This window comes from Aureimonas sp. AU20 (assembly GCF_001442755.1).
GTDB lineage: Bacteria > Pseudomonadota > Alphaproteobacteria > Rhizobiales > Rhizobiaceae > Aureimonas.
In genome coordinates, this window is the sequence record NZ_CP006367.1 from 1418135 (window position 1) to 1475805 (window position 57671).

Consider the following 57671-nt stretch of genomic DNA (forward strand, 5'->3'; position numbering starts at 1 on the left):
GTGACAGAGTTCCTGTCCACGCTCGACCTGCCCCTGCCGGAAAACCCGGTCGAGGCGATCGTCGCCTATCATTCGGCCTGCTCCATGCAGCACGGGCAGAAGATCACGCAGGCGCCGAAAACCCTTCTGGCGCAGGCCGGTTTCACCGTGCGCGATGTGCCGGAAGGGCATCTGTGCTGCGGCTCCGCCGGCACGTACAACATTCTCCAGCCGGAGATTTCCGCCAAGCTGCGCGACCGCAAGGTCGGGAATATCGAGCGCGTGAAGCCCGACCTCATCGCCACCGGCAATATCGGCTGCATGACGCAGATCGGCTCGGGCACCTCGATCCCGATCCTCCACACCGTGGAGCTTCTGGACTGGGCCTTCGGCGGTGAGGCGCCCGCCAAGCTCGCCGGCCGCTCCTTCCCACGCATGGCAAGGCCCGTCGCCGCCGAATAAAGGGAGGTCCGCGAGAGGGGCGGGCTTTTCGACGTGCCGGAGCGCTTATCCCAGCGCTTCGCATCGCGAGAGAATCCGGTCGACGACTTCGGCGAGCGGCAGGGTCGCGTCGATGGGGATCGCGTTCTCGGGAAGGTCTTGCCCAGTCGCGTGCAGCCGCACGATCAGCTCTCGCTCGCCGTGCGTCCCGCCGAACTCGTCGGCGGGTCTCGCCGCGAGCCGCCCGTTCAACGTTTCGAGATCAACGTCGAGGACGAAGATCCCGTCGAAGAGATGGATGAACTTTGAAAAGTTTCGCGAGCCGCCGCAGAAGAAGGTGATCGGCTGGCTGCGGTCCGAAACCAGGCTCCCGAGTTTTTCGAGATCCCAGATGTGGTTCTCGTGCTTCGAGCCGGGCAGGGGATATCCGGTCTCCGGGTCGCCTTGATAGGCCAATTCCCGGTCGCCGTGGATGGCGTGAAAGCCGCGACGCTTGAGTTCCTCGCAGACGCTGGTCTTGCCGGTGCCGGACACGCCCTCGATCAGATAGTTTCTCCGCCCCATCCTTCGGCTCCGATCTCCGGCCTGTTCTGGTCGCGAACCCGAACGCGCGTCGCGGCGGGTTCTTCCCGGCTGCAAAGGGAGCTTACGGAAAAGGCCCGCCGAGTGGGCGGGCCTTCTTTGTCGTTCCGCGAGGGGGTGCCGCGATCAGCCGCCGAACACGGCGGCGAGCAGGCCTCGACCCGCCGGACGCATCGTGCCGGTTTCGGCATAGATGCCGTTGCCGGACTGGCCGGGGCCGAGCACGATCACCTTGGTGCCGCGATCGGCGCGCTCGTAGAGATGCGTCACGTCCTCGTTCATCATGCGGATGCAGCCCGACGACATGTTGAGGCCGATGGTCCAGGGCTGGTTGGTGCCGTGGATGCGGAACATCGAGTCGCCGCCACCGCCGCCGCGATAGAGATACATGGCGCGTGCGCCGAGCGGGTTGTCCGGGCCACCGGCCATGTAGGCGGGCAGGATGTGGCCCTTGGCGCGCTCGCGGGCGACCATCGTGGCCGGCGGCGTCCAGCCCGGCCATTCGGCCTTGCGACCGATCTTCATCGTGCCGCCCCAGGCGAAGCCTTCCTTGCCGACGCCCACGCCGTAGCGCGTCGCCGTGCCGCCGGCTTCCACGAAGTAGAGGAACTTGCGGTCGGTATCGATGATGATCGTGCCCGGCTTTTCCTTAGTGGACAGGCGCACGCTCTGGCGCTTGAAGCGCGGATCGACCGGGCGCATGGCCTGCGGCTGGCGCGCCACGCGCACCGGGGCGCGGCCGAGCGAAGCGCCGCCGCTGGACACCACGGCGCGGCTATCGCCCGTGGTCGATACCCAGGTCTGCGAGGAGTGGTCGAAATAGCGGGTGTCGGCGCTGGCGCCGCCGGCCAGGGCCAGGGTGGCGAGACCCGCCAGCGCTACCGTTTTCAGGGAAATGAGACGCATCGAACGATCCTTCGAAACCGGCGAAAAGTTGAATGAAAACAGAGCCGTCCTGGAGATAGTCTGCCGGCCTTATCGTGAGGGGAACATGGGGCGCGAGACAATGTCGGGACCGGTCCCGCGCCCGTTTTGCATGAGATGTTGCGCTCAGAGCACAACCACGCGCGTGCCGACCGGCACGCGCTCGTAGAGATCGCTCACGTCCTCGTTGCGCATGCGGATGCAGCCCGACGACACGGCCTGGCCGATGGTCCAGGGCTGGTTGGTGCCGTGGATGCGGTAGAACGAGGAACCGAGATAGAGCGCGCGGGCGCCCAGCGGGTTTTCGATGCCGCCTTCCATGCGCGCGGGCAGGATGCGGCCCTTGGCGCGCTCGCGCGCGACCATCTCGGAGGGCGGGGTCCAGTCCGGCCACTCCGCCTTGCGGCTGACGCGGTGCGAGCCGGCCCATTCGAAGCCCGGCTTGCCGACGCCCACGCCGTAGCGCGTCGCCCGGCCGCCGGCCTCGACAAGGTAGAGAAAGCGCGCCTGCGTATCGATGACGATCGTGCCCGGCTCGTAGCCGGAATAGGCGACTTCCTGCGGCAGGAAGGCGGGGTCGAGCCCGCGCGGCTGCGTCTGGCGCGGCGCGGCGGCCATGCGCCGGGCAGGCGCGCTCGCGCTGGCGAACAGGGGCTGGCGCTCGCGGCGGCGCTCGGCTCGCGGGCGCGGCGGGGGGCTGGGCTCGGCACCGAGCACGATGGGCTGCGCGTTCTGGTAGGAGCCGAGCGGCTCCACCGGGCCGCCGTCGCGGCGCACCACGCCGACGGGAATGTTGCCGTCGAAGATCACCGTGCCGGCGGGATAGCCGCGCGTCAGCTTGGGGTTCTGGTAGCCCGGCACGACGCCGCTGCCGGGGCTGAGCTGGAGAACGCGCTGGGCGGCATCCTCCCGGTCGAGCGAAAGCGGGCGGCGGTCGCGCGCATCGGCGGCGGAGCCGGCGGCAAGAACGAGCGAAAGCGCCAGAAGGCGGCGGGCGAACATCGGCGGACACCTCGGAAACGTCGCGGGGCTCGAAAAGGGCGAGCCGCTTTGGGATGAGAATGCCGCCCCAAATCCGAGCGATTGGTGAATCCGCGCGCCCTGACCCTCCGGTTCCGCCTCCCCTGTCCCAACGTGGTGAACGCGCCGCTAACGCTGCGTCACAGTCCCAGGCGTCGCCTGTTGTCGCGCAGCACCGCCGGGAGCAGCGGCTCGGCGTCGGCAAGGCTCATGCCGGGGCGAAGACGGCTGTCGTAGAGCATGTTGACGAGGAGGCGGTCGTAGGGCGTGAAGCTCGTCAGCTTCGAGGTGTCGTTGAAGACGCTTTGCGGCGCGTCGGTGTTGTCGTTGAGCGGCCCCAGCCCTTGCAGCACCTCCTCGATCAGGCAGCGGCGAAACAGGAGATCGCCCTCGTCCGAGACGATGATGGCGTCCGAACGCGTGATGCCGGCGCGCCCGTAGCTGGAGCGCACGATGCAGTTGCCCGGCGTGCGGCCGAAGGGGCGGTGATAGACCGCGCGTCCGGTGCGCTGGTAGTCGTCGCGGTCCACGACATGGACCACGAAATTGGCCGGCTCGCCCCGGCCCGCCATGGCGATGTCGAGCCCTTTCACCTGCCGGGCGAGCTGGCGCACGAAGGTCGCCACCGCTGGCTTGCGATCGATCTCGGCGGGATTTTCGACTCGCACGCGAACCGGCGCCGCGAATTTCTTGAGATAGCTGGAATCGCTGAGAGGCCCCGTGATCTCGGCGCCGAACACCACCGCCTCGAAGCCGCGAATCATCGCCTCGTCGCCCGGCAGTCGCTGGGCGCGGGCCGGCTGCGCGCCCAGGAGCAGCGCCAGACCGAAGGCCAGCAGGAGGGCGGTTCGGCAGGTGAGGGCAGCCAAGAGGCGAAACGGAAGCGGGCGGACGGACATGGGCAGACTCGTTCGGCGTGTTCGCTCCGTTTGTGCGGCGCGGGGCGCGCGGAGGCAAGTCGCCATCGAGGTGAAGCTTGGGGGAGGGCGCTTGCGCCCCGCGCCGGCCACGCGGCACAAGGGGGCATGAGCGAAACCAGCGACCTTCCTTCCGAATCGGGTCTGCGCCTCGGGGCGGACGGCGAGACCCGCTGCGCTTGGGCGGGCGCGGGCGAGGACTATATCCGCTACCACGACGGCGAATGGGGCCGCCCCACCGCCGACGACACCAAGCTCTTCGAGAAGTTGTGCCTGGAGGGGTTCCAGGCCGGGCTCTCCTGGATCACGATCCTGCGCAAGCGGGAGCGCTTTCGCGAGCGGTTCGAGGGGTTCGAGATCGAGCGCGTCGCCGGCTTCGACGAGGCGCGGATCGAGGCGATCCTCGCCGACCCCGGCGTGGTGCGCCACCGCGCCAAGATCGCCTCCACGATCAACAATGCCCGGCGGGCGCTGGCGCTGCGCGAGAAGACGGGCAGCAGTCTCGCCAGCTTCCTCTGGCGCTTCGAGCCGCCGCCCGAGGAGCGCCCGGAGCCGATGACGCTCGCCTGGGCGCGGGCCAACCCTGAAACGCCGGCCTCGCGGCGGCTCTCCAAGGCGCTGCGGGCGGAAGGCTTCTCCTTCGTCGGCGCGACCACGGCCTATGCTTTCATGCAGTCCATGGGCTTCGTGAACGACCATATGGAAGGGTGTTGCGCGCGCGGGGCGTGCGAGGCGGCGCGGCGAAACTTCATTCGGCCGCGCTGAAACGGGCTCCAGCCTTGCCGCTCCCGCGCCCGATGGGCTAGGACGCCTGGTAACTCGTTTCTTATCCAGCGTTCAGGCAGTTCCATGGCCCCCAAGAAGCCCTCCCGCGTGAAGGCGCGCCAGCCGCGCGGCTTCGTGGATCGCACGTCCGCCGATCTCCTGGCGCAGGAGCGCATGCTCGCTACGATCCGCCGCGTCTACGAGACCTATGGTTTCGAGCCGGTGGAGACGCCGTTCTTCGAATACACCGACGCGCTCGGCAAGTTCCTGCCCGACTCGGATCGGCCCAACGAGGGCGTCTTCTCCTTGCAGGACGACGACGAGGAATGGCTGTCGCTGCGCTACGACCTGACGGCGCCGCTCGCCCGCCATGTCGCCGAGAATTTCGAGGATCTGCCCAAGCCCTATCGCTCCTACCGGGCGGGCTACGTCTTCCGCAACGAGAAGCCCGGCCCCGGCCGCTTCCGCCAGTTCATGCAGTTCGACGCCGACATCGTGGGCGCGCCCAACGTCTCGGCCGATGCCGAGATGGCCATGATGATGGCCGACACGATGGAGGCGCTCGGCATCGAGCGCGGCCAGTATGTGATCCGGGTGAACAACCGCAAGGTGTTGGACGGCATTCTCGACGCGATCGGCCTGGAAGGCGACGCGCCTCGCCGGCTGACCGTGCTGCGCGCGCTCGACAAGTTCGACAAGTTCGGCGCGCCCGGCGTGCGCCTCCTGCTTGGCCCCGGCCGCTTGGACGAGAGCGGCGGCAAGGGCGACTTCACCAAGGGCGCCGAGCTGCCCGAGGAGGCGATCGAGCGTGTCCTGCGCATCTTCGCGCTGTCGGACGCGACCGGCGAGGCGCGCCTCGAAGCGGTGCGCGAGGCCTTCGGCGGCCAGCCGACCGTGGACGAAGGTCTGGCCGAGCTCGCGCAGATCCGCGATTTCGCGGTCGGCGCCGGCTATGACGATCAGCGCGTCCTAATCGACCCGTCCGTCGTGCGCGGCCTCGAATATTACACCGGTCCAGTCTTCGAAGCCGAACTCCTGTTCGACGTCGTCAACGAGAAGGGCCAGAAGGTGCAGTTCGGCTCGGTCGGCGGCGGCGGGCGCTATGACGGGCTGGTGTCGCGCTTCATGTCGACGCCGGTTCCCGCCACGGGCTTCTCGATCGGCGTCTCGCGCCTCCAGACCGCGCTCAAGAATCTCGGCCGTCTTGGCAATGCCGCGCTGCCCGGCCCGGTCGTCGTCACCGTGATGGACCGGGACCGCATGGCCGACTACCAGCGGATGGCGACGCTTCTGCGCCGCGAACTGAACGGCGAGGGCCAGCCGCGCGTGCCGGTCGAGGTGTTCCAGGGCAATCCCAAGCAGTTCGGCAAGCAGCTTCAATATGCCGACCGGCGCGGCGCGCCCGTCGTCGTCATCCAGGGCGGCGACGAGAAGGCGGCCGGCAAGGTGCAGGTGAAGGACCTCGTGGAAGGCAAGCGCGTTGCCGCCGGGATCGAGGACAATGCCGAATGGCGCGAAGCGCGCGCGGGGCAGGAACTGGTGGACGAGAGCGATCTAGTCGAGGCCGTCCGGCGCATTCTGGCGCGTCAGGCGTCCGAGACGCTGTGAGGGCCGGTTCATGAGCGGGGGGCAGGCATGAGCCGGCTGTTTCCGGCGTCCGAGAGCGGCACGCCCTTCGACGGCGCGCTGGCGCGATTTTTCGTCTCGGTCGGCGCGTCGCTGGTGTCGACGCCGCTCCTGCAACGCGCCGAGCCCTATCTCGACACGGCCGGCGAGGATCTGCGCCGGCGCATCTTCCTGACGCGCGGCGAGGGCGGCGAGACGCTGTGCCTGCGCCCCGACTTCACCATTCCGGTCTGCCTTGCCCATATAGCAGGCGAGGCCGGCCTGCCGCGCCGCTACGCCTATAACGGCCCCGTGTTCCGCCAGCGCCGGGGCGAGCCGGCGGAGTTCCGGCAGGCGGGCATCGAGAATCTGGGCGATGGCGACCGGGCCGAGGCGGATGCTGCGACGCTGGCCGAAGCGCTGACGGCGCTCGCCGCCTGCGGCCTCAACGACCCCGGAACGCTCGACATCACGATCGGCGACCAGGGCCTGTTCGAGGCCGTGTTGAAGGCGCTGGACCTGCCCGCCGGATGGCAGCGCCGCCTGATCCGCACCTTCGGTCAGAACGATCTTCTCGCCCGCGCGCTGGAAACGCTGGCGAGCGACCGCTCCGGCGATGTCGCGGGCATCGACGCAGACGCGCTGACGCTGGCGCGGGACGGGCGCCTGCCCGAACTGGAGGCGCTGGTGGCCGAGCGCATGGGCGCGGCGGGCCTGCCGCCGAATCGCAGCCGCAGCGCCGCCGAGATCGCCGCGCGCCTTGCCGAGAAGGTGCGCCTGTCCGACACGCGCCTGCGCGGCGCGGCGCTGGAGCGGCTGCGCGCCTTCCTATCGCTGGACTGTCCGGTGTCGGAGGCCTGCGAGCGGCTTCGCGCCCTGTCGAGCGAGCACGGGCTGGATCTCGCCGGAGCGCTCGCCTTCTTCGAGGCGCGGGCCGAGGCGCTGTCGCGCGCCGGTGTCGATCTTTCGACGCTGCGCTACCGCGCCGCCTTCGGCCGCACGCTCGACTATTACACCGGCTTCGTTTTCGAGATCGCCCGGCCGGGCTTTGCCGGGCCGCTCACCGGCGGCGGGCGCTACGACCGGCTCGTTTCCTATCTCGGTGCGCGCGAGCCGATCCCCGCCGTGGGCTTCGCGCTTTATCTCGACCGTCTCTCGCTGACGCAGGAAGGCGCGCGCCCATGACGCTGACCCTCGCCATTCCGTCCAAGGGCCGGCTCAAGGACCAGTGCGTGGCCTCTCTCGCCAAAGCCTGCATTCTCGTCCACGCCAGCGAGGACGCGCGCTCCTATCGCACCCGCGTCGAGGGCGCCGAGGGGCTGGAGGTTCTGCTTCTTTCGGCCTCCGAGATCGCGCGCGAGCTGCGCGACGGGGCGATCGACCTCGGCGTGACGGGCGAGGACCTGCTGCGTGAGACCATGACCGATTTCGACGAGCGCGGCCGCATCGTCTCACGACTCGGCTTCGGCCATGCCGACGTGGTGGTGGCCGTGCCCGACAGCTGGCTCGACGTCGAGACGATGGAGGATCTGGGCGACGTCGCCGCCGGCTATCGCGCCGCGCATGGGCGGCGCCTTCGCATCGCCACCAAATATTGGCGCCTGACGCAGGGCTTCTTCACCAAGAGCCACGGCATCCAAAGCTATCGCATCGTGGAAAGCCTCGGTGCCACCGAAGGCGCGCCGGCCGCCGGCTCCGCCGACATCATCGTGGACATCACGTCCACCGGCTCGACATTGACGGCCAACCATCTGCGCATCCTGAAGGACGGCACGATCCTTCGCTCGGAAGCCTGTCTCGCTCTGGCGGCCAAGCCGCGCAGCGCGGACGATGATGCGCGGCTCGCGGCGCTCCTGCCGCGCTTCGAAGGCTGAAAACGCGAAACGGCCGCCCGAAGGCGGCCGTCCCGATCTCCATCAGCGCGCGGGATCAGACGCGGCGCGAGCGCGCGTCGATCGAATAGGCACCGGCGCCAGCGGTCGCGAGCGCCAGGAAGCCGCCGCACAGGCCGAGATTCTTCATCAGCTGGGTCGACTGGTCTGGGCCGAGATGGGCGACGAGCGCGGTCGCCACGCAGAACACGGCGAGAACCGAAGCGACGATCCGAACCTGGAAGCCGACGAGGATGGCGAGGCCGCCGAAGAACTCCAGCGCGCCGACGAGATAGGCCAGCGCCACACCGCCGGGCAGGCCGAGATTGCCGAGATAGCCGGCAAAGCCAGCCGCGCCGGCCAGCTTGCCGAAGCCGGACACGATGAAGAGAATCGACAGGAGAATGCGGGCGAGAAGAAGCAGACCGGAGTTCATGAGAGCGTCCATCGACACGGAGTTGTGATGGCGCAGAGTGACTGAGGGCCGCCGCCGAAGATAGCGATTCTTTGCAAGACTGATCGTCAAAGAAAAACGCCCCAATCCGAAGATTGGGGCGTTTCCAAAGTCCAATGACTTGGCGTTCGATCAGCCCGGGCGGGTCATCGCCGCCGGATCGACGATCCGGTCGTAATCTTCGCCCGAGACCAGACCGGAGGCGAGGGCCTCCTCGCGCAGGGTCGTGCCCTTCTTGTGCGCGGTCTTGGCGATGTTGGCGGCGTTGTCGTAGCCGATCGTGGGCGCCAGCGCCGTCACCAGCATGAGCGACTGCTGCATGAGGTCCTTGATCCGGTCCTCGTTGGCCTTGATCCCGTCCACGCAATGCTCGCGGAACGAGTCCATGCCGTCCGCCAGCAGGCGGATCGTGGAGATCACCGCGTTGGCAATCACCGGCTTGAAGACGTTCAGCTCGAAATGGCCCTGAGAGGCCGCGACCGTCACGGTCGTCTCGTGGCCGAACACCTCGGCCGCCACCATGGTCAGCGCTTCGCACTGGGTCGGGTTGACCTTGCCCGGCATGATCGAGGAGCCCGGCTCGTTCTCGGGCAGCGAGAGTTCGCCCAGGCCGGAGCGCGGGCCGGAGCCGAGGAAGCGGATGTCGTTGGCGATCTTGAAGAGATCGGTAGCGAGCGCGTTGAGCGAGCCGTGGAAGAAGGCCAGCGCACCGTGCGAGGCCAGCGCCTCGAACTTGTTCTCGGCGGTGCGGAAGGGCAGGCCGGTGAGCGAGGCGATCTCGTCGGCGATCTTCACGTCGAAGCCGACCGGGGCGTTGAGGCCGGTGCCGACCGCCGTGCCGCCCTGGGCCAGCGCGAAGACGTCGTAGAGCGCCTTCTCGATGCGGATCTTGCCGAGCTGGAGCGCTGCGGCGTAGCCGGAGAACTCCTGGCCGAGCGTGATCGGCGTCGCATCCTGCGTGTGGGTGCGGCCGATCTTGATGATGTGGTCGAATTCATTCGCCTTGGCGTCGAGCGAAGCGTGCAGCGCGTCGATCGCCGGCAGGATGCGCTTGGTGGTCTCGATCGCCACGGCGACGTGGATCGCGGTCGGGAACACGTCGTTGGACGATTGGCCCATATTGACGTGGTCGTTCGGGTGGATCGGCTTCTTGGAGCCCATCTCGCCGCCCAGCATCTCGATGCCGCGGTTGGAGATGACCTCGTTGACGTTCATGTTGGTCTGCGTGCCCGAGCCGGTCTGGTAGACCACGAGCGGGAAATGATCGTCGAGCTTGCCGGAGATCACCTCGTCGGCCGCCGTCTCGATCGTCTGGGCGATCCCGCCGTCGAGCTTGCCCATGGCACGGTTGACGCGCGCGGCGGCCTTCTTGACCGTTGCGAGGGCGTGGATCACGGCGATCGGCTGCTTGTCGGTGCCGATGCGGAAATTGTTGAGCGAGCGCTCGGTCTGCGCCCCCCAGTAGCGGTCGCTCGCGACGTCGATCGCGCCGATCGAATCGGTCTCGCGTCTGGTGCTGGTCATCGGTCTTCCCCTCGCGACAAGGCGCCCGCTGATCCTGTCTGGATGGGGCACCCTCGCGCGGTTATCACGACAGGCCGGCGACGCGAAACCCTTTGCCGCAACGAAAAAGAGCCAGCCTTGCGGCCGGCTCCTTCTTCAAACGATTCAGGTGCGCTCAGTGCTTGGCGCCGACCTGATCCTTCACGGCGTCCTTGACCTTGCCGTAGTTCTTCTCGGTCTTGCCCTCGACCTGATCCGCCATGCCTTCGGCCTGGAGACGTTCATTACCGACGAGCTTGCCGACGCCTTCCTTGATCTTGCCACCGACTTCCTTGGCGCCACCAGAAATTTCGTTCTTGTCGACCATGATCGTCTCCTCAAGATTGTATCGGACGGCGTGTCCGATTTTCGAAAAGGAGAACCGCCGAAGGGTGCGATCCGTTCCAGATCCGGCATTACATTTTGGAAAGGATTCCATAGAGCTGCTGCAGCGCCAGCGCGCAGATCAACAGTCCGACGATGCGCAGGAGCAGGCGCTCGGGGATGCGCTTCACGGCATAGCCGGCGAGCGGCGCCGCCAGAACGCCGCCCGCGATCAGGCCGAGAACCGACAGGGCGTGGTCGGTGAGATCCCCCGCTTCTTCCCAATGCCCTGTCAGCAGCGCGACGAGAAAGGACAGCGAGACCGAGAGCGTGATCAGGAACTCGGCCGCGTTCACCGTGCCGATGACATAGCGCGGCTGGCCGCCGGCCCCGAGCAGGCCGGAGGTGACGATCGGCCCCCATCCGCCACCGCCAACCGAATCGAGAAAGCCGCCGGCCGCACCCAGAGGCGGCACCAGCCCCATCGGCGTTTGGGCGCGCGGCAGCTTGCGGAAGGAGCGCAGCGTCAGCATCACGCCGATTACCGCGAGATAGGCCGCGACGAAGGGGCGGATCGAGGAACTGTCGATCGAGGTGAGGACATAGGTGCCGAGCACCGCGCCGAGGACGCCGAAGGGGACGAGGCGCCAGAACAGCTTCCAGTCGATATTGCGATTGGCGATATGGGCCGTGCCCGAGGCGGCCGTGGTGAAAAGCTCGGCCGTGTGGACGGACGCGGAGGCGACCGACGGCGGTACGCCGAAGCTCATGAGAACCGTGGAGGAAATGACGCCATAGGCCATGCCGAGCGCGCCGTCGACGAGCTGCGCCAGCGCGCCGACGAAGAAGAAGATGAGAAATTCGCTCATGCGGCGTCCTGATGCGGCGAGGCCGTCGCCCCGGGTTTCGGGCGCTCTTAGACTCGAAAACACCCTTTGGCGCCAGCGCGGGCCGATCACGCCCGAGGGGAAATGCCTGACAACCGCGTGGTCGCTAGGGGAGGCCGAGCAAAGCAGAAATCCGAACGGCCCAACGAAAAAGGGGCCCGCGTGAGCGAGCCCCCCTGATCTTGGCGTGGAACGCCGGCGCCCTTGCGGCGCCGGAAGTCCTGTCGGCTTAGAAGTCCATGCCGCCCATGCCGCCCATGCCGCCGCCGCCCGGCATCGAAGGGGCGCCGGAGTCCTTGCGGGGAGCTTCCGAGATCATGGCTTCCGTGGTGACGAGCAGGCCGGCGACCGAGGCCGCGTCCTGGAGCGCCGAGCGAACGACCTTGACCGGGTCGACGATGCCGGCCTGGATCATGTCGCCGTATTCGCCGGTCTGGGCGTTGTAGCCGTAGGTCAGCGACGAGTTGTCGAGGATCTTGCCGACCACGATCGAGCCTTCGCCGCCCGCGTTCTGGACGATCTGACGGATCGGAGCCTGGAGCGCCTTGCGGACGATGGCGATGCCAGCGTCCTGATCGGCGTTCTCACCCTTGAGGTCGACCGAGTTGGAAGCGCGCAGGAGAGCGACGCCGCCGCCGGGGACGATGCCTTCTTCCACGGCCGCGCGCGTCGCGTTGAGCGCGTCGTCAACGCGGTCCTTCTTTTCCTTGACTTCGACTTCCGTCGAGCCGCCGACGCGGATCACCGCGACGCCGCCGGCGAGCTTGGCCAGGCGCTCCTGGAGCTTCTCGCGGTCGTAGTCCGAGGTGGTCTCTTCGATCTGCTGCTTGATCTGGGCGACGCGCGCCTTGATGCCGTCGGCTTCACCGTTGCCGTCGACGATCGTGGTGTTCTCCTTGGTGATGGAGACCTTCTTGGCGCGGCCGAGCATGTCGAGCGTGACGCTCTCGAGCTTGATGCCGAGGTCTTCGGAGATGACCTGACCGCCCGTGAGGATCGCGATGTCCTCGAGCATGGCCTTGCGGCGGTCGCCGAAGCCCGGAGCCTTGACGGCGGCGATCTTCAGGCCGCCACGCAGCTTGTTGACCACGAGCGTGGCGAGAGCCTCGCCCTCGACGTCCTCGGCGATGATGACGAGCGGACGGCCCGACTGCACGACGGCCTCGAGGACCGGCAGCATCGCCTGGAGGTTGGAGAGCTTCTTCTCGTGCAGGAGGATGTAGGCATCCTCGAGCTCGGCGATCATCTTCTCGGCATTGGTCACGAAGTAGGGCGAGAGGTAGCCCCGGTCGAACTGCATGCCTTCGACGACTTCGAGCTCGGTCTCGGCGGTCTTGGCTTCCTCGACGGTGATGACACCCTCGTTGCCGACCTTCTGCATCGCCGAGGCGATCATCTGGCCGATTTCCTTCTCGCCATTGGCGGAGATGGTACCGACCTGCGCGACCTCGTCGGAGGTCTCGATCTTGCGGGCGGAGGAGACGAGCGTCTCGACGACCTTGGCGACCGCCGCGTCGATGCCGCGCTTGACGTCCATCGGGTTCATGCCGGCGGCAACCGCCTTGGCGCCCTCGCGGACGATGGCCTGGGCCAGGACCGTCGCGGTGGTGGTGCCGTCACCGGCCTTGTCGTTGGTCTTCGAGGCCACTTCGCGCACCATCTGGGCGCCCATGTTCTCGAACTTGTCCTCGAGCTCGATCTCCTTGGCGACGGACACGCCGTCCTTGGTGATGCGAGGCGCGCCGAACGACTTGTCGATCACGACGTTGCGGCCCTTGGGGCCGAGCGTGACCTTTACCGCGTCGGCGAGAATGTCGACGCCGCGCAGCATGCGCTCGCGGGCGTCACGACCGAATTTGACTTCCTTGGCAGCCATGATCTTATCTCCTGGGCGCGCCGGAGGCCGGTCCGCGCCGTCGTAAAGGGAAGGGGGAAGGAACGGGCCGAAATCTCAGCCCGGCCAATGGCTCAGCCGACGATCCCGAGGATGTCGGATTCCTTCATGATGAGCAGGTCTTCGCCGCCGAGCTTGATCTCGGTGCCCGACCACTTGCCGAACAGGATGCGGTCGCCGGCCTTGACCTCGAGCGGGTTGACCTTGCCGGTCTCGTCGCGCGCGCCGGCGCCGACGGCGACGATCTCGCCTTCCTGCGGCTTTTCCTTCGCGGTGTCCGGGATGATGATGCCGCCGGCCGTCTTGCTCTCGGACTCGACGCGCCGCACCACGACTCGATCATGCAGAGGGCGGAAGTTCACGTTGGCCATCTCAGTCGAACCTTCTTGGGCTTAGGGGATCGAGCGCCCGGAAGCGGCCGATCCAGGATTCTGGCACTCGCTAACGTGGAGTGCTAACGAGCCGCTAGATAGGGGAGGAGGGGCCGCGCTGTCAAGGTTGGAGACAGGTCCGCCGCTAAGCGAGGTGAAGCGCCGTTAGTTTGGCAACCCTTGAAACTTTGACCTGCGCGCAAAGAGGAATCGTAAGGAATCAAGGGGTATCCGTGGGACGGCCGATCGTCTGGGCGGCAACGAAGCCGCCTGTCGCGCAGAGGGGTCAACCGCATGGATCGTTTCTCCCCCGCTTCCTTCGAGCCTCAGGGCGTGGTTCGGCGATTTGTCGCCGACCGGAACGGCAATTTCGCGATCATGGCGGCGGTGATCTTCATCCCGGTCCTGATGTCCATCGCGGCCGCCGCCGACATCAGTCTCTTCTACAGCGACCGGACGGCGGTGCAGTCCGCCGCCGACGCTGCCGCGCTCGCCACCGCTAAGCGCTTCGGCACCGACCCCAATCCTCAGAGCCTTCAAACCTATGCGCAGAACGTGTTCACCGCGAACATGGCCAGCGTTTCGCGGACCACCAGCACCCTGAAATACGAGGGCACGGACTGGACGCCGGAGGGCACGCGCGAATTGCGCCTTTCGGTCTGCTCGACCTACGACCCCGTGTTCCTGTCGGCGCTGAACATCTCCTTTCCCGGCCTCAAGGGAGGGGACTGCGCCAAGGCGGAAAGCGTCGTGGCGGTCGGCTCGACCACGGTCGAGGTCGCCTTCGTCCTCGATACGTCGGGCTCGATGAACGACAGCCCGGCGGCCGGCGGCCCCGCCAAGATCACGACGCTCAAGGCGCAGGCGGCCAAGGCGATCAACACGATCTTCGGCTCGGGCAACTCGACGGGCGGCGAGGACCCGGTGCGCGTCGGCATCGTGCCGTTCTCGGGCGGCGTCAATATTGGAAAGGACCATCTCGACGACTGGTGGATGGACCCCAAGGGCCTGTCACCGATCCATCACGAGAACCTGGATTGGGAAAATAGCTACAAGGTGCCTGATGCGCTCCTGGGAGTAGGAGCGACCGATACGGCGTTACCCTCGCCCCTCGGGGCCGGCTGGATTTCCAAGCTCCATCCGACAACCTTCCTGACCCGGCAATATCTCTATAAGGCGATGGGTCCGAAGAATTCGAACTGGGCCTATCGAGGCTGCGTCGAGTCGAGGCCTGCTCCCTATGCGCTGCTGGACACCGCCCCGTCCGAATTGAATCCGTCTACGCTCTTCGTTCCGTTCTTCTCACCGGACGAGCCGTTGAACTCCGCTTGGTCCGGCTGGTCGAACAGCTACGTCAAGGACTACAACGCTTCGGACGATGATAGAAACTGGCGGCGTACGCGCACCCTATATAGCGACTACCGTCTGAAACTGACGGATGTGCGAAAGTATCTGATCAGCCCCGCGATGGACGACAATCTGTCGAACAACTATCGCAATTCTCCGAGCTTCATGTGCGACTCGGCCCCGTTGACGCCTCTTACGAACGACAAGACCAGCGCTCTTTCGGCCGTCGGCGGTCTCGTGGCGACGGGCGCGACCAACGTGCCGCAGGGGGTGGAGTGGGGCTGGAAGGTTCTGTCCAAGAACGAGCCCTTTTCCGAAGGCCGGGCCTCGGGAGACGAGAACAACATAAAGGCCATGATCGTCATGACCGACGGTCAGAACACTTATTACAATTCGGGGAGCGAGGCGGTTTCGACCTTCGGCGCCTATGGCTACGCCAGCTATCCCGAGCGCAATTTTACCGTCCCGCGTCTGTTCGACTACAAGACGGGCGTCTCCACCGCCACGACCGACACCAACTACACGGCGGCCCTGAACGGACGTCTCGCCGCAATCTGCGAGAACGCCAAGGGCGACGGCAAGATCAAGCTGAAGGACGGCTCGGGCAAGCAATTGTCCGACGAGAAGGGGCCGGTCTCGCGCGACGGCGTTTTGATCTACACGATCGCCTTCGACATTCCGGCCCAGTACCAGACCATGGTCAACGGGCTTCTCAAGGGCTGCGCCTCCTACAAGCTCGGCGACCTTCGCAACACCAATCTCGCCTACAAGGACAAGGGCAAGTATTTCTACAGCGCTTCCAACGCCAAGGATCTGGAAAGCGCTTTCAGCGACATCATGGCCTCCCTGACCAGCCTTCGCATCGCGCGCTAAAGAGCGGCTCGCCTTGACCCGTCCGGTACGCCTCCGATATCGCGAGGGCGCTCAAGGTCAGGCGAGAGAAAGCGGACATGGTTCAGACACTGCAATCGATCGGCCGCCTCGGCGAGCTGTCCGGCCGCTACGGCGCCGTCTTCTGCGATGTCTGGGGCGTCGTGCACGATGGGGAGGCCAAGAACCCGCCCGCCGAGGAGGCGCTGATCGAAGCACGCCGAGGGGGCGCGCATGTGGTGCTTCTCACCAATTCGCCCCGGCCGGCCGAGGGCGTTCGCGAACAGCTCGACGCGCTCGGCGTCTCGCGCGAGGCCTATGACGCGATCGTCACCTCGGGCGACGCCACGCGCGCGCTGATCTCGGCCGGTTCGCGGCGCGTCTTCCATATCGGCACGCCGCGCAACGAGGACCTGTTCGAGGGGCTGCATCTCGATCTCCTGCCGCCGGAAGAGGCCGACCTCGTGGTGGCGACGGGCCTGTTCGACGACGAGCGCGAAACGCCGGAGGACTACGCCCCGCTGCTGGACCGGCTGGCGGCCCGCAATCTGCCGATGATCTGCGCCAATCCCGACATCGTCGTTCATCGCGGCGAGCGGCTGATCTATTGCGCGGGCGCGGTGGCCAGGAGCTATGCCGAGCGCGGGCAGATCGTGCATCTCGCCGGCAAACCGCATCCGCCGATCTACGACGTCGCTCGCTCGCTCCTGCCCAAGGAGGACGCCGCGATCCTGTGCATCGGCGACGGGATGTTCACGGACGTGAAGGGCGCGAACACCTTGGGCGCCGACTGCCTCTTCATCTCGGACGGCATCCACCGCGAGGAATTGGCCGAGGCGGGCGGCGACCCGGCGCGGCTTGGGTCAGCGCTCGAAGCGCGGGGCCTCAAGGCCCGCTTCGTCCAGCCGTTCCTGCGCTGACATGCGGGCGGGTTCGCGAGCCATCCAGCGCATCGGGGCCGCAAGCGCCCTGCCGGCGAACCTGCGCGGCGGCGTGGTGGCGATCGGCAATTTCGACGGCGTGCATCGCGGCCATCAGGCGGTGATCGACACCGCGCGCGCCGTCGCGGAACGGGAAGGGCGCCCGCTCCTATGCCTCACCTTCGAGCCGCATCCGCGCAGCGTGTTCCGCCCGCAGGCGCCGGTGGCGCGGCTGACGCCGGCCTCGATGAAGGCGCGCCTGCTCGGCGCGCTCGGCGTCAAGGCCGTGGTGGAGCAGCCCTTCGATCTCGAATACGCCGCGCACCCCGCCGAAATCTTCGTGGAGGAAACGCTGCTGCGCGATCTCGGCGCCGCCCATGTCGTGGTCGGCTTCGACTTCCGCTTCGGCGCCCGGCGCCAGGGCGACCTGCCCTTCCTTGCGGAGGCTGGCGCGCGGCTCGGCTTCGGCGTCACCGCAGTCGAGGCCTTCGCCGACGAGGGCGCGCTGGTGGTCTCCTCCTCGCGCATCCGCGAGGACCTGATGAACGGCGACGTGGCGGCCGCCGCCGGCCTTCTCGGCTATCGCTGGACCTTCGAGGGCGTGGTCGGGCATGGCGCCAAGCTCGGCCGCACGCTCGGTTATCCCACGGCCAACATGATGCTGGGCGAGGACGGCGTTCTTGCGCACGGCATCTACGCCGTGCGCCTGCGCCGCGCGGACGGCGCGCTGCATGACGGCGTGGCGAGCTTCGGCCGCCGCCCGACCTTCGACAATGGCGCGGCCCTGTTCGAGACTTATCTCTTCGACTTCTCCGGCGATCTCTATGGCGAGGCGGCCAGCGTCTCGCTTTTCGGCTTCCTGCGCGGCGAGGAGCGTTTCGAAAGCGTCGAGGCGCTGGTGGAGCGGATGAACCGGGACGCGGAGGAGGCAAGGGCGCTTCTGTCGGGCGTCGGCCCCCTGTCGGAGCTGGACGCCGCGATCGCTTTCTAGATCGGGCTTTATCTCAAACGGCGCGATTGATAGAGAGGGCGAATGAGGAACACGACCGCCCGTCTTTGCCAGCGAATTAGACGCCCGGCTTGCGCTGCCCGCTGAGCGAAGCGGGGGCGGAGGCCGGGATGCGCCTGCACGGCCCGCCCTAGGGCTCGAAATTTAAAGACGTTCCTCGTTGAGACATGCCTTTCCGGGCGCCGTTCGCCCGATGCAGGCCCGTTCGAAAGCGGACCCATGACCGACACATCAGACTATTCCAAGACGCTCTTCCTGCCCGAGACCGACTTTCCCATGCGCGCCGGCCTGCCGGAGGCGGAGCCGCGCTGGCTCAAGCGATGGGACGAGATGGATCTCTACGCGACGCTGCGGCGCGAATCCGCCGGCCGGCCGAAATACGTCCTCCACGACGGTCCCCCCTATGCCAATGGCCATCTCCATATCGGCCATGCGCTGAACAAGGTGCTGAAGGACGCGATCACCCGCTCGTTCCAGATGCGCGGCTACGATTCCAACTACGTGCCGGGTTGGGACTGCCACGGCCTGCCGATCGAGTGGAAGATCGAGGAAGAGAACTACCGCGCCAAGGGCAAGCCCAAGCCCGACCTTCTGGACTCGGCCGCCATGCTTGCCTTCCGCCGCGAGTGCCGCGCCTATGCCGAGCATTGGGTCGGCGTGCAGTCCGGCGAGTTCCGCCGGTTGGGCGTCGAGGGGGATTTCAAGAACCCCTATCTCACCATGAAGTTCGAGTCCGAATCGGTGATCGCCGGCGAGCTCCTGAAGTTCGCCATGTCCGGTCAGCTGTATCGCGGCTCCAAGCCCATCATGTGGTCCGTGGTCGAGAAGACGGCGCTGGCCGAGGCCGAGGTCGAGTATCACGACCACGAGTCCGACACGATCTGGGTGAAGTTCCCCGTGCGCCCGGCCACCGGCGGCTTCGCGCCGGCCTTCAAGGGCGGCATGTCGGGGTTTCCCAAGGCCGGCCAGCCCGACCTCGGCCCGCTCGACGGCGCCAGCGTGGTGATCTGGACCACCACGCCCTGGACCATCCCCGGCAACCGCGCGGTCGCCTATTCCACCCGCGTCGCCTACGGGCTCTACGAGGTGACGGCCGAAGACGACGCCGAGAATCCACGCTGGGCCCGCCATGGCGAGCGGCTGGTTCTGGCCGACGCGCTGGCCGCTGATGCGTTCGCCAAGGCGCGCGTGCCCGACGGCGGCTTCCGCCGGCTGCGGGACGTCTCGGCCGCCGATCTCGCCAGCCTCGTCTGCGACCATCCGCTGAAGGGCCTCGGCGGCGGCTACGGCTTCGCCGTGCCGCTTCTGGCCGGCGACCATGTGACCGACGACGCCGGCACGGGCTTCGTCCACACCGCGCCCAGCCACGGCCGCGAGGATTTCGACGTGTGGATGGCCTCGCGTCGCGATCTGGAAGCGCGCGGCATCGACGCCGCCATCCCCTTCACGGTGGATGACGACGGCTTCTACACCAAAGACGTGCCGGGCTTCGGGCCGGACGCCGAGGGCGGGCCGGCGCGCGTGCTCGACGACAAGGGCAAGAAGGGCGACGCCAACAAGCGCGTGATCGACGCACTGGTGGCGGCCGGCCATCTCCTGGCGCGCGGGCGACTGAAGCATTCCTACCCGCATTCCTGGCGCTCCAAGAAGCCGGTGATCTTCCGCAACACGCCGCAATGGTTCGTCCATATGGACAAGGACCTGAAGGGCTATGGGACGCAGACCCCCGCGCCGGGCCAGGACACGCTGCGTGAGCGTGCCTTGAAAGCGATCGCCGACACGCGCTTCGTGCCGGCCGCCGGGCAGAACCGGCTCCACGCCATGATCGCCGACCGGCCGGATTGGGTCCTGTCGCGGCAGCGCGCCTGGGGCGTGCCGATCTGCGTCTTCGCCGACGAGAACGGCGAAGTCCTGAAGGACGAGGCGGTGAACGCGCGCATCCTCGCCGCCTTCGAGCGGGAAGGGGCGGACGCCTGGTTCGCGGAAGGCGCCAAGGAGCGCTTCCTCGGCAACGAGCATGACGGCGAGAAGTGGACCATGGTCCGTGACATCCTCGACGTCTGGTTCGATTCGGGCAGCACCCACGCCTTCTGTCTGGAAAAGCGCCCCGACCTGAAATGGCCGGCCGACCTTTATCTCGAGGGCTCGGACCAGCATCGCGGCTGGTTCCACTCCTCGCTCCTCGAAGCCTGCGGCACGCGCGGCCGCGCGCCCTACGACGCGGTGCTGACGCACGGCTTCGTCATGGACGAGGAAGGGCGCAAGATGTCGAAGTCGCTCGGCAACGTGGTGACCCCGCAGGAGGTCATCCAGCAGTCGGGCGCCGACATCCTGCGGCTCTGGGTCGTCTCTTCCGATTATTCGGAGGACCTGCGCCTCGGGAAGACGATCCTCCAGACCAATATCGACAGCTATCGCAAGCTGCGAAACACGATCCGCTGGATGCTCGGCACGCTCGCCCACGACACGGGCGAGGACGTCGCCCCGGCCGACATGCCGGAGCTGGAGCGCCTGATGCTCCATCGCCTCGCCGAGATCGAGGAGGTGGTGCTGCGCGCCTACGATGCGTTCGACTTCAAGCGCATCGCCCGGACGCTGTCGGACTTCATGGTGGTGGAGCTGTCGGCTTTCTACTTCGACATCCGCAAGGACGCGCTCTACTGCGACGCGCCGTCCTCCACCCGGCGCAAGGCCGCGCTCCAGGTCGTTCGCATCCTGTTCGACCAGCTGGTGACGTGGCTGGCGCCGCTCCTACCCTTCACCATGGAAGAGGCCTGGCTGTCGCGCCACCCGGAGGCCCGTTCGGTGCATCTGGAGCAGTTCCGCGCCTGCGACCCGGCCTGGCGCGATCAGGCCCTGGCCGAGCGCTGGGCGAAGATCCGCCGCGTGCGCCGCGTCGTCACCGGCGCCTTGGAGGAGGAGCGCCGCGCCAAGCGCATCGGCTCCTCGCTGGAGGCGGCGCCCGTGGTGCATGTCGAGGACGAGAGCCTGCGCGCGCTGCTCGGCGCCGTCGACTTCGCCGAGATCGCGATCACCAGCGATCTCTCGCTTTCGGGCGAGCCGGCGCCGGACGGCGCCTTCCGCCTCGCCGACACGCCGGGAATCGCGGTCGTGCCGGCGCGGGCCGAGGGGCGCAAGTGCCAGCGCTCGTGGAAGATCTCGCCGCTCGTCGGCACGGACCCGGACTTCCCGGACGTGACGCCGCGCGACGCGGACGCCCTGCGCGAGCTGGGGCTTCGCCGCGACGCGGCCTGACGCGGGGTCGGTACGCCCTCGAACTCGGGACGTGAGGTGGCGGGAAAGCCCGGTGCGTTTCGTTCCGAGTTCTTAACCTTTCTGGACGGGGAAGCGGCTTTCAGCTAAAGCCGCTTCTCAAAATCGCCGGATTGTCGTGGGATCGCGCGAGATAAGGTCTCGTTGCCGTTTGTCCAGCGCGGGCGGTTTCGAGCGTGAGGGGAAGAATCCAGCATGAACTCTGCAACGGCCCGCCTGCGGGTTCTCGCTCTTCTCGCCGGCGCCTGTGCGCTATCTGGCTGCGTCGGGCCGACCTATGGCACCGGCGTCAGCCAGGGCCAGCAGTTTCTGAACGATCTGGACAATGCCGTGACGCTCGGCTCCTCCAAGCCGCGCGTCGATTATTCGCCGCGCGCCGAGCTGGTGAAGCCGAAGGCGATCGGCGCCCTGCCGGCGCCGCGCGACACCGTGGCTGATCCCAACCTGCCCGAATCGCCCGAGGCGCGCCGCGGCCGGCTCCAGGCCGCCGCGCCCAATCGCGACGGCGTCCTGCCGGTCGGCTTCATGACGGCCGAGAAGGAAGGCATGGAGGTCGAGGCCCCCGCCAGCTTCAAGCGCCAGCAGGACGAGGACAACAGCTGGATCGACCCGCGCTCCATGGCCGGCCAGCGCGTGGCCGCGCAGGAAAAGAGGAAGGTCGGCGCGCAGGGAAGCCCCGACCAGCGCCGCTACCTCTCAGAGCCGCCGCTCGCCTATCGCCAGCCCGCCGCCACGGCGCCGGTCGGCGTGCCGGGCGACGACGAGGAGGTGAAGGAGCGCCGCCTCAAGGGCACCACCTCGGTGGGCTCCAAGCTCAAGAGCCTCTGGCCCTTCTGATCGGCCAGCGCCGGGCCTTCTTAGCGCTTGGCGCGAAAGAAATCGCGAAGAAGATCGGCGGACTCCCGTTCGCCGATCCCGGAATAGACCTCCGGCGCATGGTGGCAGGTCGGCTGCGCGTAGAAGCGCGGCCCGCTCTCCACCGCTCCGCCCTTCGGGTCGGACGCGCCGAAGTAGAGCCGCCGGATGCGGGCGAAGGAAATCGCCGCCGCGCACATGGCGCAGGGCTCCAGCGTCACATACAGATCGAAGCCGGGCAGGCGTTCTTCGCCCACGGCCTCGCAGGCGCGGCGGATCGCCAGAATTTCCGCATGGGCGGTCGGATCGCGCCGGGCTCGGGTTTCATTCCCGGCGCGGGCGATGATTCGATCCTCGAACACGATCACGGCGCCGACGGGCGTCTCGTCCCGGCCGGCGGCCAGACGGGCCTCGATCACGGCTTCTTCCATGGAACTCAAGCGAGACACGCGGTTTCCCTCGTTTCGACGACGGGTTTTTGATATGCGTCGCGCGAAACAAGGCATAGCGAAAAGATGAGCGACGACACGGACGGCCGTTCGGGCGGCAAAGGCAAGGGTGGTTCCACGCGCGGCGGGGGCGGCAAGAGCGGCCCTCGGGGCGCACGGCCAGCCTCGGGCGGGGCGGGCGAAAAGCGCGCGCCGCGCGGCGACAAGCCATTCGGCGCGGCGGCCAAGGGCGCGCGGGGCGACCGCCCCGCCCGCGCCAAGCCGGAAGGCGCGAGCGGCGAGAGCCGCGCGCCGCGGGCCCGGACGGAAGGCGCTGAGCGCAGCGCATCGCGCGGCGACAAGCCGTTCCGCGCCCGCACGGAGCGCCCCGAAGGCGGCGAGCGCACGTTCCGCCCGCGCACCGAGGGCGGCGAGAGCCGCGCGCCCCGTGCCCGGCCGGATGGCGAGCGCGCCGCGCCGCGTGGCGACAAGCCGTTCCGCGCCCGCACGGAGCGTTCCGAAGGCGGCGAGCGCACGTTCCGTCCGCGCACCGAAACCGGCGAGGGCCGTCCGTTCCGTGCCCGGACTGAGGGCGAGCGTGGCGCGCCGCGTGGCGACAAGCCGTTCCGTCCCCGTGCCGAGCGCTCCGAAGGTGGCGAGCGGACCTTCCGCCCGCGCGAAGGGGGCAAGCCGGGTGGCCGTCCGAAGCGCGATGCGGGCGAGGGCGGCGAGAAGAGCTTCGTTCCCCGCTCGCGCGGCATGTACAGCCATGGCGGCGCGCGAACCACGGAAGACGGCAAGACCGAGAAGCCGCGCTCCTACGGCCGCCTATCGCATGGCGCGACCGGCGAGCGTAAGCCGCGCGCCGTGCAGGGCGAGGACCGGGGCGGGGATCGCCCGCGCCGCTCCGAGGACCGTCCGTCTCGGGCCGCCAGCCCGCGCGTTGTGGGCGCCGCCGGCGACGACCGGATGCGGATCGCCAAGCGGCTGGCCCGCGCCGGCATCGCCTCGCGGCGCGACGCGGAAGGCATGATCGCGGACGGCCGCGTGACACTGAACGGCAAGCGGCTGGATTCGCCGGCCGTCGACGTCAAGATGACCGACCAGATCGAGATCGACGGCCGTCCGCTGCCGGCGATCGAGCGCACGCGCCTGTGGATGTTCCACAAGCCGGCCGGGCTGGTCACCACGAACCGCGACCCGGAAGGGCGCCCGACCGTGTTCGACCGCCTGCCGCAGGACATGCCGCGCGTGCTCACCATCGGCCGGCTCGACATCAACACCGAAGGCCTCCTGCTTCTCACCAACGATGGCGGCCTCGCCCGCACGCTGGAACTGCCGGCCACCGGCTGGATGCGGCGCTACCGCGTGCGCGCCCATGGCGACATCGACCAGGCCAAGCTGGACGATCTGCGCAACGGCGTGGCGGTGGACGGCGTGTTCTACGGCGCGATCGAGGCGACGCTGGACCGCAAGCAGGGCTCCAATGTCTGGCTGACGCTGGGCCTGCGCGAGGGCAAGAACCGCGAGGTCAAGCGCGTGCTCGGCCATCTCGGCCTCGACGTGAACCGGCTGATCCGCCTCAGCTTCGGCCCGTTCCAGCTCGGCGAGCTGGAAGAGGGCGCGGTGCAGGAGATCAACGGCCGCACGCTGCGCGAGCAACTCGGGCCGACGCTGATCGAGGAGTCGGGCGCCGATTTCGACGCGCCGATCGTCACGCCCTTCTCCAACAAGCCCGTGCTGGCTGGCCGCCGGCAGCAGGCCGACACCGCGCCGGAAACCGAGGAAAAGCCCCAGCGCGCCGGCCGCGAGTGGATCTCGGCCTCCGACGTCACGCCCAACCGCAAGAAGTTCGGCGCCGCCAAGCGCGAGGACGCGCTCTCGCGCATGGACACCAAGGCCCCGCGCGGCCCCCGCACGGGCCGTGACGGCGATGGCGACCGCTCGGCGCGTCCCTTCCGAGCCCGCGAGGGCAATGATCGCGGCGGCGATCGCGAGCGCAAGCCGTTCCGCCCACGCTCCGACGAGGGCGGCGAGAGCGGCGAGCGTCCGGCCCGCCGGCCGAGCGCGCCGGTTGCCGCCAAGCGCTCGTCCAATGTCTGGATGGCGCCCGGCGCCCGCGCCATGGGCGAGAAGAAGAAGCGCGAGCGCGAGGAGCGCTTGGTCGAGCGCGACGCCAAGCCCCGCACCTTCCGCCCGCGTGCGGAAGGCGGAAGCGATCGCCCGCGCGGCGAGCGGCCTTTTGGCGGTGAGCGCGCGGGCGCCGGTCGCCCCAGTGGTGATCGTCCCGGCGGCGATCGTCCGCGCACGCCCCGTCCGGCCGGCGGCTCACGCCCCGGCGGCAGCGATCGTCCGCGTGGGCCGCGCCCGGGCGGCGCCGGTGGACGGCCGCCGCGCGGCGATCGGTCCTAATCCCGCATGGCCATGCGGATCGTCGCGGGCGCCCTGAAGGGGCGTCCGCTGGCCACGCCAAAGGGGGAGGGCATCCGCCCGACCTCGGAGCGCCATCGCGGCGCCCTGTTCGACATTCTCCAGCATGGGTTCGGCTTTCGCTTCGACGGCGGCCGGGTGCTCGATCTCTTCGCCGGCACGGGCGCGCTCGGGCTGGAAGCGCTCTCGCGCGGCTGTCGCTTCGGCACGTTCGTCGAGGAAAGCGCGGAAGGGCGCGGGCTCATCCGCACCAATGTCGAGAGCTTCGGCCTCGGCGGCTGCACCAAGATTCTGCGGCGCGATGCGACGAAGCTGGGGCCGGCGGGCACGATCGAGCCCTTCGACCTCGTGCTGCTCGACCCGCCCTACGGCAAGCGGCTCGGCGAGGCGGCCCTGGCCGGTGCGCTCGTCGGCGGCTGGCTGAAGCCCGACGCGCTGGTGGTGCTGGAAGAGGCTCTGAATGCGCCCTTCGAGCCGGTGAGCGGCCTCGAGATCGAGGACGAGCGCACGATGGGCGAAACGCGGCTGCGCTTCCTGCGACTCGCTGTCGCTTGAGGCTTGCCGGGAAGTCTGTGTTCGGACTGGTGACGAGGCTCTTTCGCAATCGGCAAGGTGTCCACATTGGGCAATGCGCAGGCGCATCGATAGCCATTCAACCGGACGGTCGCGGGTCTTCCGCGCCCGTGCTGCTCGGCTTGCCCTCGGTTGATGGTGCAAAACGCCGTCCGACCAATGCCGGCGAGGCGCGCAACCGGCTCCCGAAAGCGGCGTGACAGCGCTTTGGCCCGTCGCGCCGGCCCTTACAAAAACGTAATTGGTGCCTTTTGCTGCCACAAGGCATACCGGCGGCTTGACCGACGAAGCCCCGAACGCGAGGAACAGCCCTTTCATGACGTCTCCTCTTCGCCGCTTGCGCGCGTCCTGCCTTGCCGCACTTCTGGCCGGCTCCATGCTGACGCCCGCTTTTGCGCAGACTCCGGCGCCGCAGCCCGGCGCTCCCGCCGCCTCTGCTCAGACCGGAGCGGCCGCCGAGGCCGAGGCCAAGCGGCCGAAGATCGAGAGCTTCACGCTGGCGAACGGGCTGCAGGTCGTGGTGCTGCCCGACCACCGCGCGCCGATCGCTACGCAGATGATCTGGTACAAGGTCGGCTCGGCCGACGAGACGCCCGGCGTCAGCGGCATCGCCCACTTCCTCGAACATCTCATGTTCAAGGGCACGAAGACGCATAAGGAGGGCGAGTTCTCCAACGCCGTGTCCGCCATCGGCGGCGAGGAGAACGCCTTCACCTCCTACGACTACACCGCCTATTACCAGCAGGTGCCGGTCGAGGCGCTGCGCGATATGATGGGGTTCGAAGCCGACCGGATGGAGAATCTCGTCCTGACCGACGAGGTGGTTCTGCCCGAGCGCGACGTGATCCTGGAGGAGCGCCGCATGCGGATCGACAACGATCCCGGCGCGCAGCTGTCCGAGGCGGTGGACGCCGCCCTGTTCCAGAATTCACATTACGGCATCCCGGTGATCGGCTGGCGCCACGAGATGGAGAAGCTCTCGCGCGACGACGCGATCGCCTTCTACAATCGCTACTACACGCCCAACAACGCCACGCTCCTGATCGCCGGCGACGTGACGCTGGATCAGGTGCGCGCCATGGCGGAGGAGACCTTCGGCAAGGTCAAGCGCCGCGCCGAGCCGGGCGAGCGCGACCGGCCGCAGGAGCCCGAGCCCCGCGCCACCCGCACCGTTTCCCTGTCGGACCCGCGCGTGACGCAGCCGAGCGTCCAGACCACCTATCTCGCCCCGTCCGAGAACACGGCCAAGCCCGGCGAGGCCGAGTCGCTCGATCTTCTCGCCGACATTCTGGGCGGGGGCGCCACGAGCCGGCTCTACCGCGCGCTCGTGGTGGAGCAGGGCATCGCGGCCGGCACCGGCGCCTATTACCAGGGCACGGCGCTGGATGACGGCCAATTCATGACCTATGGCACGCCGCGCGGCGAGGCGACGCTGGAGCAGGTGGAGAAGGCCGTCGACGCCGAGGTCGAGAAGCTGGTGAAGGACGGCGTGACGCCGGCCGAGCTGGAATCGGCCAAGAACCGCGTGCGCAAGGCGCTGATCTACCAGCGCGACAATCAGACCTCCATGGCGCGCCGCTACGGCGCGGCGCTCTCCACTGGGCAGACGATCGCCGAGATCGAAAGCTGGCCGGCCCGGATCGAGGCCGTCACGGTAGACCAGGTGAACGCCGCCGCCCGCGCTTACCTCCAGAAGAAGCGCTCCGTCACCGGCACGCTTCTGCCGGCCACGGCCGAAAGCAGCGCCGAGGCCAAGGCGCCGGAGGGCTCGCCTGCCGCCGCCGGCGCGGTGGACCCGACCGCCGGCGCGCCGGTGCCCGGCGACACCCGCTCCTGATCGACCGCAGAGGGACCTTTTCCATGAACGCCTTCACCGCGCCTCTGCGCCGCGCCGCCTGCCTTCTCGGCCTCACCGCCGCCGGCTTCTTGACCGTCCTCAACGCCGCCGAGGCGGTGGAGATCAAGGAAGTCACGAGCCCGGGGGGCATCCACGCCCTTCTGGTCGAGGACTACACCAACCCGCTAATCGCCATGCGCTTCGCCTTCAAGGGCGCGGGCTCGACGCAGGACGCGCCCGGCAAGGAGGGCACGGCCAATCTCCTGTCCGGCCTCCTGGACGAGGGCGCCGGCGACATCAAGAGCCAGGATTTTCAGGGCAAGCTGGACGAACTCGGCGTCGCTCTCTCCTATGACGCGGGCTTCGACAATTTCTCCGGCAATTTCCGCACCATCGTCGAGAACGAGGACGAGGCCTTCCGCCTCCTGAAGCTCTCGCTGAACGAGCCGCGCTTCGACGAGGAGCCGGTGGCGCGCATCCGGGGCCAGATCGCGGCCAATATTCGCGCCAACGAGCAGGACCCCGGCACGCTCGCCTCGCGCGCCTTCCGCCGCACCGTGTTTCCCGACCATGCCTATTCCCGGCCGCTGGAGGGCACGCAGGAGACGCTGGCCAGCGTGACGGCGGACGATCTCAAGTCGTTCCGCGCCACGCATTTCGGGCGTGACAATCTGGTGGTCGGCGTCGTCGGCGCGATCAGCCCCGAGACGCTGAAGCGGCGGCTGGACGAGACCTTCGGCCCCTTGCGCCAGACCGCCGAGCTGAAACCCGTTCCCGACATCCGTCCGGTGACGGGCAAGAGCGAGACGGTGACGCTCGACGTTCCGCAGACGCAGATCCAGTTCGCGCTGCCGGGCGTTCAGCGCAAGGACCCCGACTTCTTCGCCGCCTATCTCGTGAACCATGTCCTGGGCGGGGGCACTTTCTCTTCGCGCCTCTACCAGGAAATCCGCGAGAAGCGGGGCCTCGCCTATGGCGTCGGCACCGGGCTTTCCAGCTTCGACCATGCCGCCATGCTGGCGGGCTCGACCGCGACACGCGCCGACAAGGCGAGCGAGAGCATCGCCATCATCCGCACCGAGCTGAAGCGCATGGCCGAGAACGGCCCGACCGAGGACGAGCTTGCCAAGGCCAAGGCCTTCGTGAAGGGCTCCTACGCCGTGCAGAACCTGTCGTCTTCTCTCTCCATCGCCTCGACCCTCGTCGGCATCCAGCTAGAAGACCTCGGCGTCGACTACATCGACAAGCGCCAGGGCCTGATCGACGCGGTGACGATGGACGACACCAAGCGCGTCGCCAAGGAATTGCTCGCCACCGACCCGACGATCGTCACCGTCGGCCCGGCCGGAAGCTGATCGCGCCGGCGAGGCGTCGAAAGACCTTGGCGAAACCCGGTCGGCGATCCATTTTCGGGGCGCCGACTAGAGCAATTCCGGTGAATAAGGATTCACCGAAATTGCTCTAGGTCTTTGACTTCGTCGCATTATCCAACGGCAAAGCGCATCCGCTTTGCCGTTGGATAATGCTCTAGCGCCAGCCGACAGGTCCCATGAGCCAACTTCCCGCATCCCCTGTTTCCGCCGCCCTGCCGCGCCTCGGCTTGGCGCTTGGCGGGGGCGGGGCGCGGGGGATCGCGCATATCCATGTCCTGCGGGCGCTGGACGAACTGGGCCTGCGCCCCGCCCATATCGCCGGCACCTCGATCGGCGCGTTGATCGGCGCGGCCTATTCCGCCGGGCTGACCGGCATCGAGATCGAGGATCATGTCCTCCAGTCTCTCGCCCATCGCCGCCTCGTGGTCGGCAAGCTCTGGCGCACGCGGCCGGCGAGCCTCGGCGAGTTCCTGGCCGATGGCGGCTTCCGTTTCGGCCAGCTCAATGCCGAAAAGGTCGTGGCCGCGTTCCTGCCGGAGATCGTCCCCAAGACCTTCGAAGAACTGCGCATTCCGCTGACCGTCATGGCGACGAGCTTCTTTGCCGGCGGCGAGCGGCCGCTGCGTACGGGCGATCTGCCGAGCGCGGTCGGTGCCTCTGTCGCGCTTCCCGCCGTGTTTCGCCCGGTGCGGCGCGACGAAGAGGTGCTGATCGACGGCGGCATCAGCAACCCGCTGCCCTTCGACGTGGTGGCGGAGGAGACCGACTTCGTCGTCGCCTGCGACGTGACGGGCGGGCCGGTCGATTCGGGCTCGCTCATGCCTTCGCCCATGGAGGCCATGTTCGGCGCCTCGCAGCTGATGATGCACGCCATCATCCGCGCCAAGCTCGGCTGCATCGCGCCGGACGTTCTGATCCAGCCGGAGGTCTCAACCTACAAGGTTCTCGATTTCATGCGCGCGCGCGTCATCATCGAGGAAACCGCCGCCCTGCGCGAAGAGACCAAGCGCCGCGTCGGCGAGGCCTTGGAAGCGCGTCTGCGGCTGGCGGGCTAACGCTTCAGGTCGGTAGGTTTTTGCATTGCCCGACGGCGAAGCGCGGCCGATTTACCTGGCAGGCTTCAGCGCGTCGCGGTCTCTTCCAGAAACCGCATCAGCGCACTTTCCGCCTTGGTCAGCCCTTCGCGGCAGCGGCCCTTCAGAAGGTCGGAGGGCAGGCGATCGGTTTCGAAGGCCGAGACGATCTCGGGATGGACGTAGGACGCCCGTGCCACGGCCGGCGTGTTGCGCAGCATCTCGCTCACCGCCTTCATCGCCTTGCCGATGACGCGCCGTCGCTTGGCGTCGGTGTCGGCATCAGTCGGCGTCACCTCTTCCACCAAAAAGCGCAGCGCCTCGGCTGAGCCGTGGAAGGTGCGGAAGTCCTTGGCCGAAATCTTGGCGTGGGCCGCGTCCTTGAGATAGTCGTTGAGAAGCGTCGCGGTCAGGTCGCGGGGTTTGGCGTCTTCGCCGCGAAAGCGGAACAGGCGCTTGCCCTTCTGGGCGCGCATCTTTTCCAGCGAGCGAACCAGCGATCGATCCTCGATCTCCACGACGTTGAGCTTGCTGGACTTGCCGACGAAGCGCAGCGTGGCGCGGCTCTTCTTGACGGTCAGATTGCCCTTGCGCAGCGAGGCGACGCCGCGCCCGCCATCCTCGGCATATTTTTCGTGCCCTGGCCGCATGGCGGACACGTCGATCAGGCGGGCGGCGACGGCCGAGGTGGTCTGCCGGTCCAGCGCGCGGCGGCGCAGGTCCTTGCCGATGCGCCGACGCAGCTTCGGCAAGGCGCGGCCGAAGCGCAGCAGGCGTTCGGTCTTCACCGCGTTTCGCACGCTGACCCACGAGTCGTGGTAGCGATACTGGATGCGGCCCTTCTCGTCGCGCCCGACGGCCTGGATATGGCCGTTCTCCTCGACGCAGATCCGGACGTCCGTCCAGGCAGGCGGAATCACCAGCGCCTTGATCCGCGCCTTCAGGCGCTTGTCGGTGATCTTCTCGCCGGTCGAGAAGCAAACGCGGTTTCCACGCCCATGCTTGTGCTGCTCGATCTCGAACGCGGCGGGATCGACCATGACGAGGCCGATGCGATCGGCGTGAAACTGAAGGCGTTTGTTCATCAAAGCAGCGGGGGCCAGCGGCGAAAAGGTCAGACCTAAACTCCGCCGCCGGCTCCCAGTTCCGTGGGCGCTCAAGCCGGCGGGGCGGCCTCGCTCGGCTGCCGATCGGCGGCCTCCTGCAGATGGCGCGGGGGCGCGCCGCGCGGCTGGCGCACGGCGCCGTCGGCCCGGCGCGGGCGGGTGAGGGGCTCGGGCGAAACGCGCGAGGGGGCGAGCACGCTGCCGCCACCGACGCCCGCGCCGCGCGCCTGCTGGAGCGCCAGCCGCTCGGCGTCGCGCCGGCGCACGTCGTCCACGATCTCCTCGATGCGCTCGGGCTCGAAGCCCAGCTCGCGCAGCGTCTCGCCGCCGAAGCGCAGCGCCGATTCCAGCGTTTCGCGCAGCTCGAAGGCGACGCCCCGCTCGCGCAGCGACAGCGAATGGTTTCGATCGTAGGAGCGCACGAAAAGCCGCGTCTCGGGAAATTCCGAGCGGATCAGATCAACCACGCCATTGGTGATCTCCGGCTTGTTGGTGCAGACCAGGACGACCTTGGCCTGCCTGATGCCGGCGGCGGCCAGCACGTCGCGCCGCAGGCCCGAGCCGAAATAGATGCGGAAACCGAACCGCCCGGCCGACTTGATGCGCTCGGCCGAGGAGTCGAGGATCGTCATGTCGTAGCCGCTGGAAAGCAGAACCTGCGCCGCCATCTGGCCGAAGCGCGAGAAGCCGATCATCAGGATGTCGGCGCCGGCACCGGCGAAATCCTCTTCCAGTTCCTCCAGCTCGGCATCCTCGCCCGACAGGCGGCGGCCGAGATAGGCGGTGAGCGGCGTTAGCGCCATGGACAGCGTGACGACGGAGACGAGGAGCGAGCCGATCTGCCCGTCGAAGATCGCGGCCGAGGAGGCGGCCGAGAAGAGCACGAAGGCGAACTCGCCGCCCTGCGGCAGGATCAGCGCCGTGCGCAGCGCCGTCTGCCGGCTTTCGCCGAACAGAAGGCAGAGCGGGAAGAGGACGGCGGCCTTCACCAGCATCAAGGCGGGGGCGGCGAGCAGAATGATCCACCAATTATCGGCGATCACCGTGATGTCGAGCGACAGGCCGACGGCGATGAAGAACAGGCCGAGCAGCAGGCCGCGGAACGGGTCGATATTGGCTTCCAGCTCGTGCCGGTAGTTGGATTCGGCCAGCAGCACGCCGGCGATGAAGGCGCCCATGGCCATGGAGAAGCCGGCCAGCGCCATGAGCAGCGCCGAGGCCAGCACCACGAAGAGCGCCGCGCCGATCATCACCTCTCGCGCGCCTGAATTGGCGAGAATTCGAAACAGCGGGTTGATGAGATAGCGGCCCGACAGGACCAGCGCGCCGAGCGCGGCGAAGCTCATTCCCACGGCCCGCACGTCGATTCCCGCGTCGCCCCCGCCCGGCGCGAGGATCGGCAGCGCCGCCAGAAGCGGCACGATGGCGAGGTCCTGGAACAGGAGAACCGAGAAGGAGGTCTGGCCGAAGCGCGTGTTGAGCTCGCCCGCCTCCTCCAGAAGCTGCAGTGCGAAGGCGGTGGAGGAAAGGGCGAAGCCGAAGCCGATGACACAGGCCGCGCGCCAGCCGAGCGGCAGGAAGGCGAGGGCGGCGGTGAGCGCCGCGCCCGTCAGGAGAACCTGCGCGAGGCCGAGGCCGAAGATCTGCCGACGCAGCGACCAGAGACGCGAGGGCTTGAGTTCCAGGCCGATGATGAACAAAAGGAAGACGACGCCGAGTTCGCCGATATGCAGGATCTCGTTCTGGCCGCTTTCCACCACGCGGAGCAGCGGCCCGAGCACGATCCCGGCGAAGAGATAGCCGAGAACGGTGCCGAGGCCGATCCGCTTGAACAAGGTGCCGGCCAGAATGCCGCCGCCCAGGATCAGAAGGATTTCCAGAAACAGCGGGACGGTTTGTTCCACGGGGAATCCTCCAGGGCGGTCGGTCAATTCGGCTTGAAGGCAGCGAATGGCATAATAGATGGTGCAAGTGCAAAAGTTTCGGCGGTTCCCCCATGAATGACGATATTCCGCGCCTTCTCGACCTCGGCGCAAGGCTGGTCGAGGCTGCTCGTCGCAGCGGCGCCGACGCCGCCGACGCCGCCGTGGTGAGCGCGCGCTCGCGGTCAGTGCAGGTGCGCATGGGCCGCGTGGAGGAGCTGGAATCCAGCGAGAGCGACGAGGTCTCGCTGCGCGTCTTCGTCGGCCGACGGGTCGCGACCGTTTCGTCCGATCTCCGCTCTGACCCGCAAAGGCTCGCCGAGCGCGCCGTCGCCATGGCGCGCGTTTCGCCGGAAGACCCCTATGCGGGCCTTGCCGACGCGAGCCTCCTGTCGGACGGGGCGGACGGGCTCGACCTTTATGATCCGACCGAGCGGGACGGCGCGGCGCTGGCCGACGAGGCCAAGGCGCTGGAAGCGGCGGCGCTTGCCGTTCAAGGCGTCAGCAATTCCAGCGGCGCGACGTCGGGTTTCGGCACGTCGGGCCTCGTGCTCGTCACTTCCACCGGCTTTTCCGGGTCGCGGCTGCGCTCGGGCTTCTCGCGCTCGGTCAGCGTGGTCGCCGGCGAGGGCACGGGCATGGAGCGCGACTACGACTTCGATTCGCGCATCCATGCCGACGATCTCGACGCGGCCGAGACGATCGGCCGGCGGGCCGGCGAGCGCGCGGTGCGCCGCCTTCACCCTGCGAAGATGGACACCGGGCGCTATGCCGTCGTGCTCGACCCCCGCGTTTCTCGCGGCTTGATCGGCAGCCTGGTTGGCGCGCTGAACGGCGCCTCCATCGCCCGGCGCACCAGCTTCCTGAAGGACCGGATGGGCAAGCGCGTCCTGCCCGAGGGGCTCGACCTCGTGGACGATCCGCAGCTGGCCCGCCGGCCGGGCTCGCGCCCCTTCGACGGCGAAGGCGTGCGCGGCGAGCGGCTGATGTTGGTCGAGAACGGCACGCTGCGCAATTGGGTGCTGGACAGCGCCACGGCGCGCGAGTTGAACCTTGCTTCCAACGGCCGCGCCTCGCGCTCCTCCAGCGGCGTTTCGCCCTCTTCGTCCAACGTTACGCTGACGCCGGGCGCGCGGAGCGCCGCCGAGCTGATCCGCGACACGGGGCGGGGCATCTACGTCACGGAGACGATCGGGCACGGCGCCAATCTCGTGACCGGCGATTATAGCTGCGGCGCCTCGGGCTTCCTGATCGAGAATGGCGAACTCGCCGGCCCTGTTTCGGAGTTCACCATCGCCGGCAATCTCACCGACATGTTCGCCGCGATCGAACCGGCGAACGATGGCGACACGCGCTTCTCGCTGGTGGTGCCGACCCTGCGCATCGGTGAGATGACGGTCGCGGGCCGCTAGGGATGTTCACGCCGGAGGACGATCTTGCGCTGATCCGGACCGCCGCCGCCGAGGCCGGGCGCATCGCGCTCGGCTTCTGGAAGCGGGAGCCGGAGGTCTGGTGGAAAGGCTCCTCGCCCGTGTCGGAGGCCGATTTCGCGGCCGACGCCCATCTGCGCCGCGTCCTGCTGGCGGCCCGGCCCCACTATGGCTGGATCTCGGAGGAAACCGCCGCCCAGCCTGCCGGGGCGGGCGAGCAACGCTTCTTCGTGGTGGACCCGATCGACGGCACGCGCGCCTTCCTGCGCGGCGAGACGACCTGGTGCATCTCCGTCGCGGTGATCGGCGCTGGGCGGCCGATCGCGGGCGTGCTGGACGCGCCGGCGCTGGGCGAAGTGTTCGGCGCGACCGCCGACGGCGCGGCGACGCTGAACGACCAGCCGATTGCCGTCTCGGCCTTCGAGCGCAAGCGCAAGCTGCTTCTGTCCATGCCCGATTCCATGCGCCGCCGGCTGGAAGACGCTCGGGGCGGGGAGATCGATTTTGCCGCCAACGTGCCATCGCTCGCCTATCGCCTCGCCATGGTGGCGAGCGGCCGGCTGGACGGGACGCTGGTCGGCGCGCGCGCCAACGATTGGGACATCGCGGCGGGCGATCTGATCCTGGAGCGGGCCGGCGGGCGTCTCGTTCGCGCCGACGGCCAGCCGCATCTTTACAATCCCGCCCCGGAAAGGCATGGCGTCCTCGTGGCCGGCGCGCAGGGCGCGGTTCGTCGCCTCCTGGATTACGGTCTCGAAGCGGCCTGAACCGGCCGCCGTCCTCCCCTTTGGTCCGCCTATCCCGTCAATCGGAGACTGTTCGAATGGTCAGCGAAGAAAAGCCCAAGCAGCTGCTGCATCTCGTGTTCGGCGGCGAGCTGAACAGCTTGGATGCGGTGGATTTCCGCGACCTGTCGGCGCTCGACATCGTCGGCATCTATCCCGACTACGCCTCGGCGCTTGCCGCCTGGCGCGGCAAGGCGCAGGCCACCGTCGACAACGCGGCCATGCGCTACTTCATCGTCCACATGCACCGGCTGCTCGACCCGCAGGGCCAGTGACCGGCGCTAGAGGCCCGGTGCCGCCGGCCGAAGAGGACCAGAAGACCACCCTCGCCACGCGGCCCAAGCGCCGCAAATGGCGGGTGCGCCTGCAGCGTCGGCTGAAGGCGGCTTCGCGCTCGCCCGGCGCCGTGCGCCTCGTCGGACGCCTCATCTACGAGGCGCTTCGCGGCATTCGCGCGTCGCAGCGCCCGGCCGCCGGCTCCAGCGACTTCGACGCCATCCTTCACCGGGAGCATCCCGCGATCGTCGCGCTCTGGCATGGGCAGCACCTGCTCGCGCCCTTCTTCCGGCCGCGCGATCTGCCCTATCTCGCGCTCCTGTCGCGCAGCGCCGACGCCGAGATCAACGCCGCCGTGGTGGAGCGTTTCGGCATCGAGACCGTGCGCGGCTCGGGCGGGCGCGTGCGCGAGGCCGCGTCCGAGAAGGGCGGGGTGCGCGCCTTGATCCGCATGAAGCGCGCGCTGGACGATGGCTTGGGCATCTGCATGATCGCCGACGTGCCCAAGGGCACCCCGCGCGAGGCGGGGCTCGGCATCGTCACGCTCGCTCGCCTGTCGGGCCGGCCCATCGTGCCCAGCGCTGCAGTCACCAGCCGCCGCCGCGTCCTGGAAAAAACCTGGGACAAAACCACCCTTCCGCTGCCCTTCGGCCGCATTGCCGTGGTCATGGAAGAGCCGATCTTCGTGCCGCCTCAGGCCGGCGCGGACGAGTTGGAGGCGATTCGCGCCCAGCTGACGCTCGCCATCGAAAGGGCGAACCGGCGGGCCGCGGACCTGGCGGACCGAAAGACATCGCATTGAACGACAAATGGGCCAAGGCGGCGCTGACCGCCTATCGCGTCGCCGGCTCGCTCGCCTATCCGGCGGCCGGCTCCTATGTGAGCTGGCGCGCCTCGCGCGGCAAGGAAGATAAGGAGCGTCGACGCGAGCGCTACGGCGTGCCGAGCGAGATCCGCCCGCCGGGCGTGCCGTTGGTCTGGGTCCACGCCGCCTCGATGGGCGAAAGCGCTGCCGTGGCGCCGCTGGTCGCCGCCATCGCCGAGGACGGCATCACCGTGGTGATGACGACGGGCACCGTCACCTCGGCGGCCACCGTGCAGGAGCGGCTCGGCGACAGCGTCATCCACCAATATGTCCCGCTCGACCTCAAGCCTTGCGTCTCGCGCTTTCTCGACCATTGGCAGCCGGAGCTCGCCATCGTCGCGGAAAGCGAGATCTGGCCGACCACGATGACCGAGCTCGCCGCGCGGCGCATTCCGCAGGTCCTGGTCAATGCCCGCCTGTCGGACCGCTCCTTCAAGCGCTGGAAATCGGCACCAGGCGTCGCCGAGGCGCTGCTTTCGAAGCTCGCCCATGTCGTCGCCCAGTCCGAGATCGACGGTGAGCGCTACCATCTCCTGGGCGCGCGCGCCGTCACGGTCGCCGGAAATCTGAAGGCCGATGTCGAGGCGCCGCCCGCCAATCTGGAAGATCTCGAGGACACCCGTCGGGGCATCGGCATGCGCCCGGTCTGGGCCGCTCTCTCCACGCATGAAGGCGAGGAGGAGATCGCCGCCAATATCCATCTGCGCCTTCGGGAAGAGCGCGGACGGCTCCTCACCATCATCGTGCCGCGCCATGTCGACCGGGCGGACGCCATTCACCGCGATCTCGAAGCCAAGGGTCTGCAGGTGGCACGCTGGAGCCGGGGCGAATTGCCGCTGCCGACCACCGACATCTTCCTCGGCGACACGATGGGCGACATGGGCTTCTACGCCCGGCTGACCGAAATCGCCTTCATGGGCAAGTCGATCCGGGGCGAGGGCGGGCAGAACCCGCTGGAGGCTGCCATGCTTGGCACCGCCATTCTGTCAGGCCGCTATGTCCAGAATTTTCGCGAGGTCTACCATCGCTTGATCGACAAGGGCGGGGCCTGGATCGTGCAGGACGAGGCGGAACTCGGCGCCGCCGTGTCCGAGCTGTTCGACCGGCCGGCCGCGCGCCGGCAGATGATCACGGCAGGGCGGGAAAGCGTTGCCGACATGGGCGGCGCGCTGAAGCGCACCATGGCCGCACTCGATCCCTTCCTCCTGCCGCTGCGCCTGTCCAGCCGTATGGACTGGGGCGGCTGAGATGGCACTGTTCGGCACGGCGCCCGGCTTCTGGTGGCGCGAGGCGCCCGGCGTTCGCTCGCGCCTCCTGGCCCTGCCGGCCTTGGCCTATGGCACGGTGGCCCGCCGCAATCTGGAACGCGGGGCGCGCGTCCAGGCGCCGCTCGCGGTGATTTGCGTCGGCAACCCGACCGTGGGGGGCGGGGGCAAGACGCCGACCGCCTTGGCGCTGGGCCGCGCCGCCCTGGCGCTCGGCCGCAAGCCCGGCTTCCTGTCGCGCGGCCATGGCGGGCAAGCCGGGGCGCCGCTTCTGGTGGACCCCGTCCGCCACGCGGCCGATCTTGTGGGCGACGAGCCGATGCTGCTGGCCGACCTCGCGCCGACCGTGGTGGGGCGGGACCGCGCGGCCGGCGCCCGGCTTCTGGCGGAGGCGGGCTGCGATCTCGCCATCATGGACGACGGGTTCCAGAGCGCGCGCCTCCGCTTCGATCTGGCGCTGCTCGTGGTGGATGCGAGGCGTGGCCTCGGCAATGGTCGGCTCCTGCCCGCCGGCCCCTTACGCGCGCCGCTGGACGCGCAGATCGCCCATGCCGACGCCTGGCTTCTGGTCGGCGACACGCTGCCCGGCGGAGTGCTGGCCTCTCGCCTCGGCCAGAGCGGCCTGCCGATCCACCGCGCCGCGACGTTCGCGCCCAATGCCGCCGAGTTCCAGGGTCGGCGCTGCCTCGCCTTTGCCGGCATCGCGGACCCCGAGAAGTTCTACGCCTCGCTGCGGCTCGCGGGGGCGGAGATCGTGGCGACCCGCAGCTTCCCCGACCACCACGCCTTCACGGCCGAGAATGCGCGCGATCTCCTGGGCGAGGCCGACAGCCTCGGCCTCGATCTCGTCACCACCGCGAAGGACAAGGCGCGGTTTCGCAGCCAGGACACGGGGCCGATGCGCGGCCTCAACCGGCTCGCCAAAGTGCTCCAAGCCGAGCTTCGCTTCGCCGAGTCGGACACGGGCGAGGCGCTGGTTCGCGCTGCGTTGGCGCGCTTCGCGGAGCGCGCTTCGGCCTAAGAGCGCTTAACAAAACCTCGTGGGGTCGGCTGGCCCTAGTCTTTCCGCCGGGGACTTCGTCGCGAATGCTTGGCCCTGCCCCCGGCATCACTCAAGCTTCGCTCCTCGTCCTCGGCCGAACATCCCTCGACCATCCTCCGCTCAGAGGTTTTGTTAGACGCTCTAAATCGACCTAGCCTCGGCGGCGCGCCGGGGCGAGGTCGAGTTCGCGCTGGAGCGAGGCGGCGGCGTCCTGGTAGGGCTCCTGCCGCTCGACGTTCCAGTAGCGCAGGAGATCGAGCGGGATCGCCTCGCCCGTCACCGCGCAGCGCACAAAGGCGCCGGGGCGCACCACCTCGAAATCGCCGTCGCCATAATGCAGCTTGGCTTCGCCGCCGCTGTCCATCCGGTTCATCATTCTCGTGCCCGTTTGTCCGTGGCCGGCAGGGCCGGCGTCTTGAATTCTGTGTTCGGCCGAGAGGCCCTTGATGTCAACGCCGCCCGAACAAGCGTTCGATGTCGGCAAGCTTCAGTTCGATGAAGGTCGGGCGGCCGTGGTTGCATTGGCCCGACCCCGGCGTGCGTTCCATCTGGCGCAGAAGCGCGGTCATCTCGGCCGGCTGAAGTCTGCGGCCAGAGCGCACCGAGCCGTGGCAGGCCATGGTCGCCGCCACATGGTCGATCCGCGCCTTAAGGCCCACCTGCCCGCCCTCGAACAATTCGTCGGCGAGATCGCGCACGAGCGCCTTGGCATCCACCTCGCCCAGGATCGCGGGCGTGCCGCGCACCATCACCGCGCCGGGGCCGAAGCGCTCTAGGACGAGGCCGAAGCGCGACAGCGTCTCGGCTTCCTCGCCAAGGCGCTCCGCCTCGCTTTCCGTGCAGTCCACGATGTCGGGGATCAGCAGCATCTGCGCGGGGATGGCGTCGGTATGCAGTGCCTCCTTCAGCGCTTCGTAGACCAGCCGCTCATGCGCGGCGTGCTGGTCCACGATCACCAGGCTGTCCTGCGTTTCCGCGACGATAAAGGCCTTGTCGATCTGCGCACGCGCCGCGCCAAGCGGAAACTCGGCACCGGCCGGGGCGGGGGCCTGCTCGGCCTCGCGCACCGGCCGCGCGGCCGGCTCGAAGCCTGCCATGCGCGGCGCGGGCTCGCGCACGGAGGGCGTCTCCAGCGGGCGAAAGAAATTCGTCGCCGCCTCGAAGGGCGTGTCCCCCCGCTCGCGAAAGCCCCCCGTGCGCCGACCGAGAACGGCGGAGGCGCCGCGCTCGCTCGCCGCCATTGCATCGGGGGCCGACGTGCTGGAGAAGGGCGGGGGTGCGGGCTCGCTCGGCGCGCCCATGCCGCCCGGACGAAAGCGCGCCATCAGCCCCTCGGCGCCTTCGGTCGAGGCGCGAAGGCTCATGCCGCCGAGCGCCTGGCGAATGGCGCCGACGATGAGCCCACGCACCAAAGCCGGGTCGCGAAAGCGCACGTCGGCCTTGGCCGGGTGGACGTTCACGTCCACGTCGCGCGGATCGACGTCGAAAAACAGGACGCAGACGGGGTAGCGATCGCGGGGCACGAAATCGACATAGGCGCCGCGAATGGCCGAGAGGATCATCTTGTCGCGCACCGGCCGCCCGTTCACATAGGCATATTGGTGCTGCGCATTGCCACGATGATAGGTCGGCAGCCCAGCCCAGCCGGTGAGACGCACGCCCTCGCGAACGGCGTCGAGCGCCACGGCATTGTCGAGAAACTCAGGCCCGACGATCTGCCCGACGCGCGCTTCCGGCGTGCCGGCGGCGAGCACGGTCTCGGCCCGGTCCTCGCCCGCCAGCTCGAAGCGCACGGCGGGAAAGGCGATGGCGATGCGACGCACCGTCTCGGTGATCGCGGCGGCCTCGGCCCGGTCCGTCTTCAAAAATTTCAGCCGCGCGGGCACGGAGTGGAAGAGATCGCGCACCTCGACCATGGTCCCGGCCGAGAGCGCGGCCGGGCGCGGCCCGTCCTGCGCGCCGTTGTCGACGCGGATCTCGTGCGCGCCCTCCGCGCCGCGCGCGCGCGAGCGCAAGGTGAGGCGCGCGACCGATCCGATCGAGGGCAGCGCCTCGCCGCGAAAGCCGAGCGTGTCGATGCCTTCCAGGCCGTCCGCCATCTTGGAGGTGCAATGGCGGCGGATGGCGAGTGGCAGTTCGGCGGCGGGGATGCCGCCTCCGTCGTCGGTGATGCGAAGCAGGCTCTTGCCGCCGCCTGCGGTGACGATCTCGACCCGGCGCGCGCCGGCGTCCAGCGCGTTTTCCACCAGTTCCTTCACGACGCTCGCCGGCCGCTCCACCACTTCGCCGGCGGCGATCTGGTCGATAAGCGTTTCGGGCAGGAGCTGGATGGGCATGGAGGGCGGTCTTCCCTGGCAGGAGCCCATCCGATGTAAGGGCTTGGCTGGCCTCGTGCAAATCCGCCCGCGCCCTATCCCCCGCTTTGCGCGGCAAGCGCCCGCACAATCCTCGTGTGGGCCGAACGATTTTCCACACCCTTCACCGACCGCTCGACTTTCCCTCCCGGGAACATCCAGCCGTTCTCAGCCCTCACGCAGGATCGCGACGGCGCGGCCGCCGAGTTCGAACGGGCCGCCGAGCGGGCGCGGCTCGGCGTCCGGCCGGTCGCTCGTCAGCTCCAGCCAGAGGCTGCGCCCTTCCTTCGGCTCGGGCGGCCGGATCGGGACGGGCTCAAAGCCCCGGTTGATATAGATCAGCGCCGCCTCGCGCTCGCCGGCCATGCGCAGGGCCAGAAGCGCGCGGCCGGCATCGGCCCAGTCGTCCGGCCCCATCTCGCCGCCATCGGCGCGCAGCCAGCGCGCGTCCGGCTCTCCCGCGACGTTCTCGCCCTTCAGGAAGCGGTCGCGCGACAGCGGCTCCAGCGCGCGGCGCAGACGCTGGAGCCGGCCGGTGAAGGCAATGAGCGCGTCGTCGGCGTCTGCCCAGTCTATCCAGAAGATTTCGTTGTCCTGCGCATAGGCGTTGTTGTTGCCGCCCTGCGTGCGGCCGAGTTCGTCGCCGGCGACGATCATCGGATTGCCGCGCGCCACGAACAGGGTCGCGAGCAGCGCGCGAACGTCGCGCCGGCGCCGCTCGGTGATGGCGGGGTCCTGCGTCGCGCCTTCCCATCCATTGTTCCAGGAATGGTTGTCGCCGTGGCCGTCGCGGTTCCGCTCGCCGTTGGCTTCGTTGTGCTTCTGCTCGTAGCTCACGACGTCGCGCAGCGTGAACCCGTCATGGGCGGTGATGAAGTTGACGCCGTCGTACGCGCTTCTGCCGGGCCGGTCGAACAGGTCGGGCGAGCCCGACAGGCGCGTCGCCAGCGCCGACACCGTTCCCCGGTCACCGCGCCAGAAGCGGCGAACGTCGTCCCGGAACCGGTCCTGCCATTCCAGGAAGGGCGGCGGAAAGGCGCCGACCTGATAGCCGCCCGGGCCGATGTCCCAAGGCTCGGCGACATGGACGCGGTCCTTCAACACGGGATCGGCGGCGATCCTCTGGAGAAGCGGCGCGTCGGGCCGAAAACCCTCCGGCGTGCGGCCGAGCACCGTGCCGAGATCGTAGCGGAACCCGTCCACCCCGCCGACCTCGACCCAGCGCTTCAGGGCCTCCAGAGCCATGTCGGCCACCGGCTTGCGCCAGAGTGCGAACGTGTTGCCCGTACCGGTGTCGTTGACGAGCTGGTTGGGGTCATCCGGCGCTGCGGCGTAATAGGTGCGGTTGTCCAGCCCGCGATAGGAGAAGGTCGGGCCGAACCGGTCGCTTTCGCCGGAATGGTTCAGCACCACGTCGAGCAGCACGCGGATGCCGCGCGCATGCAGCGCCTCCACCACACGCCGCGCCTCGGCCCAGCCGCCTGGCACGAGGCGCGGGTCGGGTGCGCCGTGGGCGACGGTGTTGTAGCCCCAGGCATTGGTGAGGCCGAGGGCGACGAGGTGGCGCTCGTCGATGGCCGATGCCAGCGGCATCAGCTCCACCGTCTCGACGCCGAGCCGTGCGAGATGGTCGAGCGAGGCGGGCTCGGCGAGCGCGCCTAACGTGCCGCGGAGATTCAGCGGCAGGTCGACGCGGCGCTGCGAGAAGGCGCGAACGGGCAGTTCGTAGGTGAAGCCCGGCTTGGCGAAGGGGAGGGGGGCGGCGTCGCGCCGAAGGTCCTCCACCACCGCGCGCGGCACGAAGGGCGCCGTGTCGAGCCCGCGCGTGGGCGGGGCGGCCAGCGCGCCGTGATACAGAAACGGCCGATCGAGCCGGGAGGCATAGGGATCGACGAGCAGCTTCGATGCATCGAACCTGTGGCCCTGCTCGGGGGCATAGGGCCCGTGGGCGCGCAGGCCATAAAGCGCGCCGACGGCAAGCCCTGGCACGAAGCCGAAATGGACGCCCTCCGGCGTACGGCCGGGAAGGAGCAGGCGTTCACGCTCCTGCACGCCGCCTGGCTCGAACAGGCAAAGCTCGATCCGCTCGGCATGGGCGGAGAAGACGGCGAAATGGACGCCGTCCGCCGCGACGCTCGCGCCCAGCCGCTCCGGCGCGCCGCGCTCCACACTGATGCTCGCCAAAGGCCTCTCCTTCGATCCTGCGGTCTGCCCGGTCAGGCCCCGCCCTGCCATGCGCGCACGGCATCCAGCGGGTAGAGAAGCATAAGGACGTTCAAGGTCAGGTTATCGCGGATGAGAAAACCAGTGAGCAGTTCAAAGCCGAGCGCGATCAGAATCGTCAGCCAGATCGGCAGGCGCGCGGCGAGCAGGAAGCCGGCGATCATGAAACCGATATCCGACACCGAATTGATGACGCTGTCGCCGAAATAGTCGAGCGAGATGGTGGTCTCGCGATAATGGCGAATGACCGCGTCGGTGTTCTCCACGATCTCCCAGGCGGCTTCCACGATCGTGGCCAGCACCAGCCTTCGGCCGAGCGGCCAGCGCCGGGCCACGAGCCAGAGCGCGCCGTAGAACAGGAAGCCGTGGATGAGGTGGGAGGGCGAGTACCAGTCGGAGAGGTGCTGCGAGTTCTCCGAACTCACCACCGTGCCATGCCAGAGCTTGACGTATCCGCACTCGCAGATCGGCAACCGGCCCATGAGGAGCAGGGTCGCGGCGGCGAGCGCCACGACCCCGAGAGTGAGCGCCCAGTGGACGGGGCGGATCGCCCGCCAGCTGGAGCAGACGGGCGAGGAAGCGAGCGTGCTCACGTGCGAACGTCGGGTTCCGTGCGGCCCGTGCGCTTGGTGATCTCGCCGATCGCGTCGGCCGTGCACACCAGCTCGCCCAGCGCTTCCTCGATCGAGAGATCGTGCTTGGCCGCGTCGGGCTCGAAGCGCTCGATGTAGACGCGCAAGGTCGCCCCCACCGTTCCCGTACCCGACAGGCGGAAGACGATGCGCGAGCCGCCGGAGAAGACGATGCGCACGCCCTGGCCGGTCGAGACCGAGCCGTCGATCGGGTCCTTGTAGGAGAAGTCGTCGGCTTCCGAGACGACGAGCGTGCCGAAGCGCTGGCCGGCCATGGAGGCGAGGCGATCGCGCAAGCTCTCCATCAGCCCTTCCGCAGCGGTCTTGTCGACCTCTTCGTAGTCGTGGCGCTGGTAGTAGTTGCGCCCGAACTCGGCCCAGTGGCCCCTGACGATCTCGGCCACCGGTTCCTTGCGTACGGCGAGAATGTTCAGCCAGAGCAGGACCGCCCAAAGCCCGTCCTTCTCGCGCACGTGGTCGGAGCCGGTGCCGGCGCTTTCCTCGCCGCAGATCGTCACCTTGCCGGCGTCGAGCAGATTGCCGAAGAACTTCCAGCCGGTCGGCGTCTCGTAGATGCCGATGCCGCGTTTCTTGGCGACGCGGTCGGCCGCGCCGCTGGTCGGCATGGAGCGAGCGATGCCGGCGATGCCACGGGCATAGCCCGGCGCCAGATGCGCGTTGGCGGCGAGCACGGCGAGGGAGTCGGAGGGCGTGACCACGATGCCCCGGCCGAGAATCATGTTGCGGTCGCCGTCACCGTCCGACGCCGCGCCGAAGTCCGGCGCGGTGGGGCCGAGCAGGAGATCGACCAGCGGCGCGGCCCAGACCACGTTGGGATCGGGATGGCCGCCGCCGAAATCTTCGGACGGCACGCCGTTCATCACCGTGCCCTCCGGGCTTCCGAGCCGGCGCTCCAGGATTTCCTTGGCATAGGGGCCGGTCACGGCGTGCATGGCGTCGAAGCGCAGCGTCAGCCCGCCCTTGATCGCCTCGCGAATGGCGCCGAAATCGAACAGCGTCTCCATCAGCGCCGCATAGTCGGCGACGGGATCGACGATCTCGACCTCGGTTTCGCCCAGGCGCGAAGTGCCGACGACGGAAAGGTCCGGCGCGTCCTCCTCCACGATCTTGTATTCGGTGATCTCGCGCGTGCGCTTGTAGATCGCGTCGGTCACGCCCTCGGGGGCGGGGCCGCCGTTGGAGATGTTGTACTTGATGCCGAAATCGCCGTCCGGCCCGCCGGGATTGTGCGAGGCGGACAGGATGATGCCGCCGGCGGCCTTGCGCTGGCGGATCAGGTTCGAGGCGGCGGGGGTGGAGAGCAGGCCGTTCTGGCCGACCACGACCTTGGCGACGCCGTTGGCCGCCGCCATGCGGATCGCCTTGCGCACCACTTCGGCGTTGAAGAAGCGCCCGTCGCCGCCGATCACCAGCGAAGCGCCCGCCGGGCGCTCCGTCGCGTCGAAGATCGCCTGCAGGAAGTTCTCGGCATAGTGGGGCTGCTGAAAGTGCGGCACCTTCTTGCGCAGGCCGGACGTGCCGGGCTTTTGGTCGAGATAGGGCGTCGTCGCGACGGTGCGGATCATCGGGGGCTTTCCTCGGAGAGGCTCGAATATAGATCGGCATAGCGCCGGGCGCTGGCCGTCCAAGACACGTCGCCCGCCATGGCGGAGCGCTGCAGATCGCGCCAGAGCGACGGGTCGGCGTAAAGGCGGGTGAGGCGGGTGATGCCGTCGAGCAGCGCTTCGCGCGTGACGGGCGCGAAGATGACGCCGGTCGCAACGCCCGCCGCGAGCGCTGCGAAATTCGCGTCGATCACCGTGTCGGCGAGGCCGCCGACACGGCTGACCACCGGCAGGCAGCCATAGCGCAGGGCATAGAGCTGCGTCAGCCCGCAGGGCTCGAAGCGCGAGGGTACGAGCAGCGCATCGGCGCCGGCCTGGACACGGTGCGAGAGCAACTCGTCATAGCCGATGCGCACGCCGACACGGCCCGAGTGGCGCGCCGCGCCGCTGAGGAACGCGCCTTCCAGGAGGCGGTCGCCCGAGCCCACTACGACCAGCCGGCAACCGGCGGCCACGACGTCGTCCACCGCCTCGGCCAGAAGGTCGAGCCCCTTCTGCCAAGTCAGGCGGCTGACCACGGCGAGGATGGGCGTCTCGTCCTCGTCCAGCGCGAACTCGGTTTCCAGCGCACGCTTGTTGATGGCGCGGCGGAACAGCTCGTCGCGGGTGAAGGTCGCGGCGATGTTGGGATCGGCGGCGGGGTCCCAGACATCGATGTCGATGCCGTTGACGATGCCGGTCAGCCGGTCCGCCCGGCCGCGGAGAAGCCCGTCGAGCCCCATGCCGCCGGCCGGCTGGAGGATCTCGTCGGCATAGTTTGGGCTGACGGTGGTGATCCGGTCGGCCGCGCGAAGGCCGCCCTTGAGATAGCCGACCGAGCCGTAATACTCGACGCCGTCGATGCCCCAGGCGCTGTCCGGCAGGCCGAGCTCGGAAAAGATCGTCTGCGGAAAGGCGCCCTGAAAGGCGAGATTGTGGATGGTGAGGACTGTGCGCGGGCGCTCCGCGCCCGCCGCCTCGAGATAGACCGGGGCGAGCGCGGCCTGCCAATCGTGGGCATGGACGATGTCGGGCCGATAGCCCGGCACGAGGCCGAGGCCGACCTCGGCCGCCGCTTTGCAGAGCGCGGCGAAGCGCGCCCAATTGTCGGGATGGTCGTAGCCGTTCGGCCCGACATAAGGGCCGCCCGGCCGATCGTAGAGATGCGGCGCGTCGAGCAGCAGGAGGTCGAGCCCGGCTTTTTCAGTGGCGAGAATGCGCGCCGGCCCGCCGAACAGATCGGCGAGATCGGCGACGCTCACAGCCTCGCCGATCTCGGCGAGGATGCTGGGATAGGCCGGCAGAAGCGTGCGCACTTCGATGCCCAGAGGCCCCAGCGCCAGCGGCAAGGCGCCCGTGACGTCCGCAAGCCCGCCGGTCTTCACCAGGGGGAAGACTTCCGATGCAACGGAAAGGACGGATGTCATCTGTAGTTGAGCCGTTCGATCATCGGCCTGGTGACGAGACAGACGCCGCTCGACGTGCGGCGGAAGCGCTGGGCGTCGAGTTCGGGGTCCTCGCCGATGACGAGCCCGTCCGGAATATGGACGCCGCGATCCACCACCGCCTTGGTGATGCGCACGCCGCGCCCGATGTGGCAACCCGGCAGGACCACGGCCTCGTCCAGCTTGGAATAGCTGTTCTGGCGAACGCCGGTGAACAGGAGCGAGCGGTGCAGCGTGCCACCCGAAATGATGCAGTCGCCCGACACGAGCGAGGAGATCGCCATGCCCCGGCGCCCCTCCTCGTCATGCACGAACTTCGCCGGCGGGGTGACGTCGGCATAGGTCCAGATCGGCCAGTCGCGGTCGTAGATGTCGAGCTGCGGCACCACGTCCGTCAGGTCGATATTGGCCTGCCAATAGGCGTCCACCGTTCCGACGTCGCGCCAGTAGGACCCGTATTCGGCGGCCGAGCGCACGACCGATGTGTTGAAGGAATGCGCCCAGGCCGTGCCGTGCTTGACGATATGAGGGATGATGTCCTTGCCGAAGTCGCGGCTCGACTTCGGATCGGCCGCGTCGCGCCGCAACTGGTCGGCGAGGAAGGCCGTGTTGAAGACGTAGATGCCCATGGACGCCAGCGCCGTGTCGGGCCGGCCGGGAATGGCCGGAGGATCGGCCGGCTTCTCGATGAAGTCGGTGATCTGGCCCTTTTCGTCGACATGCATGACGCCGAAACCGACCGCTTCCATGCGCGGGACTTCGAGACAGCCGACGGTCACGTCGGAGCCCGTGTCCACATGCTGCTGGAGCATGATCTCGTAGTCCATCTTGTAGATGTGGTCGCCCGCCAGGATGATGATGTATTTGGGGGCGTAGGCCTCGATGATGTCGATGTTCTGGTACACGGCGTCGGCCGTGCCGGCATACCATTGGTCTTCCGACACGCGCTGCGAGGCGGGGAGGACGTCGAAGCTCTCGTTGCGGCCCGGGCGCAGGAAGTTCCACCCCCGGTGGAGATGCCGGATCAGCGAGTGGGCCTTGTACTGGGTCGCGACGCCGATGCGGCGGATGCCCGAGTTCACCGCGTTCGACAAGGCGAAGTCGATGATGCGGGACTTGCCGCCGAAATAGACGGCGGGCTTGGCCCGGTCGTCCGTCAGTTCCATCAGACGCGAACCGCGACCGCCGGCCAAGACATAGGCCATTGTATCGCGCGCGATCGGTGCCACTCGCCGGCTGTCGGCCATCCCGTTCTCTCCCCCAAGGATCGCTGCGTGTCCGGCTCAGCCGGCGATCCTCCGCAGTTTTCTATATCGATCTTCCCGTATCAACATAGCGTGTGGCACCAGACCTTCCAGCAAGGGGAAAGCGGTGCCCACACGTTTTTTCGCCGCGATCCTGTCGCGGCGAAAAAGACGCGGGAAGGGGAGGGCGCTCAGGCCCCCTTCGGGCCGGCGCGCCAGATGTCGTGCGCGTACTCGTCGATCGATCGGTCGGAGGAGAACCAGGCCATCCGGGCCGTGTTGCGAACCGCGATCGCGTCCCACTTGGCGCGGTCCTTCCAGACCATGTCGAGCTGGCGCTGCGTGTCCCAATAGGCGCGGAAGTCGGCCGCGATCATCCACCAGTCGCGGTCGCGGATGGAGTTCATCAGGTTGGCGTAGCGGTTCGGATCGTCCTGGCTGAAGACGCCGGCCGAGATGGAATCGATCGCCGAGCGCAGCATGGGCTGCTTGTCGATGACACTCTGGCCGCGATGGTCCTCAGCGCGCATCCGGGCGACCTCGTCGGCCTTGAGGCCGAAGATGAAGATGTTGTCCTCGCCCAAGTGCTCCAGCATCTCGACATTGGCGCCGTCGAGCGTGCCGATGGTGAGAGCGCCGTTCAGCGCGAACTTCATGTTGCCCGTGCCGGAGGCTTCCAGGCCGGCGGTGGAAATCTGCTCCGACACGTCCGCCGCCGGCATGATGATCTCGGCCAAACTCACGTTGTAGTTCGGAATGAAGACGACCTTCAGAAGGCCGCGCACGGTCGGGTCGGAATTGATGACCCGCGCCACGTCGCCGGCCAGATGGATGATCTCCTTGGCCTGGACGTAGGAAGGCGCTGCCTTGCCGGCGAAGATCTTCACGCGTGGCGTCCAGTCGAGATGGGGCAGCGAGCGAATCTGCTCGTAGAGCGCCACCGTCTCCAGGATGTTGAGGAGCTGGCGCTTGTACTCGTGGATGCGCTTGACCTGGATGTCGAAGATCGCGTCGGGATCGAGATGGATCGCCAGACGCTCCTCCACGAGGCGGGCGAGGCGCGTCTTGTTGTGGCGCTTCACCGCCGCGAAACGCTCGCGGAAGCCGGCATCCTCGGAATGCGGATCGAGCTTGATGAGTTCGCCGATCTCGTCCTTGAAGCGCGGGCCGATCGTCTCCTCGATCAGCTTGGTCAGGCCCGGATTGGCCTCGAACAGCCAGCGGCGGGGCGTCACGCCGTTGGTCTTGTTCTCGATGCGCGTGGGATAGACCTTATGAAGGTCGCGGAACACCGTCTCCTTCATCAGTTCGGTGTGCAGCGCCGAAACGCCGTTCACCGCATGACTGCCGACGAAGGCCAACTGGCCCATGCGCACGCGCCGGCCGTTGTTCTCGTCGATCAGCGAGATCGCCGAGATGGTGGCGCCGTCGAGTTCCTTGCCGCTCGTCGCCTCGCGCAGGACCTCGGCGTTGATCTGGTAGATGATCTGCATCTGGCGGGGCAGCAGGCGCTCGAAGAGATGGATCGGCCAGGTTTCCAGCGCTTCGGGCAGAAGCGTGTGGTTGGTGTAGCTGAACGTGTCGCGCGTCACCTTCCAGGCCGCGTCCCACTCCATGCCGTGGACGTCTACGAGGAGGCGCATCAGCTCGGCCACCGAGACGGCCGGATGCGTGTCGTTGAGCTGGATCGCCACCTTGTCGGCAAGGTTGGTCAGGTCGTCATGCTGCGCGAGGTGGCGGCGGATGATGTCCTGCAGCGAAGCAGAGGAGAAGAAATACTCCTGGCGCAGGCGCAGTTCCTGGCCGGCCTGATGCGAGTCGGCGGGATAGAGAACGCGGGTGATCGCCTCCGCCTTGTTGGACTCCAAGAGCGCGCCGATATGATCGCCCGCGTTGAAGGCGTCGAGCAGGATCGGGTCGAGCGACTGCGCGCTCCACAGGCGCAGCGTGTTCACATGCTGGCCGCGCCAGCCGACGACTGGCGTGTCGTAGGCAACGGCGAGCACGCGCTCGGCCGGGCGCCAGACGAAGCGCGGCTTGCCGTTCTCATCGATCGAGGAGACCTTGCCGCCGAAGCCGATCTCGTAGGAGCTTTCGCGGCGCTCGAACTCCCAAGGATTGCCGTGCTTCAGCCAGGTCTCGGGCAGCTCGACCTGCGCGCCGTCCACCACTTCCTGGCGGAAGAAGCCGTGGACATAGCGGATGCCGTAGCCGAAACCGGGAACGCCCGTTGTCGCCATGGACTCCATGAAGCAGGCGGCGAGGCGGCCGAGGCCGCCGTTTCCGAGGGCTGCGTCCGGCTCCAGAAGCTCCACGAGGTCGAGATCGACGTCGTAGCGCGCGAGCGCCTCGCGCACCGGCTCGGTGAGGTTCAGGTTGCTGATCGCGTCGCGCAGGAGGCGGCCGATCAGAAACTCCATCGAAAGATAGCAGACGCGCTTGTCCTGCCGCTCATAGGTGCGGATCGTGGAATCGAACCAATTGTCGATGATGCGATCGCGCACGACGAGCGTCGTGGCCTCCAGCCAGTCGTGCAGGCGCGCGGCCTTCACGGTCTTGCCGATGGAATAGGTCAGCTTCTCGACGATCTCGGTGGCGATCGTGTCGGCGTCGTTGAGGCGCGGTTCGGGCTTCTCGGCGGCCGGGGAGCGCGCGAGGGGGCTGGCAGGCGTCATCGTGTTCAGCTCCTGAGTGCGGCGATCGCGGCCACGAGGCCGGCGGTCGAAGAATCGCGCGATTGGGCGGATTGGGTTCCTTGGATGACCGGCAGGAGGCCGGTGGCCAGCTCCTTGCCGAGTTCGACGCCCCATTGATCGAAGGCGTTGATGCCGAAAAGCTGCGCCTCGACAAAGACACGGTGCTCGTAGAGCGCCACGAGGCGACCGAAGGCGAAGGGCGTCAGCTTGTCGTAGAGGATGGTGATCGAAGGCCGGTCGCCGGAAAACTCACGGTGCGGAGCGATCTGCTCGGCTTCCTCGGGCGAGCGCCCGGCCTTGAGCAGCTGCTCGCGCGCTTCCTCCAGCGTGCGGCCCTTCATCAGCGCTTCCGACTGGGCGAGGCAGTTGGCCAGCAGCAGGTCCTGGTGGACACGCATGGCCGGATCGCTCTCGTGCGGGTTGGCGCCGACGATGAACTCCACCGGCACGATGTCCGTGCCCTGGTGCAGGAGCTGAAAGAAGGCGTGCTGGCCGTTGGTGCCTGGTTCGCCCCAGACCACGGGGCCGGTCGCGGTGGGCGTGCGCAGCCCATCGAGGCCGACATGCTTGCCGTTGGACTCCATATCGAGCTGCTGGAGATAGGCGGGCAGGCGCGCGAGGCGCTGGTCGTAAGGGATGATGGCGCGCGAGGGATGGTTCTGCGCCACGCGGTGCCACCAGCCGGCAAGGCCTAGCAGGATCGGCAGGTTTTCGCCCGCCGGAGCCGACTTGAAATGCTGGTCGAGATCTCGCGCGCCGTCGAGGAACTGGCGGAAGTGATCCGGGCCGATCGCGATCATCAGCGGCAGGCCGATCGCCGACCAGACGGAATAGCGTCCGCCCACCCAGTCCCAGAAGCCGAAGGTGCGGTCCGCGCCGATGCCGAAGGCTGAGACCTTGTCGAGCGCGGTGGAGACGGCGCAGAAATGCGCGCCCACTGCCGCTTCGCCCAGCGCGCCGGCGATGAAGCGGCGCGCGGTCTGCGCGTTGGTCATGGTCTCGATCGTGGTGAAGGTCTTGGACGCCACGATGAAGAGCGTGGTCTCGGGATCGACCAGCGCCAGCGTGTCGGCCATATGCGCGCCGTCGATGTTCGAGACGAAATGCGTGCGCGGGCCGTTATGGTAGGGAGACAGGGCGATCGCGGCCATGACGGGGCCGAGATCCGAGCCGCCGATGCCGATATTGACGATGTCGGTGATCGGCTTGCCCGTGGCGCCCGCGATCGAGCCGTCGCGAATGCCGGAGGCAAAGCGCGCCATGGCCTGGAGAACCTCCTCCACGGCGGCGCCGACGCTTTCGCCGTCGGCCTTGAACCCGTCCTCTTCATGGGCGCGCAGCGCGACATGCAGCACGGAGCGGTTCTCGGTCGTGTTGATGCGCGCGCCGGCATACATGGCGTCGCGCCTAGCCTCGACGCCGACAACGCCGGCATAGGCGATCAGCGCGGAGAGATCGTCCGGCGAAAGCGCGCATTTCGACAGGTCGAGCAGCAGATCGTCGTGGCGGAAGGAGAGGTGGGCGAAGCGCTGGGCATCGCCCGCGAAGAGCGCCCGAATGCCGGTTTTCAGCGCTTGCGAGCCGCGCTCCTTGAGCTGGTTGAGGGTGATGTCGGCAAGGGGCTGTTCGTTCACGCTGATCGATCCGTCGCTGTGCCGGGCTCGTGAGGCGAGTCCGGCGGGTCTGAAGGTCTGTCGGGAGATAGACCAAACGGACGGGAAGCAAACCGGCCCGCTCCATCCGGGTCAAGTCCCAGGGCATCCATGCGTTCGATGCATGTCTAGCACGGCGAGTCTTTCGAATTTACATCAAAGTCCGCGAACGCAGGGGCGACGGCTGGCAAATCGCTTTTCCGTGAGGCGGAGACAGGCGGGGCCATGCGGTCGGGCCCACCCATAAAAAAGCCGCCCGGAGGGGCGGCTCGGCTTTCGCGATGGCGGCGAATGCGATGGACAGAATGAGGGGGTCAGGTCCCGAGGCCCGCCAGACGTTCGATCGCGCTGTCGAGCTCATGGTCCATCGTGTGGATGCCGTCGGCGCGATTGTGCTCGGCGACGCGGCGCTTCCACTCCTCCAGGATCGAGCGCTTTTCGCCGCCATGCAGCCCGGCGTCTTCCACCACGGCCATGGGCGAGGCGTAGCTCTTGCCGTCGTCGCGATCGAACTTGCCGTATTTCAGGGACTCGGTGCTCATGTCTTACGCTCCTTCAGCGAGCGGGCGGCCGGCTTCATCGGCCGGCCGTCCCTCTTATCCCCGTCAAACGCATGGAGCCGCAAATTGTTGCGGGCGCGGAAGCAGGCCAGTGGGCCTCAATATTCCTTCTCGTAGAAGATGCCGACCTCGCCGCCGCCGCCCGCAGTCACCGCGCCGCGCGCCTTGATGTCGGCCCCGAGATCGAGGTCGATCGAGACGCGGCCCGTGGAATCCACGCCGACATAGGTGTTCTCGTTGAGGTAGCGCCCGACGCCGACGGCCGCCTGACCGTCCGCCGTGGTGCGCACGTCGATGTCGTCCACGCCCAGCTGCGAGCGCAGATTGTCGAGAAGCCCGGTGGACCCGCCGACGCCGGCGAGCTGCGCTGCGGCGCTGGCGAGCTGGGCGATCTGGACGGGCGACAGGTCCGAGGTGCCCTGGCCGAAGATCAGCCGCGCCAGAACCTCGTCCTGCGGCAGGGCAGGGGAGGAGGAGAAGGCGAAGCTCGGGCTCGCGGCGGGGCCGGTGATCGCGACATAGACCGTCACCTCGCCCGTGTCCGAGGAGGCCAGGAGATCCAGCGTCGGCACCAGATTGCCGTCGAAGGTCAACGTCGCGCGCTCGAAGTTCAGGCGCCGCGACAGAAGCTGGAAGCGGCCGCGCCGCAGCTCGAAGGCGCCTGCGATGCCGAGATTCGACACCGGGCCGGTGATACGGATCGTGCCGCCGAGCTCGAGATCCAGCCCCCGGCCGCGCACGAAGACGCGGTTCGGCGCGTTCAGCGTGACGTTGAGGCTGATGCCGGCTGAGCTCGTGGTGCCGCCCGAACCCGACTTGGGGTCGATCTCGCGCAGCTGCTGCAGGACGCGCGGCGGCGTGTTGCGCCGTTTGAGGTCGATACGCGCGACCGAGGTCGGAAGATTGTCGGGAACGAGGATCGCGATCTCGGACGCGTCGATCGTGCCGGCGAGAACCGCCGCGCCCGTCAGCGGTCCTTGCAGCGTCAGCCCGGCATTGAGGCGAACGGTGACGAGTTCGCCGTCGCTGTAGCGCCCGTCCTGCACGCGGATGGCGAGGTCGGCCGGAAAGCCGGCGCCAAGGCCGATCGTGCCCGAGACCGACACCGTGCCACCGCCGCCGAGCTGCGCGGTGACGCCCTGCAGCGTCGCCGTCTGGCCGTTCAGCGCGACCGTGGCGTTGATGGCGTTCACCGCCAGATTGGCGCCGGTGTCGACGAAGCTCGCCCCGGCGGTGGAGACCGTGCCGACCACGTTCGGGTTGGCGGCGGTTCCGGTCACCGTGGCGTTGATGCGCGCCGTTCCCTGAACCGAGCGGCCGTTCTCCGCCAGGATGCGGTTGGCGAGCGAGAGCGGCGCCGTGCCGTCGAGGCGAAGGTCGAAGCTCGGCGTGCCCGCGACATTGACCGAGCCGTTGGCGGCGAACTGAAGGCCCGAGCCCGACAGGGTCGAGTCCAGCGTCACGCGATTGTCGGCGAACTGGCCGTTGGCGGCGATGGCGAGCGGGCCGACGCCCGCGTCCCGCGTCGGTTGCACGGAGAAGCCGGCCAGCGACAGGTCGTATTGAACCTGGGGCGCGGCGATCGTGCCGCCCGCGCGCACCCGGCCGTTGAGCGTGCCTTGGGGGCCGAGATCGGGCGCGGCGGCGGCCGCGATCGAGGCGGGGATATTGACGAGTTGAACGTCGAGATCGAGCCGTTCGCCCACCGTACCCGTCGCCTCCAGGCGGCCGGAGCCGAGCGTGACGCGAGCGGCGCGAAGGCTCGCGCTGCCATTGGCGAAGGTTCCGGCGGCGACCGCGTCGATCGGCGGCGCGCCGGCCTGGCGCGTCTGCGCCACGGAGACGCCATCGGCGCGCAGGTCGAACTCGGCATTGGGGGTGGAGAGCGAGCCGGTGGCCCGGGCGGTGCCCGAGAGCGTGCCGCGCGCGTCGAGGTCTGGCCTTGCGGCATTGGCGAGCGCCACGGGCAGCCGGTCGAGCGTCAGCGACAGGTCGAGGGCGCGGCCCACCGTGCCGGAGAGGTCGAGCGAGCCCTCGCCCACATCGATCCGCCCGCGCTCGAAGCGTGCCGTGCCGTCGGCATAGGTGCCGGCGACGTCCAGCGCCAGCGGGCGCACGCCGGACTGGCGCAGCGGCGCGGCGGTGAGATCGCGGCCGGTAAGCTGGAAGCGCGCGTCGGGATTGCTGATCGAGCCGGTGGCGGTGGCCGTGCCGTTGAGCGTGCCGGAAGCGCCGAGGCCGGGGCGCACGCCGTTGGCGAGCGCGGCCGGGAAATCAACGAGCTGAAGCTGGAGATCGAGGGCACGGCCGACGCTGCCCGTCGCTTCCAGGCGGCCCGAGCCGACATCGACCCGCGCCGTCTCGATCCGAACGGTGGCGGCGCGATAGGTGCCGGACACGTCCAGCGACAGGGGCTGCACGCCGGCGCGGCGCACCTCGGCGGCCGTGATGCCCGCGCCCGCCACGTCGAAGGTGACGGCCGGGTTCTGGAGCGAGCCGGTGGCCCGGGCCGTGCCGTTCAACAGGCCTCCGGCGTCGAGGCCGGAAACGAAGCCGTTGGCGAGCGCGACCGGAATGTCCACGAGGCGCAGGTCGAGATCGAGCGACTGACCCACCGTGCCCGTTGCGGTGACGGAGCCTTGGCCGAGCGTGACGCGCGCGGTGCGCAGCGTCGCGGTTCCGTCGCGATATTGGCCCTCGAGGGCGGCGTCGACCGCGTCGATCTTGGCCGCGCGGGTCTGGCTGGTGCGAACGCCGGCCGCGCGCAGGTCGAAGTCGAGATCGGGCGCGTTCGCGAGACCGCCGACCTTCAGCGTGCCGTCCAGCGTGCCCGAGGCGTCGAGCCCGGCGACGAAGGGATTGGCCAGCGCCAGCGGCAGGCGTTCCAGGGCGAGGTCGAGATCGAGCCTGTCCGCCAGCGAGCCGGAGGCGGTGAGCGAGCCGGAGCCGACATCGAAGCGCAGCGTGCCGAGCGTGGTGCGAACCGAGCCGAGCGTCACCGTCGCGGGCTCGCGGAGCGCCAGCCGCGCGTTCGGAATGTCGGCGGTGAGGGTGCGAAGCTGCACCACCGTGCCGGCGTCGGTGAACGCGACGTCGCCGCTGAAACGGGTCGGTACGCCGTTGAGGGATGTTCTGGCGTTGATGGCGGTCGCGTCGTTGACGGTCTCCAGCGTCGCGTCGAGGTTCTCGATGCGCTGGCCGCCGGCCTGCAGCGTCGCGGCGCGGATCGTCCCCGCCGCCAGCGGTGCCTGGAGGAAATTCTGAATGCGCAGGTCGATCCGGGCGTTGGCGAGCCTGTTCGAGCCCAGCGTGACGCCGCCGGAGGTCAGGTCCACGTCGGCGACCGGCGTGCCGCCATTGCCGAGCGCGAAGGCGAGGCGGCCGCGCAGGTCGCCCGAGCCGGTCTGGCCGGCCAGCGCCAGAAGGGTGGAGGCGTCGGGCACGTCGACCGCGAGATCGCCCGAGGGGCGGTTCTGGCCGTCCAGCGACAGCGTGCCGGACAGGTTGTTGCGGCCTTGGCGAAGGAGAAGATTGCGGAGCGAGCGCACCGAGCCTTCGGTGGCGAGGTCCGCCGTCAGTGCCAGCGGCGCGTCGTTGTAGGTGCCGTTGACGGCGATCGTGCCGCTCGGCGCATCGGGCGCGAACGTGCCGTCGATCCGCGCGTCGAGCGCTTGGAGCCGCCGCCCGGCGACCTCCAGATTCTCGGCGTTCGCCGTCAGCTTCACCTCCGGCGCGCTCAAGGTCCCGGCGGCATTGAGCGTGAAATTGGCCTTGCCCTTCAGCGCCTGGTCGGCGACCCCAGCCTGATCGAGGCGGCCGGTAATGGCGGCGGCAAGGGTCTCGCCCGTCAGGCTGGCCGAGCCGGCGATCTCCAGTGCGTCGCCATCCACAACGAGGTCGCTGACGCCGAGACTTCCGTCGGCGGCGCGGCGCGCCTGGCCGTTGATCGCCACGCGCTGGCCGACATAGGGCACGGCTTCGCGCGAAAGCGCCGCCGTTTCGAAGCTGGAGCGGATGTCGAGAAGGAAGGTCGAAAAGTTCAGCGCGGCCTGACCGCTCAACGCGAGATCGGCCGCGCCGGTGGTGAGCGTGGCGCGGTTGAAGCTGAGGCCGTCGCTGGTGAGCGCGCCGTCGGCGTCGAGCGCGATTGGCCCTTCCAGAACCCGCGAGGCGACCAGGGCGACCTGTGAATTCTGAGTGTTCGAGACGGTGGCGTTGCGCGCGTCGACCTTGAGCAGAAGGGGGCCGACGAGATTGTTGAGGTCGAAGGCGGAGGAGCGCACCGTCGCGCTGACCTCGTTCAGGACATAGGTCTCGAAGCCGGCGGTGCGGGCCTTGGCGGCGAGATCGATCCCAGCGGCGGAGAAGGCGCCGGTGAGCTTGGCGTCGAGCGAGGCGATTTCCAGCGCGGTGCGCGCGCCTTGCGAGCCGAAGGCAAGCGGGATCGGATCGCCCGATCCCGTGCGCAGCGCGAGCGTCAGATCGTTGGCGGAGCCGCTGCGGTCGAGCGTGCCCTGGGCGGTGAGGTTGAGCGGGCCGGACTGGAGGCGCCCAGCGTCGATCACGATCGCGCCGTCGTTGCGCAGGAGGACATTGGCGTTGAGCGCAAGGTCCTTGCCAACCGAGCCGAGATAGGCCTCCGGCACGAAAGGCTGCGTCAGGGCGGTGAGCGTCGCCGAGACGCGCCGTCCGTCCGCGCCGGTCTGCGTCGTCGCCTGCAGCGTTGCGGCGCGCTCGGTGCCGAGGTCCACCGTGCCGTTGGCGGCGAAATTGTCGAAGGGACCGGAGCCCTGGATGCTGAGCGCGACGGGCGGGGCCCCCGGCAGTTTCAGGAGCCCGGCGACGAGGCCGCCCGCCGGCTCGCTGGCTGTCACGTTCAGTTCCAGCCGGTTGGCCCCCGGCTGGAAGCCGATCTTCAGCGCGATGTCGCCGCCCTGGTCGAGGCGACGGATCGCGGCCTGCAGGTCGAGCTGCGCCGGGTCGGCGGCGAGCGTCAGCCCGGCTTC

Annotated in this window: 44 protein-coding genes and 1 pseudogene (2 of these 45 running past the window's edge); 21 read left to right on the plus strand and 24 right to left on the minus strand. The window is 68.5% G+C overall.

Annotated features, from left to right (window positions below):
- Positions 1-441, plus strand: the 3' portion of a protein-coding gene (gene glcF, locus M673_RS06255) for a glycolate oxidase subunit GlcF (RefSeq protein WP_061974546.1). It extends 903 nt beyond the left edge of the window; 441 of the gene's 1344 nt are visible here — the last part of the coding sequence; its start codon lies beyond the left edge, outside the window; its stop codon occupies positions 439-441.
- Positions 442-486: 45 nt separating this feature from the next.
- Here glcF and M673_RS06260 read toward each other — a convergent pair whose 3' ends face one another.
- From M673_RS06260 to M673_RS06275, 4 genes are all read right to left on the minus strand, one after another.
- On the minus strand, positions 487-984 hold the full coding sequence (locus tag M673_RS06260; RefSeq protein ID WP_061974547.1) for an AAA family ATPase: 498 nt from the start codon (positions 982-984) through the stop codon (positions 487-489).
- A 144-nt stretch (positions 985-1128) separates the two neighbouring features.
- Complete coding sequence (locus M673_RS06265; RefSeq protein ID WP_061974549.1) at positions 1129-1908, minus strand: L,D-transpeptidase; 780 nt, start codon at positions 1906-1908, stop codon at positions 1129-1131.
- Positions 1909-2052: 144 nt separating this feature from the next.
- Positions 2053-2928, minus strand: coding sequence for a L,D-transpeptidase (locus M673_RS06270; protein WP_061974551.1), 876 nt, complete (start codon positions 2926-2928; stop codon positions 2053-2055).
- 158 nt (positions 2929-3086) lie between these two features.
- Entirely contained in the window at positions 3087-3845 is a 759-nt protein-coding gene (locus tag M673_RS06275) for a DUF2927 domain-containing protein (protein WP_061974553.1), read from the minus strand.
- 126 nt (positions 3846-3971) lie between these two features.
- Here M673_RS06275 and M673_RS06280 point away from each other — a divergent pair, with 126 nt between their 5' ends.
- From M673_RS06280 to hisG, 4 genes are all read left to right on the plus strand, one after another.
- Positions 3972-4628 (plus strand): DNA-3-methyladenine glycosylase I, encoded by a 657-nt coding sequence (locus M673_RS06280; protein ID WP_061974555.1) that lies wholly within the window; start codon positions 3972-3974, stop codon positions 4626-4628.
- Between the two features lie 84 nt (positions 4629-4712).
- The gene (hisS, locus tag M673_RS06285; protein WP_061974556.1) at positions 4713-6236 is read left to right on the plus strand and encodes a histidine--tRNA ligase; all 1524 of its coding nucleotides are present in this window, start codon (positions 4713-4715) and stop codon (positions 6234-6236) included.
- A 27-nt stretch (positions 6237-6263) separates the two neighbouring features.
- Entirely contained in the window at positions 6264-7418 is a 1155-nt protein-coding gene (locus M673_RS06290) for an ATP phosphoribosyltransferase regulatory subunit (protein WP_061974558.1), read from the plus strand.
- Complete coding sequence (gene hisG, locus M673_RS06295) at positions 7415-8107, plus strand: ATP phosphoribosyltransferase (RefSeq protein ID WP_061974559.1); 693 nt, start codon at positions 7415-7417, stop codon at positions 8105-8107. The genes M673_RS06290 and hisG overlap by 4 nt, the downstream gene beginning before the upstream one ends.
- 55 nt (positions 8108-8162) lie before the next feature.
- Here the strand turns inward: hisG and M673_RS06300 are convergent, their stop codons facing one another.
- The 6 genes from M673_RS06300 to groES all read right to left on the minus strand — a co-directional run bounded on the left by M673_RS06300 (position 8163) and on the right by groES (position 13576).
- On the minus strand, positions 8163-8540 hold the full coding sequence (locus tag M673_RS06300) for a DoxX family protein (protein ID WP_244493067.1): 378 nt from the start codon (positions 8538-8540) through the stop codon (positions 8163-8165).
- Between the two features lie 150 nt (positions 8541-8690).
- The gene (gene fumC / locus M673_RS06305; protein WP_061974561.1) at positions 8691-10082 is read right to left on the minus strand and encodes a class II fumarate hydratase; all 1392 of its coding nucleotides are present in this window, start codon (positions 10080-10082) and stop codon (positions 8691-8693) included.
- A gap of 154 nt (positions 10083-10236) precedes the next feature.
- Positions 10237-10428 carry a CsbD family protein gene (locus M673_RS06310; RefSeq protein ID WP_061974563.1) on the minus strand — a complete coding sequence of 64 codons (192 nt, stop codon included), beginning with the start codon at positions 10426-10428 and terminating at the stop codon, positions 10237-10239.
- A gap of 88 nt (positions 10429-10516) precedes the next feature.
- Complete coding sequence (locus M673_RS06315; RefSeq protein WP_061974565.1) at positions 10517-11293, minus strand: sulfite exporter TauE/SafE family protein; 777 nt, start codon at positions 11291-11293, stop codon at positions 10517-10519.
- Positions 11294-11540: 247 nt separating this feature from the next.
- Entirely contained in the window at positions 11541-13187 is a 1647-nt protein-coding gene (groL, locus tag M673_RS06320) for a chaperonin GroEL (RefSeq protein ID WP_061974567.1), read from the minus strand.
- Between the two features lie 92 nt (positions 13188-13279).
- On the minus strand, positions 13280-13576 hold the full coding sequence (gene groES, locus M673_RS06325; RefSeq protein ID WP_019996686.1) for a co-chaperone GroES: 297 nt from the start codon (positions 13574-13576) through the stop codon (positions 13280-13282).
- A gap of 294 nt (positions 13577-13870) precedes the next feature.
- Here groES and M673_RS06330 point away from each other — a divergent pair, with 294 nt between their 5' ends.
- The 5 genes from M673_RS06330 (at position 13871) to M673_RS06350 (ending at position 21832) form a co-directional block, all read left to right on the plus strand.
- Positions 13871-15796 carry a pilus assembly protein TadG-related protein gene (locus tag M673_RS06330; protein ID WP_061974569.1) on the plus strand — a complete coding sequence of 642 codons (1926 nt, stop codon included), beginning with the start codon at positions 13871-13873 and terminating at the stop codon, positions 15794-15796.
- A 77-nt stretch (positions 15797-15873) separates the two neighbouring features.
- Positions 15874-16713, plus strand: a complete 840-nt coding sequence (locus M673_RS06335) for a TIGR01459 family HAD-type hydrolase (RefSeq protein ID WP_061974571.1) — start codon at positions 15874-15876, stop codon at positions 16711-16713.
- 1 nt (position 16714) lies between these two features.
- Complete coding sequence (locus M673_RS06340; RefSeq protein WP_061974573.1) at positions 16715-17704, plus strand: bifunctional riboflavin kinase/FAD synthetase; 990 nt, start codon at positions 16715-16717, stop codon at positions 17702-17704.
- A 237-nt stretch (positions 17705-17941) separates the two neighbouring features.
- On the plus strand, positions 17942-20977 hold the full coding sequence (gene ileS, locus M673_RS06345; protein ID WP_061974575.1) for an isoleucine--tRNA ligase: 3036 nt from the start codon (positions 17942-17944) through the stop codon (positions 20975-20977).
- A 213-nt stretch (positions 20978-21190) separates the two neighbouring features.
- Positions 21191-21832, plus strand: coding sequence for a hypothetical protein (locus M673_RS06350; RefSeq protein ID WP_061974577.1), 642 nt, complete (start codon positions 21191-21193; stop codon positions 21830-21832).
- 20 nt (positions 21833-21852) lie between these two features.
- On the opposite strand, the gene M673_RS06355 is transcribed toward M673_RS06350, so the two are convergent.
- The gene (locus M673_RS06355; protein WP_061974579.1) at positions 21853-22281 is read right to left on the minus strand and encodes a nucleoside deaminase; all 429 of its coding nucleotides are present in this window, start codon (positions 22279-22281) and stop codon (positions 21853-21855) included.
- Between the two features lie 864 nt (positions 22282-23145).
- Here M673_RS06355 and M673_RS24870 point away from each other — a divergent pair.
- From M673_RS24870 to M673_RS06380, 5 genes and pseudogenes are all read left to right on the plus strand, one after another.
- A pseudogene (locus M673_RS24870) lies at positions 23146-24684 on the plus strand (pseudouridine synthase); the annotation flags it as partial.
- Positions 24685-24702: 18 nt separating this feature from the next.
- Positions 24703-25263, plus strand: a complete 561-nt coding sequence (gene rsmD, locus M673_RS06365) for a 16S rRNA (guanine(966)-N(2))-methyltransferase RsmD (protein WP_061977697.1) — start codon at positions 24703-24705, stop codon at positions 25261-25263.
- Positions 25264-25597: 334 nt separating this feature from the next.
- Positions 25598-27118 (plus strand): M16 family metallopeptidase, encoded by a 1521-nt coding sequence (locus M673_RS06370; protein ID WP_061974581.1) that lies wholly within the window; start codon positions 25598-25600, stop codon positions 27116-27118.
- Between the two features lie 23 nt (positions 27119-27141).
- Entirely contained in the window at positions 27142-28473 is a 1332-nt protein-coding gene (locus M673_RS06375; RefSeq protein WP_061974583.1) for a M16 family metallopeptidase, read from the plus strand.
- A 194-nt stretch (positions 28474-28667) separates the two neighbouring features.
- Positions 28668-29546: a patatin-like phospholipase family protein gene (locus M673_RS06380; RefSeq protein WP_061974585.1), complete on the plus strand. Its 879-nt coding sequence runs from the start codon at positions 28668-28670 to the stop codon at positions 29544-29546.
- Positions 29547-29611: 65 nt separating this feature from the next.
- Here M673_RS06380 and M673_RS06385 read toward each other — a convergent pair whose 3' ends face one another.
- Positions 29612-30649 (minus strand): DNA topoisomerase IB, encoded by a 1038-nt coding sequence (locus M673_RS06385; protein ID WP_061974587.1) that lies wholly within the window; start codon positions 30647-30649, stop codon positions 29612-29614.
- Between the two features lie 71 nt (positions 30650-30720).
- The gene (locus M673_RS06390) at positions 30721-32574 is read right to left on the minus strand and encodes a monovalent cation:proton antiporter-2 (CPA2) family protein (protein WP_061974589.1); all 1854 of its coding nucleotides are present in this window, start codon (positions 32572-32574) and stop codon (positions 30721-30723) included.
- Positions 32575-32666: 92 nt separating this feature from the next.
- On the opposite strand from M673_RS06390, the gene M673_RS06395 reads away from it, so the two are divergent.
- From M673_RS06395 to lpxK, 6 genes are read left to right on the plus strand one after another with little or no spacing between them, the layout of a single operon-like run.
- Positions 32667-34004 carry a TldD/PmbA family protein gene (locus M673_RS06395; protein ID WP_061974591.1) on the plus strand — a complete coding sequence of 446 codons (1338 nt, stop codon included), beginning with the start codon at positions 32667-32669 and terminating at the stop codon, positions 34002-34004.
- A 2-nt stretch (positions 34005-34006) separates the two neighbouring features.
- On the plus strand, positions 34007-34789 hold the full coding sequence (locus tag M673_RS06400; protein ID WP_061974593.1) for a 3'(2'),5'-bisphosphate nucleotidase CysQ: 783 nt from the start codon (positions 34007-34009) through the stop codon (positions 34787-34789).
- 56 nt (positions 34790-34845) lie between these two features.
- Positions 34846-35082 (plus strand): DUF4170 domain-containing protein, encoded by a 237-nt coding sequence (locus tag M673_RS06405; RefSeq protein WP_061974595.1) that lies wholly within the window; start codon positions 34846-34848, stop codon positions 35080-35082.
- A 17-nt stretch (positions 35083-35099) separates the two neighbouring features.
- Positions 35100-35885 (plus strand): lysophospholipid acyltransferase family protein, encoded by a 786-nt coding sequence (locus M673_RS06410; protein ID WP_061974597.1) that lies wholly within the window; start codon positions 35100-35102, stop codon positions 35883-35885.
- Entirely contained in the window at positions 35882-37195 is a 1314-nt protein-coding gene (gene waaA, locus M673_RS06415) for a lipid IV(A) 3-deoxy-D-manno-octulosonic acid transferase (RefSeq protein ID WP_061974599.1), read from the plus strand. The genes M673_RS06410 and waaA overlap by 4 nt, the downstream gene beginning before the upstream one ends.
- A gap of 1 nt (position 37196) precedes the next feature.
- Positions 37197-38234: a tetraacyldisaccharide 4'-kinase gene (gene lpxK / locus M673_RS06420; protein WP_061974601.1), complete on the plus strand. Its 1038-nt coding sequence runs from the start codon at positions 37197-37199 to the stop codon at positions 38232-38234.
- Positions 38235-38406: 172 nt separating this feature from the next.
- Here lpxK and M673_RS06425 read toward each other — a convergent pair whose 3' ends face one another.
- The 11 genes from M673_RS06425 to M673_RS06475 form a co-directional block, all read right to left on the minus strand.
- Positions 38407-38631 (minus strand): DUF2093 domain-containing protein, encoded by a 225-nt coding sequence (locus M673_RS06425; protein ID WP_061974603.1) that lies wholly within the window; start codon positions 38629-38631, stop codon positions 38407-38409.
- A 73-nt stretch (positions 38632-38704) separates the two neighbouring features.
- Positions 38705-40591, minus strand: a complete 1887-nt coding sequence (gene mutL / locus M673_RS06430) for a DNA mismatch repair endonuclease MutL (RefSeq protein WP_061974605.1) — start codon at positions 40589-40591, stop codon at positions 38705-38707.
- 186 nt (positions 40592-40777) lie between these two features.
- Positions 40778-42793, minus strand: a complete 2016-nt coding sequence (gene glgX, locus M673_RS06435) for a glycogen debranching protein GlgX (RefSeq protein ID WP_244493066.1) — start codon at positions 42791-42793, stop codon at positions 40778-40780.
- A gap of 32 nt (positions 42794-42825) precedes the next feature.
- Positions 42826-43425, minus strand: a complete 600-nt coding sequence (locus M673_RS06440; RefSeq protein ID WP_374755546.1) for a DUF2585 domain-containing protein — start codon at positions 43423-43425, stop codon at positions 42826-42828.
- Complete coding sequence (locus M673_RS06445) at positions 43422-45050, minus strand: alpha-D-glucose phosphate-specific phosphoglucomutase (RefSeq protein ID WP_061974609.1); 1629 nt, start codon at positions 45048-45050, stop codon at positions 43422-43424. Before M673_RS06445 ends, M673_RS06440 begins: the two co-directional genes overlap by 4 nt.
- Entirely contained in the window at positions 45047-46495 is a 1449-nt protein-coding gene (gene glgA / locus M673_RS06450) for a glycogen synthase GlgA (RefSeq protein ID WP_061974610.1), read from the minus strand. Before glgA ends, M673_RS06445 begins: the two co-directional genes overlap by 4 nt.
- Positions 46492-47760 (minus strand): glucose-1-phosphate adenylyltransferase, encoded by a 1269-nt coding sequence (gene glgC / locus M673_RS06455; RefSeq protein ID WP_061974612.1) that lies wholly within the window; start codon positions 47758-47760, stop codon positions 46492-46494. The genes glgA and glgC overlap by 4 nt, the downstream gene beginning before the upstream one ends.
- A gap of 188 nt (positions 47761-47948) precedes the next feature.
- On the minus strand, positions 47949-50432 hold the full coding sequence (locus M673_RS06460) for a glycogen/starch/alpha-glucan phosphorylase (protein ID WP_061974614.1): 2484 nt from the start codon (positions 50430-50432) through the stop codon (positions 47949-47951).
- Between the two features lie 5 nt (positions 50433-50437).
- Positions 50438-52087, minus strand: coding sequence for a glucose-6-phosphate isomerase (gene pgi / locus M673_RS06465; RefSeq protein WP_148639989.1), 1650 nt, complete (start codon positions 52085-52087; stop codon positions 50438-50440).
- Positions 52088-52419: 332 nt separating this feature from the next.
- A complete protein-coding gene (locus M673_RS06470; protein ID WP_061974617.1) occupies positions 52420-52647 on the minus strand; it encodes a hypothetical protein in 228 nt (75 codons plus the stop codon).
- A gap of 116 nt (positions 52648-52763) precedes the next feature.
- Positions 52764-57671 carry the 3' portion of a translocation/assembly module TamB domain-containing protein gene (locus tag M673_RS06475; protein WP_061974619.1) on the minus strand. The gene runs 504 nt beyond the window's last position, so the window shows 4908 of its 5412 coding nt (coding positions 505-5412); its start codon lies beyond the right edge, outside the window — the gene reads right to left on this strand; its stop codon occupies positions 52764-52766.

Excerpts from the sequence above, each read along its gene's own strand:
- M673_RS06260 (WP_061974547.1), bottom strand. The coding sequence starts at position 984 with ATGGGGCGGAGAAACTATCTGATCGAGGGCGTGTCCGGCACCGGCAAG.
- M673_RS06265 (WP_061974549.1), bottom strand. The coding sequence starts at position 1,908 with ATGCGTCTCATTTCCCTGAAAACGGTAGCGCTGGCGGGTCTCGCCACC.
- M673_RS06270 (WP_061974551.1), bottom strand. The coding sequence starts at position 2,928 with ATGTTCGCCCGCCGCCTTCTGGCGCTTTCGCTCGTTCTTGCCGCCGGC.
- M673_RS06275 (WP_061974553.1), bottom strand. The coding sequence starts at position 3,845 with ATGTCCGTCCGCCCGCTTCCGTTTCGCCTCTTGGCTGCCCTCACCTGC.
- M673_RS06280 (WP_061974555.1), top strand. The coding sequence starts at position 3,972 with ATGAGCGAAACCAGCGACCTTCCTTCCGAATCGGGTCTGCGCCTCGGG.
- hisS (WP_061974556.1), top strand. The coding sequence starts at position 4,713 with ATGGCCCCCAAGAAGCCCTCCCGCGTGAAGGCGCGCCAGCCGCGCGGC.
- M673_RS06290 (WP_061974558.1), top strand. The coding sequence starts at position 6,264 with ATGAGCCGGCTGTTTCCGGCGTCCGAGAGCGGCACGCCCTTCGACGGC.
- hisG (WP_061974559.1), top strand. The coding sequence starts at position 7,415 with ATGACGCTGACCCTCGCCATTCCGTCCAAGGGCCGGCTCAAGGACCAG.
- M673_RS06300 (WP_244493067.1), bottom strand. The coding sequence starts at position 8,540 with ATGAACTCCGGTCTGCTTCTTCTCGCCCGCATTCTCCTGTCGATTCTC.
- fumC (WP_061974561.1), bottom strand. The coding sequence starts at position 10,082 with ATGACCAGCACCAGACGCGAGACCGATTCGATCGGCGCGATCGACGTC.
- M673_RS06310 (WP_061974563.1), bottom strand. The coding sequence starts at position 10,428 with ATGGTCGACAAGAACGAAATTTCTGGTGGCGCCAAGGAAGTCGGTGGC.
- M673_RS06315 (WP_061974565.1), bottom strand. The coding sequence starts at position 11,293 with ATGAGCGAATTTCTCATCTTCTTCTTCGTCGGCGCGCTGGCGCAGCTC.
- groL (WP_061974567.1), bottom strand. The coding sequence starts at position 13,187 with ATGGCTGCCAAGGAAGTCAAATTCGGTCGTGACGCCCGCGAGCGCATG.
- groES (WP_019996686.1), bottom strand. The coding sequence starts at position 13,576 with ATGGCCAACGTGAACTTCCGCCCTCTGCATGATCGAGTCGTGGTGCGG.
- M673_RS06330 (WP_061974569.1), top strand. The coding sequence starts at position 13,871 with ATGGATCGTTTCTCCCCCGCTTCCTTCGAGCCTCAGGGCGTGGTTCGG.
- M673_RS06335 (WP_061974571.1), top strand. The coding sequence starts at position 15,874 with ATGGTTCAGACACTGCAATCGATCGGCCGCCTCGGCGAGCTGTCCGGC.
- M673_RS06340 (WP_061974573.1), top strand. The coding sequence starts at position 16,715 with ATGCGGGCGGGTTCGCGAGCCATCCAGCGCATCGGGGCCGCAAGCGCC.
- ileS (WP_061974575.1), top strand. The coding sequence starts at position 17,942 with ATGACCGACACATCAGACTATTCCAAGACGCTCTTCCTGCCCGAGACC.
- M673_RS06350 (WP_061974577.1), top strand. The coding sequence starts at position 21,191 with ATGAACTCTGCAACGGCCCGCCTGCGGGTTCTCGCTCTTCTCGCCGGC.
- M673_RS06355 (WP_061974579.1), bottom strand. The coding sequence starts at position 22,281 with ATGGAAGAAGCCGTGATCGAGGCCCGTCTGGCCGCCGGCCGGGACGAG.
- rsmD (WP_061977697.1), top strand. The coding sequence starts at position 24,703 with ATGCGGATCGTCGCGGGCGCCCTGAAGGGGCGTCCGCTGGCCACGCCA.
- M673_RS06370 (WP_061974581.1), top strand. The coding sequence starts at position 25,598 with ATGACGTCTCCTCTTCGCCGCTTGCGCGCGTCCTGCCTTGCCGCACTT.
- M673_RS06375 (WP_061974583.1), top strand. The coding sequence starts at position 27,142 with ATGAACGCCTTCACCGCGCCTCTGCGCCGCGCCGCCTGCCTTCTCGGC.
- M673_RS06380 (WP_061974585.1), top strand. The coding sequence starts at position 28,668 with ATGAGCCAACTTCCCGCATCCCCTGTTTCCGCCGCCCTGCCGCGCCTC.
- M673_RS06385 (WP_061974587.1), bottom strand. The coding sequence starts at position 30,649 with ATGAACAAACGCCTTCAGTTTCACGCCGATCGCATCGGCCTCGTCATG.
- M673_RS06395 (WP_061974591.1), top strand. The coding sequence starts at position 32,667 with ATGAATGACGATATTCCGCGCCTTCTCGACCTCGGCGCAAGGCTGGTC.
- M673_RS06400 (WP_061974593.1), top strand. The coding sequence starts at position 34,007 with ATGTTCACGCCGGAGGACGATCTTGCGCTGATCCGGACCGCCGCCGCC.
- M673_RS06405 (WP_061974595.1), top strand. The coding sequence starts at position 34,846 with ATGGTCAGCGAAGAAAAGCCCAAGCAGCTGCTGCATCTCGTGTTCGGC.
- lpxK (WP_061974601.1), top strand. The coding sequence starts at position 37,197 with ATGGCACTGTTCGGCACGGCGCCCGGCTTCTGGTGGCGCGAGGCGCCC.
- M673_RS06425 (WP_061974603.1), bottom strand. The coding sequence starts at position 38,631 with ATGATGAACCGGATGGACAGCGGCGGCGAAGCCAAGCTGCATTATGGC.
- mutL (WP_061974605.1), bottom strand. The coding sequence starts at position 40,591 with ATGCCCATCCAGCTCCTGCCCGAAACGCTTATCGACCAGATCGCCGCC.
- M673_RS06445 (WP_061974609.1), bottom strand. The coding sequence starts at position 45,050 with ATGATCCGCACCGTCGCGACGACGCCCTATCTCGACCAAAAGCCCGGC.
- glgA (WP_061974610.1), bottom strand. The coding sequence starts at position 46,495 with ATGACATCCGTCCTTTCCGTTGCATCGGAAGTCTTCCCCCTGGTGAAG.
- glgC (WP_061974612.1), bottom strand. The coding sequence starts at position 47,760 with ATGGCCGACAGCCGGCGAGTGGCACCGATCGCGCGCGATACAATGGCC.
- M673_RS06460 (WP_061974614.1), bottom strand. The coding sequence starts at position 50,432 with ATGACGCCTGCCAGCCCCCTCGCGCGCTCCCCGGCCGCCGAGAAGCCC.
- M673_RS06470 (WP_061974617.1), bottom strand. The coding sequence starts at position 52,647 with ATGAGCACCGAGTCCCTGAAATACGGCAAGTTCGATCGCGACGACGGC.